52 protein-coding genes, 2 pseudogenes and 1 riboswitch (1 of these 55 running past the window's edge) are annotated in these 55,019 nt (G+C 73.6%); of the genes and pseudogenes, 27 read left to right on the top strand and 27 right to left on the bottom strand.

Annotated features, from left to right (window positions below):
• Window positions 1-911: the 3' portion of an alpha/beta hydrolase family protein gene (locus ACZ4V6_RS23675; RefSeq protein ID WP_467830683.1), read on the top strand. 286 nt of this gene lie to the left of the window's left edge; only the last 911 of its 1,197 coding nucleotides appear in the window; its start codon lies beyond the left edge, outside the window; the stop codon is at window positions 909-911.
• A 25-nt stretch (window positions 912-936) separates the two neighbouring features.
• Here ACZ4V6_RS23675 and ACZ4V6_RS23670 read toward each other — a convergent pair whose 3' ends face one another.
• Window positions 937-3,789, bottom strand: a complete 2,853-nt coding sequence (locus ACZ4V6_RS23670) for an FAD-binding and (Fe-S)-binding domain-containing protein (protein ID WP_467830680.1) — start codon at window positions 3,787-3,789, stop codon at window positions 937-939.
• 110 nt (window positions 3,790-3,899) lie between these two features.
• Between ACZ4V6_RS23670 and serC the strand changes: the two genes are divergently transcribed.
• Window positions 3,900-5,018: a phosphoserine transaminase gene (serC, locus tag ACZ4V6_RS23665; protein ID WP_467830677.1), complete on the top strand. Its 1,119-nt coding sequence runs from the start codon at window positions 3,900-3,902 to the stop codon at window positions 5,016-5,018.
• Between the two features lie 80 nt (window positions 5,019-5,098).
• A pseudogene (locus ACZ4V6_RS23660) lies at window positions 5,099-5,236 on the top strand (TetR family transcriptional regulator); the annotation flags it as partial.
• Here the strand turns inward: ACZ4V6_RS23660 and ACZ4V6_RS23655 are convergent.
• Window positions 5,210-6,187, bottom strand: a complete 978-nt coding sequence (locus ACZ4V6_RS23655; protein WP_467830675.1) for a WD40 repeat domain-containing protein — start codon at window positions 6,185-6,187, stop codon at window positions 5,210-5,212. The pseudogene ACZ4V6_RS23660 and the gene ACZ4V6_RS23655 overlap by 27 nt on opposite strands.
• A gap of 100 nt (window positions 6,188-6,287) precedes the next feature.
• On the opposite strand from ACZ4V6_RS23655, the gene ACZ4V6_RS23650 reads away from it, so the two are divergent.
• Together ACZ4V6_RS23650 and ACZ4V6_RS23645 are read left to right on the top strand one after the other, a co-directional pair.
• On the top strand, window positions 6,288-6,965 hold the full coding sequence (locus ACZ4V6_RS23650) for a GDSL-type esterase/lipase family protein (RefSeq protein ID WP_467830672.1): 678 nt from the start codon (window positions 6,288-6,290) through the stop codon (window positions 6,963-6,965).
• 73 nt (window positions 6,966-7,038) lie between these two features.
• The gene (locus tag ACZ4V6_RS23645; protein WP_467830670.1) at window positions 7,039-8,031 is read left to right on the top strand and encodes an aldo/keto reductase; all 993 of its coding nucleotides are present in this window, start codon (window positions 7,039-7,041) and stop codon (window positions 8,029-8,031) included.
• A gap of 133 nt (window positions 8,032-8,164) precedes the next feature.
• Here the strand turns inward: ACZ4V6_RS23645 and thpR are convergent, their stop codons facing one another.
• The 3 genes from thpR to ACZ4V6_RS23630 are packed head-to-tail and all read right to left on the bottom strand — an operon-like array spanning window position 8,165 to window position 10,595.
• Complete coding sequence (gene thpR, locus ACZ4V6_RS23640; protein ID WP_467830667.1) at window positions 8,165-8,737, bottom strand: RNA 2',3'-cyclic phosphodiesterase; 573 nt, start codon at window positions 8,735-8,737, stop codon at window positions 8,165-8,167.
• A 20-nt stretch (window positions 8,738-8,757) separates the two neighbouring features.
• Window positions 8,758-10,131 carry an MFS transporter gene (locus ACZ4V6_RS23635; RefSeq protein ID WP_467830664.1) on the bottom strand — a complete coding sequence of 458 codons (1,374 nt, stop codon included), beginning with the start codon at window positions 10,129-10,131 and terminating at the stop codon, window positions 8,758-8,760.
• Between the two features lie 26 nt (window positions 10,132-10,157).
• Window positions 10,158-10,595 (bottom strand): MarR family winged helix-turn-helix transcriptional regulator, encoded by a 438-nt coding sequence (locus ACZ4V6_RS23630; protein ID WP_467830661.1) that lies wholly within the window; start codon window positions 10,593-10,595, stop codon window positions 10,158-10,160.
• 150 nt (window positions 10,596-10,745) lie between these two features.
• Between ACZ4V6_RS23630 and ACZ4V6_RS23625 the strand changes: the two genes are divergently transcribed.
• Window positions 10,746-10,934: a ribbon-helix-helix protein, CopG family gene (locus ACZ4V6_RS23625; RefSeq protein ID WP_467830658.1), complete on the top strand. Its 189-nt coding sequence runs from the start codon at window positions 10,746-10,748 to the stop codon at window positions 10,932-10,934.
• Window positions 10,935-10,954: 20 nt separating this feature from the next.
• Here ACZ4V6_RS23625 and ACZ4V6_RS23620 read toward each other — a convergent pair whose 3' ends face one another.
• Window positions 10,955-12,412: an NCS2 family permease gene (locus ACZ4V6_RS23620; RefSeq protein WP_467830655.1), complete on the bottom strand. Its 1,458-nt coding sequence runs from the start codon at window positions 12,410-12,412 to the stop codon at window positions 10,955-10,957.
• Between the two features lie 200 nt (window positions 12,413-12,612).
• Between ACZ4V6_RS23620 and ACZ4V6_RS23615 the strand changes: the two genes are divergently transcribed.
• Window positions 12,613-12,900, top strand: coding sequence for a DUF2530 domain-containing protein (locus tag ACZ4V6_RS23615; RefSeq protein WP_467830653.1), 288 nt, complete (start codon window positions 12,613-12,615; stop codon window positions 12,898-12,900).
• 99 nt (window positions 12,901-12,999) lie between these two features.
• Window positions 13,000-15,402, top strand: coding sequence for an HAD-IC family P-type ATPase (locus ACZ4V6_RS23610; RefSeq protein WP_467830650.1), 2,403 nt, complete (start codon window positions 13,000-13,002; stop codon window positions 15,400-15,402).
• A gap of 42 nt (window positions 15,403-15,444) precedes the next feature.
• Here ACZ4V6_RS23610 and ACZ4V6_RS23605 read toward each other — a convergent pair whose 3' ends face one another.
• The 3 genes from ACZ4V6_RS23605 to ACZ4V6_RS23595 all read right to left on the bottom strand — a co-directional run bounded on the left by ACZ4V6_RS23605 (window position 15,445) and on the right by ACZ4V6_RS23595 (window position 19,826).
• Entirely contained in the window at window positions 15,445-18,570 is a 3,126-nt protein-coding gene (locus ACZ4V6_RS23605; protein ID WP_467830648.1) for a sacsin N-terminal ATP-binding-like domain-containing protein, read from the bottom strand.
• 165 nt (window positions 18,571-18,735) lie between these two features.
• Window positions 18,736-18,951: a DUF397 domain-containing protein gene (locus ACZ4V6_RS23600; protein ID WP_467830645.1), complete on the bottom strand. Its 216-nt coding sequence runs from the start codon at window positions 18,949-18,951 to the stop codon at window positions 18,736-18,738.
• Window positions 18,948-19,826 carry a helix-turn-helix domain-containing protein gene (locus ACZ4V6_RS23595; RefSeq protein WP_467830642.1) on the bottom strand — a complete coding sequence of 293 codons (879 nt, stop codon included), beginning with the start codon at window positions 19,824-19,826 and terminating at the stop codon, window positions 18,948-18,950. Before ACZ4V6_RS23595 ends, ACZ4V6_RS23600 begins: the two co-directional genes overlap by 4 nt.
• Window positions 19,827-19,984: 158 nt before the next feature.
• On the opposite strand from ACZ4V6_RS23595, the gene ACZ4V6_RS23590 reads away from it, so the two are divergent.
• From ACZ4V6_RS23590 to ACZ4V6_RS23580, 3 genes are all read left to right on the top strand, one after another.
• Entirely contained in the window at window positions 19,985-20,416 is a 432-nt protein-coding gene (locus ACZ4V6_RS23590) for an ATP-binding protein (RefSeq protein ID WP_467830639.1), read from the top strand.
• Between the two features lie 242 nt (window positions 20,417-20,658).
• A complete protein-coding gene (locus tag ACZ4V6_RS23585) occupies window positions 20,659-21,543 on the top strand; it encodes a helix-turn-helix domain-containing protein (protein ID WP_467830637.1) in 885 nt (294 codons plus the stop codon).
• A gap of 16 nt (window positions 21,544-21,559) precedes the next feature.
• Window positions 21,560-22,456 (top strand): RpnC/YadD family protein, encoded by an 897-nt coding sequence (locus ACZ4V6_RS23580; RefSeq protein ID WP_467830635.1) that lies wholly within the window; start codon window positions 21,560-21,562, stop codon window positions 22,454-22,456.
• A 49-nt stretch (window positions 22,457-22,505) separates the two neighbouring features.
• On the opposite strand, the gene ACZ4V6_RS23575 is transcribed toward ACZ4V6_RS23580, so the two are convergent.
• Window positions 22,506-23,432 carry a DUF3027 domain-containing protein gene (locus tag ACZ4V6_RS23575; protein ID WP_467830633.1) on the bottom strand — a complete coding sequence of 309 codons (927 nt, stop codon included), beginning with the start codon at window positions 23,430-23,432 and terminating at the stop codon, window positions 22,506-22,508.
• 435 nt (window positions 23,433-23,867) lie between these two features.
• On the opposite strand from ACZ4V6_RS23575, the gene ACZ4V6_RS23570 reads away from it, so the two are divergent.
• Genes ACZ4V6_RS23570 through ACZ4V6_RS23555 form a run of 4 tightly spaced genes read left to right on the top strand, consistent with a single transcriptional unit; the run spans window position 23,868 to window position 27,385 of the window.
• Entirely contained in the window at window positions 23,868-25,256 is a 1,389-nt protein-coding gene (locus ACZ4V6_RS23570) for an MFS transporter (protein WP_467830630.1), read from the top strand.
• Window positions 25,257-25,315: 59 nt separating this feature from the next.
• Window positions 25,316-25,828, top strand: a complete 513-nt coding sequence (locus ACZ4V6_RS23565) for a DUF2771 domain-containing protein (protein WP_467830627.1) — start codon at window positions 25,316-25,318, stop codon at window positions 25,826-25,828.
• A gap of 23 nt (window positions 25,829-25,851) precedes the next feature.
• A complete protein-coding gene (locus ACZ4V6_RS23560; RefSeq protein WP_467830928.1) occupies window positions 25,852-26,547 on the top strand; it encodes a futalosine hydrolase in 696 nt (231 codons plus the stop codon).
• Window positions 26,537-27,385, top strand: coding sequence for a 1,4-dihydroxy-6-naphthoate synthase (locus tag ACZ4V6_RS23555; protein WP_467830625.1), 849 nt, complete (start codon window positions 26,537-26,539; stop codon window positions 27,383-27,385). Before ACZ4V6_RS23560 ends, ACZ4V6_RS23555 begins: the two co-directional genes overlap by 11 nt.
• 10 nt (window positions 27,386-27,395) lie before the next feature.
• On the opposite strand, the gene ACZ4V6_RS23550 is transcribed toward ACZ4V6_RS23555, so the two are convergent.
• Window positions 27,396-27,779, bottom strand: coding sequence for a cold-shock protein (locus ACZ4V6_RS23550; protein WP_385458302.1), 384 nt, complete (start codon window positions 27,777-27,779; stop codon window positions 27,396-27,398).
• Window positions 27,780-27,929: 150 nt separating this feature from the next.
• Between ACZ4V6_RS23550 and ACZ4V6_RS23545 the strand changes: the two genes are divergently transcribed.
• Window positions 27,930-28,196, top strand: coding sequence for a hypothetical protein (locus ACZ4V6_RS23545; protein WP_403525177.1), 267 nt, complete (start codon window positions 27,930-27,932; stop codon window positions 28,194-28,196).
• Here the strand turns inward: ACZ4V6_RS23545 and ACZ4V6_RS23540 are convergent.
• Both ACZ4V6_RS23540 and ACZ4V6_RS23535 read right to left on the bottom strand, forming a co-directional pair.
• Window positions 28,157-28,819: an HAD family hydrolase gene (locus ACZ4V6_RS23540; protein WP_467830622.1), complete on the bottom strand. Its 663-nt coding sequence runs from the start codon at window positions 28,817-28,819 to the stop codon at window positions 28,157-28,159. The two genes, ACZ4V6_RS23545 and ACZ4V6_RS23540, sit on opposite strands and share 40 nt — an antisense overlap.
• Before the next feature lie 340 nt (window positions 28,820-29,159).
• Window positions 29,160-30,176: a hypothetical protein gene (locus tag ACZ4V6_RS23535; protein ID WP_467830620.1), complete on the bottom strand. Its 1,017-nt coding sequence runs from the start codon at window positions 30,174-30,176 to the stop codon at window positions 29,160-29,162.
• 145 nt (window positions 30,177-30,321) lie between these two features.
• Here ACZ4V6_RS23535 and ACZ4V6_RS23530 point away from each other — a divergent pair, with 145 nt between their 5' ends.
• The 3 genes from ACZ4V6_RS23530 (at window position 30,322) to ACZ4V6_RS23520 (ending at window position 35,123) form a co-directional block, all read left to right on the top strand.
• Window positions 30,322-32,904, top strand: coding sequence for a helicase-associated domain-containing protein (locus tag ACZ4V6_RS23530; protein ID WP_467830617.1), 2,583 nt, complete (start codon window positions 30,322-30,324; stop codon window positions 32,902-32,904).
• 278 nt (window positions 32,905-33,182) lie between these two features.
• Window positions 33,183-33,395: a hypothetical protein gene (locus ACZ4V6_RS23525; protein ID WP_467830614.1), complete on the top strand. Its 213-nt coding sequence runs from the start codon at window positions 33,183-33,185 to the stop codon at window positions 33,393-33,395.
• A gap of 84 nt (window positions 33,396-33,479) precedes the next feature.
• Window positions 33,480-35,123, top strand: coding sequence for a DNA repair helicase XPB (locus tag ACZ4V6_RS23520; protein ID WP_467830611.1), 1,644 nt, complete (start codon window positions 33,480-33,482; stop codon window positions 35,121-35,123).
• Between the two features lie 28 nt (window positions 35,124-35,151).
• Here ACZ4V6_RS23520 and ACZ4V6_RS23515 read toward each other — a convergent pair whose 3' ends face one another.
• Together ACZ4V6_RS23515 and ACZ4V6_RS23510 are read right to left on the bottom strand one after the other, a co-directional pair.
• Window positions 35,152-35,535 carry a hypothetical protein gene (locus ACZ4V6_RS23515; protein WP_467830609.1) on the bottom strand — a complete coding sequence of 128 codons (384 nt, stop codon included), beginning with the start codon at window positions 35,533-35,535 and terminating at the stop codon, window positions 35,152-35,154.
• 97 nt (window positions 35,536-35,632) lie between these two features.
• Window positions 35,633-35,818: a hypothetical protein gene (locus tag ACZ4V6_RS23510; RefSeq protein WP_467830606.1), complete on the bottom strand. Its 186-nt coding sequence runs from the start codon at window positions 35,816-35,818 to the stop codon at window positions 35,633-35,635.
• 276 nt (window positions 35,819-36,094) lie between these two features.
• Between ACZ4V6_RS23510 and ACZ4V6_RS23505 the strand changes: the two genes are divergently transcribed.
• Window positions 36,095-38,140, top strand: coding sequence for a HelD family protein (locus ACZ4V6_RS23505; RefSeq protein ID WP_467830603.1), 2,046 nt, complete (start codon window positions 36,095-36,097; stop codon window positions 38,138-38,140).
• Window positions 38,141-38,276: 136 nt separating this feature from the next.
• On the opposite strand, the gene ACZ4V6_RS23500 is transcribed toward ACZ4V6_RS23505, so the two are convergent.
• Both ACZ4V6_RS23500 and ACZ4V6_RS23495 read right to left on the bottom strand, forming a co-directional pair.
• Window positions 38,277-38,966, bottom strand: coding sequence for a copper homeostasis protein CutC (locus ACZ4V6_RS23500; protein ID WP_467830600.1), 690 nt, complete (start codon window positions 38,964-38,966; stop codon window positions 38,277-38,279).
• Between the two features lie 94 nt (window positions 38,967-39,060).
• Entirely contained in the window at window positions 39,061-39,744 is a 684-nt protein-coding gene (locus ACZ4V6_RS23495) for a maleylpyruvate isomerase family mycothiol-dependent enzyme (protein ID WP_467830597.1), read from the bottom strand.
• 47 nt (window positions 39,745-39,791) lie between these two features.
• On the opposite strand from ACZ4V6_RS23495, the gene ACZ4V6_RS23490 reads away from it, so the two are divergent.
• Window positions 39,792-40,454: an HD domain-containing protein gene (locus tag ACZ4V6_RS23490; protein ID WP_467830595.1), complete on the top strand. Its 663-nt coding sequence runs from the start codon at window positions 39,792-39,794 to the stop codon at window positions 40,452-40,454.
• Window positions 40,455-40,464: 10 nt separating this feature from the next.
• Window positions 40,465-41,535, top strand: a complete 1,071-nt coding sequence (locus tag ACZ4V6_RS23485) for a GNAT family N-acetyltransferase (RefSeq protein WP_467830593.1) — start codon at window positions 40,465-40,467, stop codon at window positions 41,533-41,535.
• On the opposite strand, the gene ACZ4V6_RS23480 is transcribed toward ACZ4V6_RS23485, so the two are convergent.
• Window positions 41,517-41,798 carry a DUF4031 domain-containing protein gene (locus ACZ4V6_RS23480; protein WP_467830590.1) on the bottom strand — a complete coding sequence of 94 codons (282 nt, stop codon included), beginning with the start codon at window positions 41,796-41,798 and terminating at the stop codon, window positions 41,517-41,519. The genes ACZ4V6_RS23485 and ACZ4V6_RS23480 overlap by 19 nt on opposite strands.
• A 10-nt stretch (window positions 41,799-41,808) precedes the next feature.
• Window positions 41,809-42,192 carry a hypothetical protein gene (locus ACZ4V6_RS23475; protein ID WP_467830588.1) on the bottom strand — a complete coding sequence of 128 codons (384 nt, stop codon included), beginning with the start codon at window positions 42,190-42,192 and terminating at the stop codon, window positions 41,809-41,811.
• Between the two features lie 55 nt (window positions 42,193-42,247).
• Between ACZ4V6_RS23475 and ACZ4V6_RS23470 the strand changes: the two genes are divergently transcribed.
• The 3 genes from ACZ4V6_RS23470 to ACZ4V6_RS23460 all read left to right on the top strand — a co-directional run bounded on the left by ACZ4V6_RS23470 (window position 42,248) and on the right by ACZ4V6_RS23460 (window position 45,018).
• Window positions 42,248-43,237 (top strand): MurR/RpiR family transcriptional regulator, encoded by a 990-nt coding sequence (locus ACZ4V6_RS23470; protein WP_467830586.1) that lies wholly within the window; start codon window positions 42,248-42,250, stop codon window positions 43,235-43,237.
• 104 nt (window positions 43,238-43,341) lie between these two features.
• On the top strand, window positions 43,342-44,277 hold the full coding sequence (murQ, locus tag ACZ4V6_RS23465; RefSeq protein WP_467830584.1) for an N-acetylmuramic acid 6-phosphate etherase: 936 nt from the start codon (window positions 43,342-43,344) through the stop codon (window positions 44,275-44,277).
• 177 nt (window positions 44,278-44,454) lie between these two features.
• A complete protein-coding gene (locus tag ACZ4V6_RS23460; protein ID WP_467830582.1) occupies window positions 44,455-45,018 on the top strand; it encodes a hypothetical protein in 564 nt (187 codons plus the stop codon).
• A gap of 19 nt (window positions 45,019-45,037) precedes the next feature.
• Here the strand turns inward: ACZ4V6_RS23460 and ACZ4V6_RS23455 are convergent, their stop codons facing one another.
• The 7 genes from ACZ4V6_RS23455 to thrC form a co-directional block, all read right to left on the bottom strand.
• A complete protein-coding gene (locus tag ACZ4V6_RS23455) occupies window positions 45,038-45,610 on the bottom strand; it encodes a dihydrofolate reductase family protein (RefSeq protein WP_467830579.1) in 573 nt (190 codons plus the stop codon).
• A 93-nt stretch (window positions 45,611-45,703) separates the two neighbouring features.
• Window positions 45,704-46,105, bottom strand: a complete 402-nt coding sequence (locus ACZ4V6_RS23450; RefSeq protein WP_467830577.1) for a hypothetical protein — start codon at window positions 46,103-46,105, stop codon at window positions 45,704-45,706.
• A 98-nt stretch (window positions 46,106-46,203) separates the two neighbouring features.
• On the bottom strand, window positions 46,204-47,334 hold the full coding sequence (locus ACZ4V6_RS23445) for an NADH:flavin oxidoreductase (RefSeq protein WP_467830575.1): 1,131 nt from the start codon (window positions 47,332-47,334) through the stop codon (window positions 46,204-46,206).
• Between the two features lie 236 nt (window positions 47,335-47,570).
• A complete protein-coding gene (gene groL, locus ACZ4V6_RS23440; RefSeq protein ID WP_467830573.1) occupies window positions 47,571-49,193 on the bottom strand; it encodes a chaperonin GroEL in 1,623 nt (540 codons plus the stop codon).
• Between the two features lie 327 nt (window positions 49,194-49,520).
• Window positions 49,521-49,724, bottom strand: a complete 204-nt coding sequence (locus ACZ4V6_RS23435; protein ID WP_004929928.1) for a cold-shock protein — start codon at window positions 49,722-49,724, stop codon at window positions 49,521-49,523.
• A 441-nt stretch (window positions 49,725-50,165) separates the two neighbouring features.
• The gene (locus ACZ4V6_RS23430; protein ID WP_467830571.1) at window positions 50,166-50,441 is read right to left on the bottom strand and encodes a MoaD/ThiS family protein; all 276 of its coding nucleotides are present in this window, start codon (window positions 50,439-50,441) and stop codon (window positions 50,166-50,168) included.
• Window positions 50,438-51,748, bottom strand: coding sequence for a threonine synthase (gene thrC / locus ACZ4V6_RS23425; protein WP_467830569.1), 1,311 nt, complete (start codon window positions 51,746-51,748; stop codon window positions 50,438-50,440). Before thrC ends, ACZ4V6_RS23430 begins: the two co-directional genes overlap by 4 nt.
• Window positions 51,749-51,766: 18 nt before the next feature.
• Window positions 51,767-51,922: riboswitch (SAM riboswitch) on the bottom strand.
• Window positions 51,923-52,063: 141 nt separating this feature from the next.
• On the opposite strand from thrC, the gene ACZ4V6_RS23420 reads away from it, so the two are divergent.
• Together ACZ4V6_RS23420 and ACZ4V6_RS23415 are read left to right on the top strand one after the other, a co-directional pair.
• Window positions 52,064-53,008, top strand: a complete 945-nt coding sequence (locus tag ACZ4V6_RS23420) for a glucosyl-3-phosphoglycerate synthase (protein WP_467830567.1) — start codon at window positions 52,064-52,066, stop codon at window positions 53,006-53,008.
• A 284-nt stretch (window positions 53,009-53,292) separates the two neighbouring features.
• Entirely contained in the window at window positions 53,293-54,681 is a 1,389-nt protein-coding gene (locus tag ACZ4V6_RS23415; RefSeq protein WP_467830565.1) for an alpha,alpha-trehalose-phosphate synthase (UDP-forming), read from the top strand.
• Window positions 54,682-54,688: 7 nt separating this feature from the next.
• Here the strand turns inward: ACZ4V6_RS23415 and ACZ4V6_RS23410 are convergent.
• Window positions 54,689-55,019, bottom strand: a pseudogene (locus tag ACZ4V6_RS23410) (hypothetical protein); the annotation flags it as partial.

Genomic DNA, 55,019 nt, shown 5'->3' with positions numbered 1-55,019 from the left:
CGGCCGGCGGGACGCCCGCGGCGTACATGACCACCGAGGAGGCACGGCTCCTGCTGGAGGCCAGAGGGCTCGGCGGGGTCGTGCCGGCCGGGACGGTCGCCGGGACGCGTACCCACGCCCGGGTCTCCGCTCCCCCCGCGCCGGGCCGCTTCCCCCTGGTGCTGCTGTCCCCCGGCTTCGGGATGCCGCGCACCACGCTCACCTCGCTCGCCGACGACCTGGCCGGCCGCGGTTACGTCGTCGCCGCCGTGGACCACGCGCACGAGTCCGTGGGCACGGAGTTCCCCGGTGGCCGGATCCCGCCCTGCGTGGCGTGCGAGGAGGTCGATCCGGGACCGGAGTACGCGGCGGTCGTGCCCGGCCGCGTCGCCGACCTGTCCTTCGTCATCGACGCGTTGACGGCCCGTCGGGGCCCCGGGGCGGCACTGTCCCGCATGATCGATCCGCGGCGGATCGGGGCCGCCGGGCACTCGATCGGGGGAGCGGCCGCCGCCGCGACCATGGCGGCCGACCGGCGGGTGCGGGCGGGCGCCGATCTCGACGGCGACTTCTTCGTCGAGGCTCCCGGGGCCGGTCTCGGCGGACGGCCGTTCCTGATGATCGGCGCGGCGGCCACCCACCGCCCCGACAGCACCGGCACCGACTGGTCCGCGGCCTGGAACCGTCTGCACGGCTGGAAGCGCTGGCTGACCTTCGACGGCGCCGGGCACTTCTCCTTCACCGACTTCCCCTGGCTGGGGGACCAGCTCGGACTACCGGACCCGGCGGTGCCGCTGTCGGGCGAGCGGAGCTGGGCCCTCACCCGCGACTACGTCGCCGCCTTCTTCGACCTCCACCTGCGCGGCATGCCCCGGCCCCTGCTCGACGGTCCCACGCCCTCCCGCCCCGAGGTCGAGTTCCACCGTCCGTAGGCCCTCCCCGGTGCGCGACCGGCCGTCACTGCTCCGCCAGCCCGTCCGCCAGCACCTCCGCCAGATGCCGCCCCCGCACCCCCGCCAGCTGCTCCAGCTGGGTCCGGCACGAGAAGCCGTCCGCCAGGACCACCGCGTCGTCCGGCGCCTCCCGCACCGCCGGCAGCAGCCGGTCCTCGGCGCAGGCGACCGAGACCTCGTAGTGGCCGTCCCCGAAGCCGAAGTCGCCCGCGAGGCCGCAGCAGCCGCCGCTCAGCTCACCGGTCAGGCCCGCCGCCTCGCGCAGCCGGCGGTCGGCCGCGTCGCCCAGGACCGCGTGCTGGTGGCAGTGGGTCTGGCCGGTGACCGGCCGGTCCAGGACGGGCGGGGACCAGTGGGGGGCGTGGCGTTCCAGGGCCTCCGCGAAGGTCAGGACCCGGGCGGCGAGCCGGGCGGCCCGCGGGTCGTCGTGCAGCAGCTCCGGCAGGTCCGTGCGCAGGGCCGCCGCACAGCTCGGCTCCAGGACGAGAACCGGTGCCGAGGTCTCCAGCACCGGCGCCATCAGGTCCAGCGTGCGGCGCATCACCGCGCGGGCGCGGTCCAGCTGGCCCGTGGAGACGTACGTCAGGCCGCAGCAGACCCGGCCCCGGCGGGCGGTCAGCAGGGCGGCCGCCGACGTCGAGGCACCGTCCCCGACGGCCCGTCCCCGCAGCGTCGGCGGCAGCGCCACCCGCAGCCCCGCCGCCTCCAGCACCCGTACGGCCGCCCGGCCCACGGACGGCGCCAGGTGCTCGGTGAAGGTGTCGGGCCAGAGAACCACCAGGTCGCCGCCGCCGGCCGGCCCTCCACGCCGCCGCCACCACCTGCTGAACGTCTCCCCCGCCAGCCGCGGCACCTCCCGCTCCCCCGCGATCCCGCCCAGCCGCTTCGCCACCGCGGCCAACGGCCGCACGGAGGCAAGCGCGTTGACGACCGGCGCCGTGCGCGTGAGCGCCACCCAGCGCAGCCACACCGGCAGCCACCCCATCGCGTAGTGGGCGGCCGGGCGGCGCCGGCCCGCGTAGTGGTGGTGCAGGAACTCCGCCTTGTAGGTGGCCATGTCCACCTCGACCGGGCAGTCGGAGCGGCAGCCCTTGCAGGACAGGCACAGGTCCAGGGCGTCCCGGACCTCCGTGGACCGCCAGCCGTCGGTCACCAGCTCACCGGCGAGCATCTCGTGCAGCAGCCGCGCCCTGCCCCGCGTGGAGTGCTCCTCCCGGCCCGTCGCCCGGAACGACGGGCACATCACCCCGGAGCCGGAGACCGGCGTCGTACGGCACTTGGCGACCCCGACGCAGCGCCGCACCGCCGCCGAGAAGTCGCCGCCGTCGGCCGGGTAGCCGAACTCCACGTCCACCGGGTCACGCGGCAGGACGGCGAAGCGCAGGTTCGCGTCCAGCGGCGCCGGGCGGACCAGCATCCCCGGGTTGAGGAGGTCGTCCGGGTCCCAGACGCCCTTGGCCCGCTCGAAGAGGGCCACCGTCCGCGCGCCGTACATCCGCGGCAGCAGCTCCGCCCGCGCCTGCCCGTCCCCGTGCTCCCCGGAGAGGGAGCCCCCGTGCGCCACGACCACCTCCGCCAGCTCCTCCGAGAAGCGGCGGAAGCGGGCCACCCCGGCGTCCGTCAACAGGTCGAAGTCGATGCGCACGTGGATGCAGCCGTCCCCGAAGTGCCCGTACGGCGTGCCGCGCAGGCCGTGGGCGGACAGCAACTCCCGGAAGTCCCGCAGGTAGTCGCCCAGCCGCGCCGGCGGCACCGCGCAGTCCTCCCAGCCCGGCCACGCCTCCGCGCCGTCCGGCATCCGCGTCGCCGTGCCGCTCGCGTCCTCCCGGATCCGCCACAGCGCCCGCTGCCCGGCCGGGTCGGTGACCACGAGGGCGTCCACGACGTCGGCCGCCCGGACGACCGCCTCCGCACGCGCGCGTGCCTCCGCCCGCGTGTCGCCGCCGGTCTCCACGAACAGCCACGCCCCGCCCCGGGGCAGCCCCTCCGTGGACGGCACCAGGTCCACCGCCATGCCCTCCACGGTCAGGGGCCCCAGGGGCAGGAGCCCGGCCGCCGCCTGGGCCGCCCCGGCCTCGTCGGCGTAGCCCAGCACCGCCAGCGCACGCGCGCGCGGGGCCTCGACCAGGCGGACCGTCGCCTCGGTCAGCACGCCCAGCGTGCCCTCCGAGCCGCAGAAGGAGCGGGCCACGTCCGCGCCCCGCTCCGGCAGCAGCGCATCCAGCGCGTAGCCGGAGATGCGGCGGGGCAGGGCGGGGAAGCCGGTGCGCAGGCGGGCCAGGTCGCCGTCCACCAGCTCCCGCAGGCCCTGCGGCGCCCCCGCCCAGTCCCGCCCGAGCCGCAGGCGCCGTCCCCGCGCGGTGAGCACCGTCAGTCCGCGGACGTTGTCCGCCGTCGTGCCCCAGGCCACCGAGTGGGAGCCGCACGAGTTGTTGCCGATCATCCCGCCGAGCGTGCAGCGGCTGTGGGTGGAGGGGTCGGGGCCGAAGCGCAGGCCGTGCGGGGCGGCGGCCTCCTGGAGACGGTCCAGGACCAGACCCGGCTGGACGACCGCCGTGCGCGCCCCGGGGTCGAGGGAGACCAGCCGGTTCATGTGCCGGGTGAAGTCCAGGACCACGCCCGTGCCGGTCGCCTGCCCCGCGATGGACGTCCCGCCGCCCCGCGCCACGACCGGCACGCCCCGCTCCCGGCACACCTCCAGCACGGCCGCCACGTCGTCGGCGTCCCTCGGCGCCACCACGCCGAGCGGGACGCGGCGGTAGTTGGACGCGTCCATCGTGGTCAGCGCCCGGGAGGTGACGTCGCATCCGACCTCGCCCCGGACGGCCCCGCGCAGTGCTGCCTCCAGATCGGTCATGCGTCCAGGATGGTCCCTTGTAGCTCGCTACAGGTCCGCACGGTGGAGATCTCGTCTCATCGGACGGACACCTCCCCGTCCGGTTTCGCCCAGCGGGTAGCCTCCGGCTCGTGGCTGAGATCCAGATTCCTGCTGACATCAAGCCCGCGGACGGTCGATTCGGCGCGGGTCCCTCCAAGGTGCGGGTGGAGGCGCTGGACGCCCTGGCCGCCACCGGTACGTCCCTCATGGGCACCTCCCACCGCCAGGCCCCGGTCAAGAACCTGGTCGGCAAGGTCCGCGAGGGCATCTCCGAGCTGTTCCGGCTCCCCGACGGCTACGAGGTGGTCCTCGGCAACGGTGGCTCCACCGCGTTCTGGGACGTCGCGACCCACGGCCTGATCGAGAACAAGTCGCAGCACCTCACCTTCGGCGAGTTCTCCTCCAAGTTCGCCAAGGCGGCCAAGCTCGCCCCCTGGCTGGCCGAGCCGACGGTCGTCTCCGCCGACCCGGGCACCCACCCCGAGGCGCACGCCGAGGCCGGTGTGGACGTGTACGCGTTCACCCACAACGAGACCTCCACCGGCGTCGCCATGCCGATCAAGCGTGTCGCCGGTGCCGACGAGGGCTCCCTCGTGCTGGTCGACGCCACCTCCGGCGCGGGCGGCCTGCCCGTGGACATCGCCGAGACCGACGTCTACTACTTCGCCCCGCAGAAGTCCTTCGCCTCCGACGGCGGCCTGTGGATCGGCGTCTTCTCCCCGGCCGCCGTCGAGCGCGCCGAGCGCGTCCACGCGAGCGGCCGGCACGTCCCGGAGTTCTTCTCGCTGCCGACGGCGATCGACAACTCCCGCAAGAACCAGACGTACAACACCCCGGCGCTGGCCACCCTGTTCCTCCTCAACGAGCAGCTGGAGTGGATGAACGGCCAGGGCGGCCTGGACTTCACCACCGGCCGCACCAAGGACTCCTCGTCCCGCCTGTACGCCTGGGCGGAGGAGGCCAAGTACGCCGCCCCGTTCGTCTCCGACCCGGCCAAGCGCTCGCAGGTCATCGGCACCATCGACTTCTCCGACGACATCGACGCCGCCGCCGTCGCCAAGGTGCTGCGCGCCAACGGCATCGTCGACACCGAGCCGTACCGCAAGCTCGGCCGCAACCAGCTGCGCGTCGCGATGTTCCCGGCGATCGACCCGGCGGACGTCGAGGCGCTCACCCGGTGCATCGACTACGTGATCGAGAAGCTCTGATCACCACTCCCGCCCGACGGCGAGGGGCGCCCGGCATCCCACCGGGCGCCCCTCGCCGTTCCCCCCGTTCCTACCGGCTGAGTTCGTCGGAGGACGCCTTCGGCACCGGCTTCGACCACTTCGAGTTCGGGCTCCAGCGCATCCTGGACGGGCTGGAGGTGCTGGTGGCCGCGCGGCGCGCGGCGAGCGGCTCAGCGGCGCCGGAACAGCCGTCGTAGCCCGAACAGGGCCGCGCACACCACGACCAGGCCGACCGCCCCGACCTTGAGCGTGTCCCCTCCCCCGTCCTCGCCGGAGGCCCCGGCCCCGCCGTCGGACGCGGCCCCGTCCCCGCCGGACGGACCGCCCCCGGGCGCGTCCTGGGCCCGCACCGCGCTGTTCGCGCCCTCCATCCCGAGCAGCAGCTTCTTCCCGTCGGCCGTGTAGGTGGCGGACTCCCCCTGCCCCAGGGGGACGCTGATCCGCCCCTTGCGCTGGATCCTCCCGCCGTTCCAGGCGTACCAGATGCCCCCGAGGTAGCCGCGCACGGCGAGCCGCTCGCCGTCCGGGGAGAACGCGGCGTCCGTGGCCCACAGGTCGACGGGGACGGTGGGCCGGAAGACGTTGGTGCCGGAGGAGGACAGCTTCGCCGGGCCCTCGTACAGGTGCCCGCCGTCCTCGTTCTTGTCGATGATGTAGACCCGCCCGGTCTTCGGGTGGACGACCATCGACTCGGCGTCACGGGCGCCGTCCGCGTACTTCACCACGTACTGCGTGGCCTCGACCGTCTGGTCCTTCAGTTCCTTCGGCTCGGGCAGCTCGTAGATCCACACGTACGGCCAGGTGCCGCCGAGGTTGTCCCCGATGTCACCGACGAAGATCCTGTCGCCCGGCCCGATGGAGATCGCCTCGACGTCCCGGGGCGTGCCCACGCCGGAGAGCGCGACGCGCGCGACGGTCTCGCCGGTGGCACCGTCCACGGCGTAGAGGTAGGGCCCGTCGTCCTGGTCGTTGTGCGTCCAGTAGACACCGGGGTGGAGGCGGGAGGCGGCGAGACCGCTGGACTCGGTGATGCGCGGGTCCTTGATCGTGAACCCGTCGCTCCCGTCGCCCCCCTCGGCGGCGGAGGCGGGCACGGCGAACGCGCCCACGAGGAGGGCCGAGGCGAGGAGGGCGAAAGACCGGCGCATGTGCCAAGCCTGCCATCCCGTGCGGGCGTTCACGCCGCCGGTCACCCTGCGTGGCCGGGCTCACATCGCGCCGGCCAGGCCGATCGTCCATGATGAGCGGATGCTCAGGTTCATGTTCGTCGGTGACTCCATGACGATCGGGAGCGCCGGGGAACACACGTGGCGCTACCGCATGTGGCAGCACCTGCGCGACTCCCACGGCCGCCCCTTCACGTTCGTCGGCCCGCGCGAGACGCTGCACGACCCGTCGACGGACGCGCCCACCTCGCACGCCTACGCCGACCCCGCGTTCCCCCGCGCCCACCTGGCCGGCTGGGGCGAGGGCTGGCACCACATGACACCGCTGATCGGCGAGGCGGTCCGCGCCCACCGCGCGGACGTGCTCCTGGTCTCCCTCGGCCTGATCGACCTCGGCTTCTACACCAACCCGCAGCAGACCGCGGACAACGTCCGCTCCTTCGTGGCCGGGGCCCGCTCGGCGAACCCGCGCGTCCGCGTGGCCGTCATGCCGGTGATCACGAACATCCGGGTGGAGGCCGACGCGCCCTTCGCCGACCAGGTCCACCGCTTCAACGAACTCCTGGCCAAGACGATCACCGACCTCGACGAACCGGGCTCCGCCCTCCTCCTCGTCCCGCCGCCGGCGTCGTACGACTTCCACACCGACACGTACGACGGCACGCACCCCAACGCCGACGGCGAGCACAAGATCGCGGGGGCGTTCGCGGAGGCGCTGTACGAGGAGTGGGGGCTGGGCGGACCGTACGCGGCGCCGTAGCCCCGCGCCCGGACCGGCCGGCCCGGCGGACCCGCTTGCCTGGAGCGCACTCCAGGTCGTTGGCTTGGGGACCATGGAGTACACGCAGCTCGGACGCACAGGACTCAAGGTCAGCCGGCTCGTCCTCGGCACCATGAACTTCGGTCCGCAGACCGACGAGGCAGACAGCCACGCGATCATGGACGCGGCACTGGACGCGGGCATCAACTTCTTCGACACCGCCAACGTGTACGGCTGGGGCGAGAACAAGGGCCGTACCGAGGAGATCATCGGCAACTGGTTCGCCAAGGGCGGCGACCGGCGCGACAAGACCGTCATCGCCACCAAGGTCTACGGCAACATGGGCGCCGACGGCGAGGCGTGGCCCAACCACGACAAGCTGTCCGCCGTGAACATCCGCCGGGCCGTCGACGCCAGCCTGAAGCGGCTGCGGACCGACCGCATCGACCTGTACCAGTTCCACCACATCGACCGCGCCACCGGCTTCGACGAGATCTGGCAGGCCGTCGACACGCTGGTCCAGCAGGGCAAGGTGCTGTACGCCGGGTCGTCGAACTTCCCCGGATACAAGATCGCGCAGGCCAACGAGACCGCCGCCCGGCGCGGCGGGACGATCGGCCTGGTCAGCGAGCAGTGCCTCTACAACCTCGCCGAGCGCCGCGCCGAGATGGAGGTGATCCCGGCCGCGCGGGACTACGGCCTCGGCGTCATCCCCTGGTCGCCGCTGCACGGCGGGCTGCTGGGCGGGGTCATCAAGAAGGAGGTCCAGGGCGGGCGCCGTGCCTCCGGACGGGCGGCCGACACCCTGGCCGACCCGGCGAAGCGGGCGCAGATCCAGGCGTACGAGGACCTGCTCGACAAGCACGGCGTCGAGCCCGGCGAGGCCGCGCTGGCCTGGCTGCTGTCCCGGCCCGGCGTGACCGGCCCGATCGTCGGTCCGCGCACCGCCGAGCAGCTGGCGTCGGCGCTGCGGGCCGTGGAGCTGGAGCTGTCGGACGAGCTGCTGGCCGGGCTGGACGAGATCTTCCCGGGTCCGGGGCCGTCGCCGGAGGCGTTCGCCTGGTAGGGGGGCGAGCGGGGCGGCGGCCGCCCCGCCGGGCGCCTATCCGACCGCCGCCGCCACCGCCACCACGACGAGCATCAGCACGAGCACACCGGCCATGATCCGGTTACGGGTCTTCGGGTCCACGTCCCCGAGCCTAACCGGACGCGCCGAGCGGGCTGCGGGCGACCGTCTCGTAACGGGGCTGCTCGCCCGGCACGCCGGACCTCGGCAGGTTGCTGCGCACCAGCGCCAGGTCCGTCACGGTCCAGGTGCGGCTGGTGAAGGCGTCCAGCGCGTCGACGTACGGTGCCACGTCGAGCGCCTCCCGGCTGCGGGCCAGCGTCAGGTGGGCCTTGTAGTGCCGGTGCTCCCCCGTCGGGAGGCCCGCCCTGCGCGCCGCCGACTCGGCGCGTCCGGCGAGCAGGCGCAGGGCGGGCAGGCCGCCTTCGGCCCCCACCCACAGCGCCCGCCCGTGTCCGAAGTGGCCGCCGCCGCGCAGCGCCAGCTCGAAGGGCGCGGTGCGGTGCGCGGCCCGCTCCAGGCGGGCCGACAGGTCGGGTACGACGTCGTCGTCGACCTCGCCGTAGAAGGCGAGTGTGAGGTGCCATCCCGGGCGGCCGGTCCAGCGCAGCCGGTCCGCGCCGGGCAGCTTCCGCAGCGCGGCCACCTCGGCGGCGAGGGCGGTGACGACGTCCTCGGGGGGCAGTACGGCGGCGAAGAGTCTCATGCCGTCACCTTCCCAGACCCCTACGCCGCCGGCGCCAGCTCCTCCCGGTGCTCGCGCGGCACGAAGCGGACCTGCGGATGCCCCCGGTGCCAGCCGACCGACAGGCGCAGGTTGCCGACGCGGGCCAGGACCAGGCCGATCGCGGCCGCGGCGGTGGCCGCGACGGCGCCGCCCGCGGCGAAGCCGGCCCGGGCGCCGTAGGTGTCGGTGACCCAGCCGACGACGGGGGCGCCGACGGGGGAGCCGCCGAGGAAGACCATCATGTACAGGGCCATGACGCGGCCCCGCATGGCCGGGTCGGTGGACATCTGGATGCTGGTGTTGGCGGTGACGTTGACCGTCATGCTGAAGACGCCGATCGGGATCATCAGCAGGGCGAACAGCCACAGCTGCGGTGCCGTCGCCGCGACGATCTCCAGGACGCCGAAGCCGAGCGCCGCCGCGATCAGGACGCGCAGCCGGGCCGTGCCGCGCCGGGCGGCGAGCAGGGCGCCGGCCAGGGAGCCGACGGCCATGAGGGTGTTGAAGAGGCTGTACGCGCCGGCGCCCGCGTGGAAGACGTCGTCGGCGAAGGCGGACAGGAACACCGGGAAGTTGAAGCCGAAGGTGCCGATGAAGCCGATCAGGACGATGGTCCAGGTCAGCTCGGGGCGGCCGGCGACGTAGCGCAGGCCCTCGCGGAGCTGTCCCTTGCCGCGCGGGGCCCGCTCGACGACGTGCAGCTCGCGGGCGCGCATCAGCAGCAGGCAGCTCAGCGGCGCGACGAAGGACAGGCCGTTGGCGAGGAACGCCCAGCCGGTGCCCACCCCGGTGATCATCAGGCCGGCGACGGCGGGGCCGACGAGGCGGGCGGACTGGAAGTTGGCCGAGTTCAGGCTGACCGCGTTCTGCAGCTGGTCGCGGCCGACCAGCTCGGAGACGAAGGACTGCCGGGCCGGGTTGTCCATGACGGTGGCCAGGCCCATGGCGAAGGCGGCGACGTAGACGTGCCAGACCTGGACGTGGCCGGTCAGGGTGAGGGCGGCGAGGGCGAGCGCGGTCAGGGCCATCGCGGACTGGGTGACCAGCAGCGTGGGCCGTTTGCGCAGCCGGTCGACGAGGACGCCGCCGTAGAGGCCGAAGAGCAGCATCGGCAGGAACTGCAGGGCCGTGGTGATGCCGACGGCCGCCGAGGAGCCGGTGAGGCTGAGCACCAGCCAGTCCTGGGCGATGCGCTGCATCCAGGTGCCGATGTTGGAGACGACCTGGCCCAGGAAGAACAGGCGGTAGTTCCTGATCCTCAGGGAGGCGAACATGGAGGTCTTGCGCGGGGTCCGGGGGGTCTTGGCCCTCTTGGACGGGGAGTCGTCGTGGTCAGGTGCGGGGGCGGAAGCTGCTCCGGGTCCCGTACTCAAAAGGTTCGCCTCCTCGCGAATGCTGTCTACAGGTGTGCGAGCTTCTCCAGTACGGGGGCCGCCGCTCGCAGCTTCGCCCACTCGTCCTCGTCGAGCTCCTCGACCAGCGCGGCCAGGAACGCGTTCCGCTTGCGGCGGCTCTCCTCGAGCATCACCACGGCCTGCTCGGTCTGCGACACGACCTTCTGGCGCCGGTCCTCGGGGTGCGGCTCCAGCCGGACCAGTCCCTTGGCCTCCAGGAGCGCCACGATGCGGGTCATCGAGGGCGGCTGGACGTGTTCCTTGCGGGCGAGCTCGCCCGGGGTGGCGCTGCCGCAGGTGGACAGGGTGCCGAGCACCGACATCTCGGTGGGGCTGAGCGACTCGTCGACCCGCTGGTGCTTGAGCCGACGGGACAGCCGCATCACGGCGGAGCGCAGGGAGTTCACGGCGGCAGCATCGTCGCCATGGTTGAGGTCCGGCATGTTCCTTAGCGTAACTCATTAGTCTGGCGAAATACCAACGCTCATCCCGCCGCTTGCCCGTGACTCCCGCCACGGAAACCCACGATTCACCCGAACGAGTGAGCTGTTTCCGGAAACCGGAGCAACATCCCGTCGGCGGGGGCGACCCTCGTGCGCATGGGGACCAGCGTGCTCAGCCTGCGGATGGACGGGGAGCTGCTCGAACGGCTCCGGCGCCATGCGGCCAAAAGAGGAATGAGCGTCCAGGACTATGTCGTCCGGACGCTCATTCGCGATGACTTCGACGAGCGGTTCCAGTCCGCCGTCGAGGAGACGGAACGGTTCTACGGGGTCCCCTGACCCCGTGGAACCGGGTGGGATCAGGTCAGGCCCAGGGCCGGCATCAGGTAGTAGAAGGCGAAGACCGCCGAGACCGCGTACATCGCCACCGGCACGTCACGGCCCCGGCCGACCGCCAGGCGCAGCACCGTGAAGGTGACGAAGCCCATGCCGATGCCGTTGGTGATCGAGTACGTGAACGGCATCATCAGCATCGTCACGAAGGCCGGGACGGCGACCGTGAAGTCGGACCAGTCGATCTCCTTGATCGAACCGGCCAGGATCAGGAAGCCGACCGCGACCAGCGCCGGGGTGGCCGCCTGCGACGGGACCATCGTGGCGACCGGCGTGAGGAAGAGGGCCACGGCGAACAGGGCGCCGCTGACGATGTTGGCGAAGCCGGTCCGGGCGCCCTCGCCGACGCCGGCCGTGGACTCCACGAAGCAGGTCGTGGCCGAGGCGGAGCTGGCACCGCCCGCGGCGACCGCGACGCCGTCCACGAACAGGACCTTGTTGATGCCCGGCATCTGGCCCTTCGCGTCGGTCAGCTTGGCCTCGTCGCTGACGGCCATGATCGTGCCCATGGCGTCGAAGAAGCAGGACAGCAGGACGGTGAAGACGAAGAGGACGCCGGTCAGGATGCCGACCTTCTCGAACCCGCCGAACAGGCTGACCTGGCCGACCAGGCCGAAGTCGGGCGTGGAGACCGGGTTGCCGGGCCACTCCGGGGTGGTCAGGCCCCAGGACGGGACGTCGGCGACGGCGTTGATGACCATCGCGATGCCGGTCATCACGACGATGGAGATCAGGATGGCGCCGGGGGTCTTGCGGACGATCAGCGCCAGCGTGAGCAGCACACCGAGGACGAAGACCAGGACGGGCCAGCCGAGCAGGTGACCGCCCGTGCCCAGCTGGAGCGGGACGGTGGTCTGGGCGGCGTCCGGCATCCGGGTGACGAACCCGGAGTCGACCAGGCCGATGAGCATGATGAACAGGCCGATGCCGATGGCGATGGCCTTGCGCAGCCCGAAGGGCACGGCGTTCATCACGCGCTCGCGCAGACCGGTGGCGACCAGCAGCATGACCACGAAGCCGGCCAGCACCACCATGCCCATGGCGTCCGGCCAGGACATCCGCGGGGCGAGCTGGAGGGCGACGACGGAGTTCACGCCGAGACCGGCCGCGAGCGCGATCGGGACGTTGCCGATCACGCCCATGAGGAGCGTGGTGAACGCCGCCGTCAGCGCGGTCGCGGTGACCAGCTGACCGTTGTCGAGCTGGTGGCCGTACATGTCCTTCGCGCTGCCCAGGATGATCGGGTTCAGCACGATGATGTAGGCCATCGCGAAGAAGGTGGCGAGGCCGCCCCGGATCTCACGGGGCAGCGTGCTGCCGCGCTCGGAGATCCGGAAGTAGCGGTCGAGCGCGCTCTGCGGGGGCCGCCGGTCCTCGGGCGACTCGGGGGACGGGGGGACCTTGGCGGCAGCCGAGGTGGACATGCGAGACCTCATCACCAACAGGTTCCCCCACGGCCTTGTTGGTGTTTTCTACGAATGAAAGCGGTCAGAGACAAACGGGTTCAGTATGAACGTATGAGCCGCAGATCGCTATCTCCGCGCGTAGACCCTTGTGGCGGGGTCCGGGAGGGGCGGGGCGGCGCGCCGGGAGGGAGGCCGGGCCGCCCTCGTAAGCTGTACGCATGGCGAAGTGGACACCTACGCACGAGGCGCCGGAGCCCCTGGAGGGCCCCGTGGTCGCGACCATCACCGGCGGCACCATCCTCTGGTTCGTCCTCTTCCTGGCCCAGCTGCCCTTCTACGGCTGGTTCGACGACCACGGGCACGCCTGGTGGGTGTGGACCTGCCTGGCCGGCGGCGGGCTCGGCCTGATCGGCATCTGGTACGTCCGCAGGCGCGACGCCGCGATCAAGCGCGACGCCGCGGCCCGGCAGGGCACCGCGGGCCGGGAGGCCCGCCCCACCGCGTAGTACCGGGGCAGCACACGGCTCCGGACCTCCTCGTCCCCAGGTCGGATCTTCCGCCCATCCGGTGGGTGAAGCCGTAAAACCGCACGTACCGTCGAATGCATGACGCATATCGACGCGGAATCCGCACTCGATCCCGCGCGCCCCGCTCCCCCGTCCTCGCCGGAGACGGGGCTGACCGCCTCGGAGGTCGCCGAACGGGTAGCGCTCGGGCAGGTCAACGACGTGCCGGTGCGCAGCAGCCGCTCGCTCGGCGAGATCGTCCGCGCCAACGTCTTCACCCGCTTCAACGCGATCATCGGCGTGCTGTGGGTGATCATGCTGATCGTGGCGCCGATCCAGGACAGCCTGTTCGGCTTCGTCATCCTCGCCAACACCGGCATCGGCATCCTCCAGGAGTGGCGGGCGAAGAGGACCCTCGACTCGCTGGCCGTGATCGGCGAGGTCAGACCCGTCGTGCGCCGGGACGGGGAGACCGCCGGGATCAGCACCTCGCAGATCGTCCTGGACGACGTCATCGAGATCGGCCCCGGCGACAAGGCCGTGGTCGACGGCGTCTGCGTCGAGGCCGACGGGCTGGAGATCGACGAGTCGCTGCTCACCGGCGAGGCCGACCCCGTCGTCAAGCGGCCCGGGGACCACGTCATGTCCGGCAGCTTCGTCGTCGCGGGCGGCGGCGCGTTCCGGGCGACCAGGGTGGGGCGCGAGGCCTACGCCGCCCAGCTCGCCGAGGAGGCGTCCCGCTTCACCCTCGTCCGGTCCGAGCTGCGCTCCGGCATCTCCACGATCCTGAAGTACGTCACGTGGATGATGGTCCCGACCGCGATCGGCCTGATCATCAGCCAGCTGCTCACCGAGGACGACGCCTTCGGGGAATCCGTCGCGCGCACGGTCGGCGGCATCGTGCCCATGGTCCCGGAGGGCCTGGTCCTGCTCACCTCCGTCGCCTTCGCGATCGGCGTCGTCCGGCTCGGACGCAAGCAGTGCCTCGTCCAGGAGCTGCCCGCCATCGAGGGCCTCGCCCGCGTCGACACCGTCTGCCTGGACAAGACCGGCACCCTCACCGAGGGCGGCATGGACGTCACCGGACTGCGCCCGCTCGGCGGCGCCGACGAGGGCTACGTCCGCGCGGTGCTCGGCGCCCTCGGCGAGTCCGACCCGCGCCCGAACGCCTCCCTCCAGGCGATCATCGACGCCTACCCGGTCACCGAGGTCGCCGAGGACTGGCGCTGCACCGAGTCCCTGCCGTTCTCCTCCGCCCGCAAGTACGCCGGCGCCACGTTCGACGAGGAGGACGGCGCCTCCAGCACGTGGCTGCTGGGGGCGCCCGACGTCCTGCTGTCCGAGGACGACCCCGCCCTCGCCGAGACCGGACGGCTCGACGAGCAGGGGATGCGGGTGCTGCTGCTCGCCCGCGCCACCCGGGACCTCGACGACGCCGAACCGGCCGAGGGCGCCGTGCCGACCGCGCTGGTCGTGCTGGAGCAGCGGCTGCGGCCGGACGCCGCCGACACCCTGCGCTACTTCGCCGACCAGGACGTACGGGCCAAGGTCATCTCCGGGGACAACGCGGTCTCCGTCGGCGCGGTGGCCGCCAAGCTCGGGCTGCCCGGCACCGCCGTCGACGCGCGGCGGCTGCCCGCCGAGCCGGAGGGCATGGCCGACGAGCTCGACGCGGGCACGGTGTTCGGCCGGGTCACCCCGCAGCAGAAGCGGGAGATGGTGGGCGCCCTCCGGTCGCGCGGGCACACGGTCGCGATGACCGGCGACGGGGTGAACGACGTCCTGGCGCTGAAGGACGCCGACATCGGCGTGGCGATGGGCTCGGGCTCGGAGGCCACCCGGGCGGTCGCGCAGATCGTGCTGCTGGACAACAGCTTCGCCACCCTGCCGTCGGTGGTGGCCGAGGGCCGCCGGGTCATCGGCAACATCACCCGCGTCGCGACGCTGTTCCTGGTGAAGACGGTGTACTCGGTGCTGCTGGCGGTGCTGGTGGTGTGCTCACGCGTCGAGTACCCCTTCCTGCCCCGCCACCTGACCCTGCTGTCCACCCTCACCATCGGCGTCCCGGCCTTCTTCCTGGCCCTCGCCCCCAACAGGGAACGGGCCAGACCGCACTTCGTGCGGCGGGTGATGCGGTACGCCGTCCCCGGCGGGGTGGTGGCCGGGGCGGCCACCTTCGTGACGTACCTCCTGGCCCGCCACCACTACAGCGGGCCGGGGGCGCTGGACGCGGAGACCAGCGCGGCGACCCTGACGCTGTTCCTGGTCTCGATGTGGGTGCTGGCGATCGTCGCGCGGCCCTACACCTGGTGGCGGGTGCTGCTGGTCGCGGCGATGGGACTGGCCTTCGTGGTGGTGCTGGCGGTGCCGTGGCTGCAGGACTTCTTCGCGCTGAAGCTGGTGGGGGTCACGATGCCGTGGACCGCCGTCGGGGTGGCGGTGGCGGCGGCGGCCTCGCTGGAACTCCTGTGGAGGTGGGTGGACCACCGCTTCCCGGCGTGACGCGCGCGCCGGGAAGCGGCGGTCCACGGACCCGAGGGCCCCTCAGTCGAACCAGCGGTCCCGGGCCAGCTCCTCCGTGCGGGTCGGGTCCTCCAGGAGGGCCGCCACCTCGAACCGCCGCGGCCACTGCCCCGCCGCCCAGGCGAGGCCCGCGGCGACGCCCTCCAGGGTCGCGGCGTGCAGCACGCCGTCGGGCGTGAGCCGCCAGTCGATCTCCACGCCGTCGACCACGAGCTCCTCGTGCTCCACGTACGACGCCGGGGTCCGCGCGCCGAGCAGCACCCGCACCGGCTCCGGCACGTCGTGCCCGGTGCCCTCGGAGTGCACCTCGCCGGTGACGGACTCGCTCAGCCGCCGCACCTGGAACAACTCCGCCAGCTCGGCGGCCAGCGCCGGCCGCACCGGCAGCAGCGGGACACCCGACGTGAAGGGCAGCAGGTCGGGCGAGTCGACCACGACGGCGTCGGAGGCGTCCACCACCTCGACGCGGCCGTCGCGCACGGCACGCAGGTCGTCCGGCAGGGTGACCTGATCCGGGTCCAGCTCGGCCAGCGCCCCGTACAGGGCGTGCAGCTGGGCGGCCGTGACCGGGCGGTCGGGGTCGGCGAGGCGGTCCAGCAGCTCGGCCGCGCCGCCGGGCTCGGCGAGGAGCGCGGCGAGCGACGTGCGCACGCCGAGCGCCCGCAGCACCTGCTCGTCCTCGAAGCCGGTCGCGTCCGCCTCGTCGTACAGGCCCCGCAGCAGCGGGTCGCTCCCGGCCGCGCGCAGACCGGCCGGGCGCCGCCCGCCGAGCACCGGGTGCCCGCGCAGCCACCACGCGGTGTACGGCCGTACGACCTCGTGGGTGCCGTCGTGCAGCAGGACGCGCACCGGCTCGACCAGGGCGTCCCGCAGGGGCGGCCGCGACAGCAGGGCGAGGGCGCGCGGCCACTGGTCGTCGTCCACCAGGTCCAGGTCGCGCACGGCGACGATCTCGGTGGCGACCGGGGGGACGGGGCTGTCCGGGAAGCGGTCGAGGACGTCCTCGCTCCACACGTCCACGGCGTCCAGCAGGCCCGCGTCGTCGGGCTCGGCGTAGTCGCCCTCGCGGGGCTCCAGTTCGTCCGGGTCCAGGACGACGTCGGTGGCGCGGACGAGGCCGAAGGTGACGAGGACGCCGCAGGCGGCGAGCGGCTCCGGCCCCCACTTCCCGGCCAGCTCCGCGTCCACGGCGGCGAGTTCGCCCTCGCGCATGACCTGGGCGAAGGGGCCGCCGGGGAAGACGAGTTCACCGGCCGGGGAGAGTTCGCCGTCCTCGTCGGGCAGCGCGAGCGCGCCGAGCCACGGCTCGTCGCCGGGGTCGAGCCCGGCGTCGCGGACCAGGCCGAGCACCGTGTCGGCCAGCTCCTCGGCGTCGAGGGTGTCCTCCTCCCAGTTCACCCCGCCCTCGTCGTCCAGGGAGGCGGCGACGGCGGCCCGCACCTGCGGGGTGGTGAGCACGGCGCGCGGGGTGGCCGGGAGGGCGCCGAGCTTCTCCAGGAGCGGGTGGGCGGCGTCCTGGTGGGCGACCTTGAGACCGAGGCGGGTGAGGACCTCGGGGTCGAGGGAGGCGGCGTCCGGGGAGGGCAGCAGCACCTGCCGGGGGCCGATGGTGGTCCGCCCGTCGGCCAGGGGCACCGGCAGCCCCGACAGCCGCTCCGGGTCGACCCCGGCGAGGCTGTCGTAGAGCCGCCACCACCACGCGGGGTCCTTCTCCAGCCCGGCCAGCCGGTCGATCGCGTCGGCCAGCGGCACCCGGGCCACATCCAGCGTGCGCAGCTCCGGCCGGCGCTCCAGACCGCCGGGCAGCAGGGTGGGCAGCACCTCGGCGAGCACGCGCACCGTCTCCGCGCCCGCCCCCTCGACCACCTCGGCGTCGCGGGGGCGCAGGGTCTCGGGCAGGTCGTCGGCGTCGTCGCCGCGCGGCTCGGCGGCGGGCGGCAGGAAGGCGGTGCGCGGCAGCCGGTCGAGGATCGCCCGGCGCAGCGCGCCGTCCAGGCCGCCCTTGCCCAGCGGACCGGGCACGAGGCCGATGATCCCGGCGGAGACCGGGCGCCAGTCGGCGAGGAGGGCGGCGTAGGCGTCCGCCGCGCGCTGCGTCAGGAAGTCGGTCAGCGGTCCCGGCGCGGCGTGCCGGCGGGTCGAGTCCAGCGGGAAGGACGCGATGAGCAGGGCGGGGACGCCGAGCGGCTCGTCGCTGGGGGTGGGTGCGTGCACGACGGGGCTGGTGCGGGGTCGGCCGGGTCCGCCGTCGGCGTCCACGGGGACGGCCCACGTCACGGACCAGTGCGGACGCAGGCGTTCCTCCACCGGCCGGTCGGCGAGCAGGTCGGGCGTGAGCGGGCCGTGCGCGGCGGCGGTGCGCCAGCGGGTGGTGCCCTCCCGCGAGTCCTCCACGACCGTGAGGGCCCCGTCGGTGCGGCGGCGCAGCGTGCGTACGTCGTCCCCGGTCTCGACCACGACCTCCTCGAGGCCGGGCAGGGCGAGCAGCAGCGCGTCGTCGACGGCGTGCAGGAGCCGTTCGGCGAGGTCGGCGGCGGCGGCGTCCCGCAGCGGCAGGATGACGGCCGTGTCGTACGGGTCGGGGGCGCTGCCCTCGGCGGGGAACGGCAGCCGCAGCAGCGGCACGTGTCCGTCGCGCCGCCGGATCTCGTCCCCGAGGCCGGGGCTGTGCCGCGCGGTGTCGGCGGCCAGTCCCCGCGCCTCGGCCAGGGACCAGCGCACGCCGCCGTGCCGGCCGACGACGGCGGGTTCGTCGGTGACGGCGAGGACGGCGGCGAAGCCGACCCCGAACCGGCCGACCGCGCCCTCGCCGCCCTCGCGCTTGGCGGAGGCGCGCAGCGTGGACAGCGACTCGGCGCCGGCCGCGTCCAGCGGGGCGCCGGTGTTGGCGGCGACGAGGACGCCGTCGCGCAGGGTCAGCCGGAGCCGTCCGGGCACGCCCGCGCGGGCGGCGGCGTCGGCGGCGTTCTGGGCGAGTTCGACGACCAGCCGGTCGCGGTAGCCGCCGAGGACGAGGTCCTCCTCGGCGTTGGCGTCCTCACGGAACCGGGCGGGGCTCGTCGCCCAGGCGTCCAGCACCCCGCGCCGCAGACGTGCCGTGGCGAAAGGGTCCGCCCCCTCGTCGGCGGGCCGCTCGAACATGCTCACGGTCATCTCTCCTCATCGGCCCTGATCTGCGTGGAGTCGAAGGTACCGCTCCCCCCGGCACGGAAACGCACGGCACCGGGTTCCACACGGCACACGTCCCACTCGCGTCCGGATACGCCCCGGTACCGGGGGAGCCAGAGGACCTCGCCGGGCCGGGTCGCGCGATCAGGCCCCGGGCACGTGCGGGACGAAGGCCGCCCACGCGTCCGGGGCGAAGGCGAGGCGGGGGCCGTCGGCCGGGGGGTTCTTGGAGTCACGGACGTGGACGGTGCCGGGGGTGAGGGCGAGTTCGACGCAGGAGTTGCCGTCGTTGCCACCGCTGTAGCTGCTCTTGAACCACTTCAGCTCGGAAACGTCCCCGGCAGTGGTCTTGCGGATCATGTTTCTCCCAGCAGTTGTTCGATGAAGGCCAGCGACTCGCGTGGAGAGAGAGCCTGCGCTCGGATCGTGCCATACCGCAGTTCGAGGATGCGCAGATGCCTGGGATCCGAGGTCGGCCTTCCGTTGAACGCCCCGTCGGAGCGGCCCACCGCCGTACCGTCGGCGAACTTCAGCAGCTCGATCCTTCCGTCCAGCCCTGAATGGGTGTCACAGCTCGTCGGCATCACCTGAAGCACGACGTTGTGCAATCGCCCCACCTCCGACAAACGCTCGAGTTGCCGGTGCCAGGCCGCCTTCCCTCCGATGGGGCGACGCAGGACTCCCTCTTCCAGGACGAAGCTGAGCGCCGGTCCCGGATCGCGGTCGAAGACGGACTGCCGAGCCAGCCTCGCGGCGACCATGCGTTCCACGTCGTCCGGCGAGTACGGCGGCTGTGCCGCCCCGATCACCGCCCGCGCGTGCTCCGGCGTCTGCAGGAGCCCGGCGATGATGTTGCACTCGTACAGGCCGATCTCGACCGCCTTGGCCTCCAGCTTGCCCAGTTCCCGCACCTTCTTCGGGTACCGGACCTTCTTCACGTCCTCCCACGTCGCCGCGATGAGCCCGCCCGCGTCCAGGACCTCGTCGGCCCTGTCCAGGTACTCCTGCCGGGGGATCCGCTTGCCGCCCTCGACCTTGTAGACGAGGTCCTCCCCGTACCCCACCGCCGCCGCGAACTCGGCGGCCCGCATCCCCGCCGCCTCCCGGCGGAGCCTCAACTGCCGTCCCACGGTGGCGATGACGGCGACGCCCCACTCGTCGTCCGGGTCCACCTCCCACCCCGGCCCGCCGGCCTCGTCCCCGAGCCGCCCCGTCCCCGCCTCGACCACCGTCATCCCGCGCCCTTCCGTCGTACCGGTTGCGTTGCTCCCGGCGCCCTACCCGCACGCCCGTCTCCGACAGCCCCGACAGCACCGGACAAGCTCCGGACAGTCACCGTACGTACCCGCTGAGTCACTTCTCACGGTACGCACACACCACCACGCTGAGTGACGTGAATCAGGAAACCGCCGAACTCACCGCGTCCTTCCGCAACTTCAGTGTGCAGCTCTCCCCCACGCCACGCGGCGCCCGCCTGGCCCGCCTGCTGGCGACCGAGCAACTGCGTTCCTGGGGACTGCCGCTGGACCCGGCCCGCCTGGTGGTCGCCGAACTGGCCAACAACGCGAGCGCCCACGGACGCGTTCCCGGCCGCGACTTCCGGCTCACGCTCTACGTCGTCGGCGACACCCTGCGCATCGAGGTCACGGACACCCGGGGCGAACGGCTTCCCGAGTCTCGGACACCCGCGCCCGACGCGGAATCGGGCCGCGGCCTGCTGCTCGTGGAAGCGCTGGCCCACCGCTGGGGAGTGACCGAGGGCCGCTTCCCGCGCAAGACCGTGTGGGCCGAACTGCGCCGTACGCCACCGGAACCCAGGTTTTGAAGCTCCGGTGATGTCGGTGCCCTACCAAGACAAGAACTCGGGGAAAAGCACCCCACCGAGCCCCACCTTTCCGCCCGAGGCCGGCGATCACCCGGGCGGGTGAACATCACCGGCTCAGCTGGATTTCCGGGTCCCCAACTCCCCTACTCTCAGCGCAAGCACGCCCGAAAAGACTTCGGCCCCCGCCGGGACTGGCATCCCGGTGCGAGGGCCTACCACCAAGGAAGAGGAACACCTTCCCGATGGGTACCCAAAACCCTAGCGCGCCCCCGCGCGCCCAGTCAGCCCCCGCCGCCGATCCGACCCGTACGCGTCACCACGGCGGCGGCGTCGTCCACGACAACACCCGCCACACCACCCGCTTCGTGGTGATCGGCAACCACCTGGTCCAGCACAAGGAGCTGTCACTGCTGGCGATCGGCCTCGGCTGTCACCTCCAGTCACTGCCCACCGGGGCCGGCGCCGACATCAAGTCGCTCGCCGCCCGCTTCCCCGAAGGCCCCACCCGCATCGCCGCCGCCCTGCGCGAGCTGGAGACCCATGGCTACCTGCGCCGCGAACGCGTCCGCACCCCCACCGGCCGCATCGTCACCCGCACCGTCTCCTGCAACCAGCCCCGGCACCGGCGCGAGGCCGACGGCACCGGGTGCCCGCGGCAACCGGCCCGACCGGCGACGGAGCACACGACCCGGCGCGTCCCGCGCCCCCGCAAGTCCCTCCCCGCCGTCCCGCAGCCGAGCCGCGAGTCCCCGGCCCTCCTCCACGCGGCCGTGGACCTCCTCGCCGGCCTGCGCCGCCACGACCCCCGCCTGCTGCTCTCCACGACCGACACCGCCCACCTGGCCCCCGGCGTCGCCGCCTGGCTGGAACGCGACGTCGCCCCCACCGCCGTACGCCACACCCTGACCACCGGACTGCCCGACGAACCCCTGCACCGCCCGGCCGCCCTCCTGGCCCACCGCCTCACGGCCCAGCTGCCACCCCCGCCCCCGTTCCGCGCACCGGCCACCCCGTCACCGCCCCGCCACAAGATGCGCACCTGCGACGGCTGCGACCGGGCCTTCCGCGCCCCCGAGACCGAAACCCGCTGCCGCGACTGCCGGACCACAGCCGTCGCCCCCTCCTGAACCAGCAAGGACGCCCATGGTCAGTTCGTCCCACGAGGCGATGCACCGCATCTTCCAGGACTATCCGGGACTCTTCTCCCGCGTGTCCGAAGCACTCAGCATCCCGTTTCCCCGAGCCACCGCAGTCAGCGTGCTGCCCAACGACGTCACCGAGACAAAGCCTGTCGACCGCCGGATCGACACCCTGCTGCGGATCGACACAGAGAAACACGGGCCCTTTCTCCTTGCGGTCGAAGCGCAGAAGAAGAAGGACCCGGAGAAACCGGCCAGCTGGAGTTACTACCTCGCGTACCTGCGCAACAAGTACCGACTGCCACCGCTGCTGCTCGTGGTCTGCCAGGACCACGCCACGGCCGAGTGGGCGACCCGGCCGGAGCCCATCGGTTTCTGTTCATGGCCCTCTCTGACCGTACGGCCGATCGTCGCCGGACCCCACAACATGCCGGTGATCACCGACCCCGAAGAGGCGCGTACCGACCTGGCCCTGGCCGCCTTGTCGGTTATCACGCACGCGGCGAATCCGGATATCGGTGCCATACTGAAAGCCCTCTCCACCGCGCTGCGGGACGTTCCCGAAGCCGTAGCAACCCCCCTCGTCGAATTCACCGCTCAAGGCCTGGGAAACCGCCCGGCCCGATATCTTTGGAGGAACCTGGTGGCCGTGGACCTGTCGTTCTACAAGTCCTACCTCTCCGAAGAGATCCGCGACGAAGGCCGCGCACAGGGCCGGGCCCAGGGCCGGGCCGAGGGCCGGGCCGAGGATGTCCTGCTCGTCCTGGAACAGCGCGGCCTCGGCGTCCCCGACGACGTCCGCACGCGCGTCAGGGAATGCGGCGACCCCGAGCTCCTTCGCCACTGGCTCATCCGCGCCGTCACCGCGCCGACAGCCGAAGCGATCTTCGAAGAGGGCTGACCGCGTCGCGGGGGCCCGGCCCCGGAGCCGGACCCCCGCTCACCGACCGCTACGAATGCCCGAGGTCCGCCGACGCCTCGTCCTCGGACACCGGCACCGAGCCGGAGTCCGGCGCCGGCCGCAGCGGGAACGGGTCGATCCGCGTCTCGTCGATCACCGGCGGCGCCGGCTGCGGGGTCTTCGGCATGACCGCGGCCTCGGAGTGGCCGCCGCAGCCGTAGGCCAGGGACACGACCCGGCCGTCCGCCGGGGAGAACTCGTTGGCGCACACCCCGAAGGCCTGGCCGAGCGAGCCGCCGATGCGGGCGAGGAAGCCACAGGAGGCGCAGGAGGCGGGCGCGGCCTGGGCCATCGCCGTCTTGGGCCCGAAGGCCTCCTCCCACCGGTCGGCGGCGGTGCGCAGGCCGTAGCGGGAGAGCACCCGCGCACGGCGCAGGCCCAGCTCCTCGGCGACCGCGGCGATCGTGCCGCGGGCCGGGGTGGTCGACAGCTCGGCGGGGGGCCCGGCCGTGACCTCGGCGTCCTCGGCCTCGACCAGGTCGGCCATCTCGTGGGAGACGGCGGAGTTCGGCGGCGGCTCGTCCTCGCCGGTCCAGCCCGGCTCCAGCCGCAGGTCCTCCGCGTCGGTGGGCAGCAGGTCGCCGGGCCCCATGTCGCCGGGGCGCAGCCGCTCGCTCCACGGCACCCACTCGGGGGCGAGGAGGGCGTCCGGGCCGGGCAGCAGCACCGCCTCGTCCACGGTCACGATCTTGGCGCGGGAGGCGCGGGCCACGGTGACGGCCCAGCGCCAGCCGCGGTAGCCGAGCTCCTTGGCGGCGAAGTAGTGCGTGACGACCCGGTCGCCCTCCGACACCAGCCCCTCGTGCTCGCCGACGACGCCGGGGGCGGCGGCCTCCTCGGCTGCGGCGCGGGCGAGGTCGACGGCCTCGGCGCACAGACGGTCAGGGGTGCGGCTTCGCGTTGTCGCTGCGCTCACAGGTATCGCTTCTCTCCATACGCCGTCTCACGAGTGCGCCGCTGCCTGCGAGGGGCGGACGGAGCGGACCTGTGGACCGCGTCGACGTCCGCGCCCGATCGCGCTCGGGCACACCTACGTCATCCATTCTGCGGTATGGCCGTAAGGCGCGCGGCCGAGAACGTTCGCCACGGCGCGCTAGGCACGCTACCTGCTCATGTGCGCTGGGCCTACACCGACGGGAGTTTCGGCGGGGGCGGGATCCCGCTCCGGCGTGGCCCCGCCCCCGTCCGCGCCCGGACGAAACCGGTGCCGGACACCGTGCCGGACCCGGCGCGGACACCCGGCGCGGCCACCCGCGCCGGCCCTCCGCCCCGGCGCGCCGCACCCGACCCGATCGGTGTCATCCGCGCCGCAACGGCGCTACAGCCCGGACTCTCGGGGCACTATGACGGGGTGGCAGCCGCACGGACGGAGTTCAAGACCGGGAGCCGGGGACGTGGTCCCGGCTGGTTCCGCGCGGTCGGCCGTGCCCTGCGCCTGCCGGTGACGGGGGCCGCGCGCGGCATCCGCCGGGCGACCCACGCGCACGGCGCCGGCGAGTCCGGCCTCGGCAAGCTGATCGAACTGCACGGGGTGAACGGCGCCGGTGACGTCATGATCACCGTCGCCCTCGCCTCCACCGTCTTCTTCTCCGTGCCGACGGACGAGGCGCGGGGCCGGGTCGCGCTCTACCTCGCCATCACCATGGCCCCGTTCACGCTCCTCGCCCCGGTCATCGGCCCGATCCTGGACCGCGTCCCGCACGGCCGGCGCGCGGCCATGGCGACGGCGATGGGGGCCCGCGCGCTGCTCGCGCTGGTGCTGTCCGGGGCGGTGGTCACCGGCAGCATCGAGATGTACCCGGCGGCGCTCGGCGTGCTGGTCGCCTCCAAGGCGTACGGCGTGGTCAGAAGCGCGGTGGTGCCCCGGCTGCTGCCGCCCCGGTTCTCCCTGGTGAAGGCCAACTCCCGGGTGACCCTGTGCGGGCTGCTCGCCACCGGCGTGGCCGCGCCGATCGCGGCGGGGCTCCAGCACCTGGGGCCGCGCTGGCCGCTGTACGGCGCGTTCGTGATCTTCGTCGCGGGGACCGTGCTGTCGTTCACGCTGCCGCGGACGGTGGACTCGGCGCGGGGCGAGGACCGGGCGCTGCTCGCCGCGGACGAGCGGCACCTGCACGGAGTGCGCCGCAGGCCCGGCAAGCGGCCCGGGCTGCGCACGGTGGGCCCGGCGGTCACCCACGCGCTGGCCGCCAACGCCGCCATCCGCTGCCTGACCGGCTTCCTGATCTTCTTCCTGGCGTTCCTGCTGCGCGTCCATCCGATGACGGGCCAGAGCGCGGCCGTGTCGCTCGGGATCGTGGGCGTCGCGGCCGGCGCCGGCAACGCGCTGGGCACGGCGGTCGGCGCGTGGCTGCGGTCGCGGGCCCCGGAGATCATCATCGTGACGGTCGTGGCGATCGTGCTGGGCGCGGCGCTCACGGCGGCGGTGTTCTTCGGGGCGGTGCTCGTGGCGTGTCTGGCCGCGGTGGCCGGTTTCGCGCAGGCGCTGGCCAAGCTGTCCCTGGACGCGCTGATCCAGCGGGACGTGCCGGAGGCGGTCCGCACCTCGGCGTTCGCCCGCTCGGAGACGCTGCTCCAGGTGGCCTGGGTGTTCGGCGGGGCGGTGGGGATCGCGCTGCCGCTGAACGGCACGCTGGGCCTGTCGGTGGCCGCCGCGATCGTCGCCGCCGGATGGCTGACCACCGTACGGGGGCTGGTCGATTCGGCCCGGCACGGAGGCACCGCGCGGGCGAGGGTGGCGTGACCACGCCACGCCGTACCCAGGTGGGGGGACCGCCGGAGGCGCAATATAGCCTTCGGTCCATGACCACGTTGCCCCGCGGCGCAGCCGCCATCGGACACCGCGTTGTGCGACGCCGCCGTGCCGTCGCCGCCGCCGGTGCCGTATCCGCCGGACTGCTCCTGCTGTCCGCCTGTGACGAGCCGACCGCCATGTCCACGATCACGGTCGGCAGTGACTCGGTCAGTTCCGAGGCCACCTGCGGAGGGGAGGGCAAGGCCCTCTCCGACGACGCGATCACCAAGTGCCTGAAGGACCCGGACGTCAAGTCCATCAGCGTCGGCCAGGACGAGACCGTCCGCTTCGGCGTCGACCCGGAGATCGCCGACGACCACTGGACGATCCTGATGAACGGGCAGCAGCTGGTCGAGGACAGCAAGAAGACCTACCGCACCATCCCGGGCAGCGTCTTCTTCAACGCCCAGTACGGCGCCCAGGGCGACTCGACGAACGTCGCCATCGCGGCCCGGGACGGCAAGGACGGCAGCCAGAAGGTCACCGGCGTGTGGGTCTTCAAGCTGAAGAAGGACGACTGACCACGTCCTCCGTACGCGTCCTCGTGGCCACCGCGGTCCCCGTCGAACGGGACGCGGTGGCCCGGGCGTTGCCGGGTCCGGTGACACAGACGCCCCGGCCCGGGGTGGTCCTCCACCGGTTCCCGGACGGGCCGGACCTGCTGGCGGCCGGTGTCGGCCCCGCCCTCGCCGCCGCCTCCACCGCCGCCGCCCTGACCGCCGCCGCCCTCGACGGCGCCCCGTACGGCCTGGTCGTCTCGGCCGGCATCGCCGGCGGTTTCGCGCCCGGCGCGCCGGTCGGCTCCCTCGTCGTCGCCGACGAGATCACCGCCGCCGACCTGGGCGCCGAGACCGCCGACGGCTTCCTGCCGGTGACCGACCTCGGCTTCGGCACCGTCACCCACCGCCCGCCCGCCGGGCTGGTGCGCGCCGTCGCCGCCGCGACCGGGGCCCGCCCCGGCACCGTCCTGACCGGATCCACCGTCACCGGGACCGCCGAACGCGCCGCGCTGCTGCGCGCCCGCCACCCCCGCGCCCTCGCCGAGGCCATGGAGGGCTTCGGCGTCGCCGAGGCCGCCGCCGCGCACGGGGTGCCCGTGCTGGAACTGCGCGCGGTCTCCAACCCGGTCGGCCCGCGGGACCGCGCCGCGTGGCGCATCGGCGACGCCCTCACGGCCCTGGGCGACGCCTTCGGGAAGCTCACCCCCCTCCTCACGAGTTGGAACCCCCATGAGCGCTGAGACCCTGCAGATCGCGTACTCGCCCTGCCCGAACGACACCTTCGTCTTCGACGCCCTGGCCCACGGCCGTGTTCCCGGCGCCCCCGTCCTCGACGTGACGTTCGCCGACATCGACATCACCAACGGCATGGCCGAACGCGGCGAGTTCGACGTGCTGAAGGTGTCCTACGCCGTACTGCCGTACGTCCTCGGCGAGTACGCCCTGCTGCCCTGCGGCGGCGCGCTGGGCCGGGGCTGCGGGCCGCTGGTGCTGGCCCGGGAGGCGGGGGCCGACCTCGCCGGGCGCACGGTGGCGGTGCCGAGCGAGACGTCGACGGCGTACCTGCTGTTCCGGCTGTGGGCGGCGGACACGGTCCCCGGCGGCGTCGGCGAGATCGTCGTCATGCCGTTCCACGAGATTATGCCGGCCGTGCGGGACGGGAAGGTCGACGCGGGACTCGTGATCCACGAGGCGCGCTTCACGTACCAGGACTACGGGCTGCACAAGCTCGCCGACATGGGCGAGCACTGGGAGGCGACCACCGGGCTGCCCATCCCGCTCGGCGCGATCATCGCCAAGCGGTCGCTGGGCGCCGAGACGCTGACGCGGCTCGCCGACTCCGTCCGCGCGTCGGTGCGCGCGGCGTGGGAGGACCCCGGGGCGTCCCGCCCGTACGTGATGGAGCACGCCCAGGAGATGGACCCGGCCGTCGCCGACCAGCACATCGGGCTGTACGTCAACGAGTTCACGGCCGATCTCGGCGAGGACGGCTACGCGGCGATCCGGGGACTGCTGACCCGCGCGGCGGCCGAGGGACTGGTGCCGGCCCTCGGCCCGGACGCGCTGGCGTTCCCCTAGGGTCCCGGGGTCAGACGTCCAGCTGGTCGGCGACCGCGCGGAGCAGGCCGGCGATCTTCTTGCCGGAGGCCTTCTCGGGGTAACGGCCCTTCTCCAGCATCGGCGTGATGTTCTCGAGGAGGGTCGTCAGGTCCTGCACGATGGACGCCAGTTCGTCCGGCTTCCTGCGCTGCGCGGCGGCGACCGACGGGGCCGGCTCCAGAAGGGTCAGGGACAGGGCCTGGTCGCCGCGCTGGCCGGCGACGACGCCGAACTCCACGCGCTGCCCCGGCTTCAGTGCCTCGACTCCGGCGGGGAGGACCGAGGAATGGACGAAGACGTCACCGCCGTCGTCACGGGAGAGAAAGCCGAAGCCCTTCTCACTGTTGAACCACTTGACCTTGCCGGTAGGCACGTCTGTCCTCGTCCTCGTACTCGTCGGAAAACTGCTCTTGATAGCACTCGGGCGGGTCGTCTGACCCGCCGGTACCCAGGCTAATGGTCTTCGGGCCGGTGACAAGACGTCTCCCGGTCGTTCCTTCGGGCAGGGAACTACCCTGGTCGGGTGCGTGACGAAACCCGAACGAATTCCGCCGAGCCCGGCGACCGGCTGATCCGCGCCGGTGCGATCGTCTTCTTCATCGGCGCCGTGGCCACACTGGTCACGGTGGCCCCGCTGTTCCTGGGGACGACGCCCTTTCCCACCTACATGTTCGGTCTGAGCATGCTCATGGGAGTGGGTTTCCTGGTCTCCGGGGCGGGGGTGCTCCGGTCGATCGCCGCGGGACGGCGTCAGGCGCGCGCCGTGTCGAGCCCGTCGGCGTCGCGGTAGCCCTCGCGGTAGTCCGCGAGCCATCCCGGGAACTCCGTGAGGTCGGCGAGGACGACGTCGGCGCCCGCCGCGCGCAGTTCCCCGGCGTCGCACGGCCCGCTGGCCACGGCGACGGACAGGGCGCCCGCGGCGCGCGCGCCGCGGACGTCGCCGAGGTGGTCGCCGACGTACACGTCCGCGCCGTGCTCGCGCAGCGCCACGGCCTTCTGCTCCGCCCACAGGTCGCCGATCACCGCGTCCGGCTCGATGCCGAGGTGCTCCAGGTGCAGCTTGGCGTTGGGCTCGTACTTGGCGGTGACGACGACCGCCCGTCCGCCGGCCGCCCGCACCGCCTCGACCGCCTCCCGGGCGCCGGGCAGCGCGTACGTGGCGGCGACGGCGTACGCCGGGTACATCTCGCGGTACAGGTCGGCGACGGCCGGGATCTCCTCGGCCGGGAACCAGTGCGCCAGCTCCTCCGTCAACGGCGGCCCGAGCCGCGTCACGGCCAGGTCGGCGTCCACGTACGTCCCGGTCCGCTCGGTGAGCGCCAGGTAGCAGGCGCGGATGCCGGGGCGGGAGTCGATCAGCGTCATGTCGAGATCGAAGCCGACGGTGGGGGCGGGGCGGGTGGTGGAGGCCATGGCCTCCATTGTGCCCGGCGCCGGGAGGGCCAAAGGAGCCGGTCCGTGCGCCGCCGGGCCCGACGCCGGTCAGACACGGGGCCCGACGCCGGTCAGGCGCGAGGCCCGACGCCGGTCAGGCGCGAGGCCCGACGCCGGTCAGGCCCGGGGCCCGACGCCGGTCAGGCCCGAGGCCCGGCTCCGGTCAGGCGCGAGGCCCGCGGGAACGCCGGAGGAGCCGGTCCGTGCGCCGCCGGGCCCGACGCCGGTCAGACACGGGGCCCGACGCCGGTCAGGCACGAGGCCCGACGCCGGTCAGGCACGAGGCCCGACGCCGGTCAGGCACGAGGCCCGACGCCGGTCAGGCACGGGGTCCGCGGGAACGCCGGAGGAGGTACAGGGCCGTGGCGACGGCCGCGCAGCGCAGGACCCAGGGCCAGGTCTCGGCGACGGCGTCGTTCATGTGCCCCTCGGCGACCGGGTCGCCCCAGCGGCCCTCCGTGCGGCCCCAGAGCCAGACGACACCGGCCGCCGCGACGGTGCCCGGCAGGCCCAGTACCGCCCACTTCGTCTGGGCCGGGGTCAGACGGCGGGAGAGGTAGACGATCAGCCAGCCCAGGCCCAGCGGGACGAGGCTGCCGAGTACCGCGCCGACGAGCAGCAGGGCGGCGGCGAGCACCAGGAGGGGGTTGTTCCAGCCGCCCTCGGGCCACAGGCGCGGGCGGCGGCGCGGGGGTCTCGCGGCGGCCGGGTCCGCCGTCCGCGCCGCCTCGGCCTCCACCGGCGCCCTGCGGCCGGTGGGGGCCTCGCCGTCCTTCTCGTCCGGCTTCCTCGGCGGGGGCTTGAGCAGGTCCGGGATCTCCACGCCGCCGACGAACCCCGGCACGCTGTCGCCGCCGCCGAAGGGCCCGTCGTCCACCCGCCACCAGTCCGGCTGTGCGGCGCCGGTCCCCAGCTCCCGCGCGCTCGCCAGGTGCGGCGGGGAGGCGGCCGGCTCGGTCGGGGGCGCGGCCGGGCGCGGGCGCGGTACGGCGCGCCGCAGGCCCTTGCGTCTCTCCCGGCTCTCCGGCTCCCCGTCCCGCTGCACGGGCACGGCGGCGGACGGCTCCCGGACCGACCCGCCCGCCCCTCCCGGGCCGCCCGGACCGCCGGTGCCGCCCGCCGCGTCGACGACGTCGTCGGGGCTGCCGATCCGGTCCAGGATGCGGCGGACGGCGGCCGGACTGTCGACGGTCGTCCTCGCGCGGTGCCGGTCGATCTCGTTGCGCAGCTCGGAGACCAGCCGCATGCGCGTGGCCGACGGCAGTTGCCGTTGCTGGGCCACGTCGCCGACGCGGCTCAGGTACTCGTAGACGACCTGGTCGCTCTCGATCCCCACGGACAACCCCTCCGGGGCGGATGAGTGGTGACACCCCGTCGGACGACGGTACCGAATGTTCCCGCGTCCGGCGGACGCCCCGCGCACCGGACCGCACCGCGCACGCGTCGCTCCGCCGTCGTACCCACCCGCTAACGTTGGCCGGATGAGCACCGAGGAGAAGTCCGCGGCCCCCCGGTCCCTCGCGGAAGCGCTCCGCGCGAGGGACGACGTCTCCCTGGCCGCCCTCCTGCGCAGCCGTCCCGACCTCATCACTCCGGTGCCCACGGACCTCACCCAGCTCGCCACCCGGGCCGGCACCCGCGCCTCGGTGGTGCGGGCCCTGGAGCGGCTGGACCGGTTCACGCTGCAGACGGCGGAGGCGCTGGCCGTGGCGGCGGACCCGGCGGCCTACGGCGAGCTGCTCGGCCTCATGGTCGGCGACGACGGTGATCCGGCCGTCGCCGGTGCCCTCCCGCGGGCCGTCGCCCTCCTGCGCGAACAGGCCCTGGTGTGGGGCGGCGACGACCGGCTGCGCCTGGTGCGCACGGCCCGCGAGCTGCTGGCGCCCTCCCCGCAGCACCCGTCCCCGACGGGGCTGGGGCCCACCGTGCGGGAGGCCGCGGCGGGGATGTCGCCGGGCCGCGTCCAGGAGATCCTGACCACCCTCGGCCTGCCCTCGACCCACGACTCGGTCACCGCCCTGGCCGAGCTCGCCGACCTGTTCACCGACCGGGAACGGATGTCGGCCCTGCTGGCCGAGCTGCCGGCGGACTCCCTCGAGGTGCTGGACCGCCTGGTCTGGGGCCCGCCCTACGGCCAGGTCACCCACGACCCGGCGCCCCATCTGCGCCGGCTGCTGGACCGCGGCCTGCTGCTGCCGACCGCGCCCGGCACGGTCGTCCTGCCCCGCGAGGCCGCCCTGCACCTGCGGGCCGGCCGGGCGCACCGGGCGCCCGAGCCGGTGCCGCCGCCGGTGGAGGCCGCCGCCGCGCACGCTCCGCGGGTCGTGGACGCCACCGCGGCCGGTCAGGCCCTCACGGCGCTGGCGACCGTCGAGGAGCTGCTGAAGGACTGGCACGAGGGCGGCCCGGCGGTGCTGCGGGCCGGCGGGCTGAGCGTGCGCGACCTGAAGCGGACGGCCGTCGCGCTGGACGTGCCCGAGCCGGTCGCCGCGTTCTGGGCCGAGCTGGCCTACGCGGCCGGGCTGCTGGCCTCCGACGGGGAGGCCGACGAGCGGTACGCGGCGACCCCGGCGTACGACGAGTGGCGCGAGCTGCCCGCCGCCGAGCGCTGGGCGCGGCTCGCCGAGGCGTGGCTGACGGCCACCCGGACGCCGGGGCTGGTCGGCGGGCGGGACGCCAAGGACCGCACGCTCTCGGCGCTCGGCCCGAACCTGGACCGGTCGGCCGCGCCCGAGGTGCGGCACCGGGTGCTGGCCCTGCTGGCCGGACTGCCGGAGGGGACCGCGCCGACCGAGGAGTCGGTGCTGGCCAGGCTGCGCTGGGAGCGTCCGCTGCGCGGACCGCGGCGGGACGGACGGGACGGCGGGGACGGTCAGGAGGGGGACCTGCGCACCCGGCTCGCCCGCTGGACGCTGTCCGAGGCGGAGCTGCTGGGCGTCACCGGGCGCGGTGCGCTGGCGGCGCCGGGGCGGGCGCTGATCGGGGCGCCCGAGCCACTCCGTCCGGCACAGACGCCCGAGGAGTCCGGGGGGCCGGGCGCCAGGCTCCCCGTCCACCACCGCGCGCCCGCCGCGCTCCCGTCGCCGAGCGCCGCCGAACGGGCCGCCGCCACCGCGGCCGCCGCCCGGCTGCTCGCGCCCCTGCTGCCCGACCCGCTGGACCACGTGCTGCTGCAGGCCGACCTGACGGCGGTGGCGCCGGGGCCGCTGGAGCGTCCGCTCGCGGACCTGCTGGGGGTGCTCGCGGACGTGGAGTCGAGGGGCGGGGCGACCGTCTACCGGTTCACGCCGGGCTCGGTGCGCCGCGCGCTGGACGCCGGCCGGACCGCCGCCGACCTGCACGCCTTCCTGGCCCGGCACTCCCGTACGCCGGTGCCGCAGCCGCTCACGTACCTGATCGACGACGTGGCCCGCCGGCACGGGCGGCTGCGGGTCGGGGCCGCCTCGGCGTACGTGCGGTGCGACGACGACGCGACGCTGGACGAGATCCTCGCCGACAAGCGGGCCGCCGGCCTGGGCCTGCGCCGTCTCGCGCCGACCGTGCTGGCCGCCCAGGCCGATCCGGCGGCGCTGCTGGAGGGGCTGCGCGCGATGGGGTTCGCGCCGGCCGCCGAGTCCGCCGGGGGCGACGTGCTGGTCGCCCGCGCCGACGCCCACCGCACGCCGCCGCGGGCGGCGCCGGAACCGGTCCCGGACGGGCCTCCGGTGCCCGACGACACGCTGCTGGCGGCCGCGATCCGCGCCGTGCGGGCCGGTGACCTGGCCTCCACGGCCCCGCGCAAGCCGGGCCCGGGCGCCGACGGGGGCGCACCGGCCGCGGGCGGCGAGCTGCCCCGCACGAGCGCGGCCGAGACCCTGGCCACCGTGCAGGCGGCCGTGCTGACCGGCGAGGCCCTGTGGATCGGTTACGTGAACGCCGAGGGCGCGGCCAGCCAGCGCGTCATCGCCCCGGTCCGGGTCGAGGGCGGTTTCGTCACGGCGTACGACCACACGGCGGACGAGGTGCGCACGTATCCGCTGCACCGGATCACGGGCGTGGCGGAGCTCGCCGACGACGCGACCTGAGGTTTCCGTCCCCGGCCCCGCGCACCGGGCCCCCTCCCCGTGCGCTCTTTCGAGCGTACGGGCCGGTTCATGCACGCCACGCCGGGCTTTTCCCACCTGCGAGGGAGCTTTCGCCGCGTTCCGCATCGGCCCGTCGGGGGGTGGGCAGCCACCGGGTGTCCCAGCGCCGCACCGAAAGGACGCCGTCGCCGCCGGGCCGGTCCCGGTCCTCTCCCCGGGGCCCGCCCCGCCGCTCCCGGTCCCCTCTCCCCCGCACGTGCCGAAAGGCCGGACAGCCCATGTGTTCCCAGTACTCCGGACTTCCCGAGTCCGCCCGCTCCGTCGTCGCCGTCTCCATCGCCGCCCTGATCACCGCGGCCGCCCTGTTCGGCTCGCTCGTCCCCGGGGCCGGCACGCTGCCGATCCCGCCACCGGTGGCGGGCGTCGAGCCGCCGGCCGCCGAGGGGATCACCGTGGAGGGACCGCCGGCCGGCGGCCTCGCCCCGCGGTAGCCGGTCGCTTCGCGCCGCGATCGGGCACACTGGACGATCGGCCGCGCCGTCGTCCGGCCGTAAGCACGCGAAGGGGTGCCGCCCGTGAATGGTCCGCTCATCGTCCAGTCCGACAAGACCCTGCTGCTGGAGGTCGACCACGAGCAGGCCGACGAATGCCGCCGTGCCATCGCGCCCTTCGCCGAACTGGAGCGGGCCCCGGAGCACATCCACACCTACCGGCTGACCCCGCTCGGCCTGTGGAACGCGCGGGCGGCGGGACACGACGCCGAGCAGGTCGTGGACGCGCTCGTGCAGTACAGCCGCTACCCGGTGCCGCACGCGCTGCTCGTCGACATCGCCGAGACGATGGACCGCTACGGCCGTCTCACCCTCTCCAAGCACCCGGCGCACGGACTGGTCCTGACGACCACCGACCGGCCGGTGCTGGAGGAGGTCCTGAAGTCGAAGCGGATCACCCCGCTGGTCGGTGCCCGCATCGACGCCGACACGGTGGCCGTGCACCCCTCCGAGCGGGGGCAGATCAAGCAGACGCTGCTGAAGCTGGGCTGGCCCGCCGAGGACCTCGCCGGGTACGTCGACGGCGAGGCGCACCCGATCGAGCTGGCCGAGGACGGGTGGGCGCTGCGCCCGTACCAGAAGCAGGCCGTGGAGAACTTCTGGCACGGCGGCAGCGGTGTCGTCGTCCTGCCGTGCGGCGCGGGCAAGACGCTGGTCGGCGCCGGGGCGATGGCGCAGGCCAGGTCCACGACGCTGATCCTCGTCACCAACACCGTCTCGGCCCGGCAGTGGAAGCACGAGCTGGTGAAGCGGACGTCGCTGACCGAGGAGGAGATCGGCGAGTACAGCGGGACGAGGAAGGAGATCCGGCCCGTCACCATCGCCACGTACCAGGTGCTGACGACGCGCCGCAAGGGCGTCTACCCGCACCTGGAGCTGTTCGACTCCCGGGACTGGGGCCTGATCGTCTACGACGAGGTGCACCTGCTGCCGGCACCGGTCTTCAAGTTCACCGCCGACCTCCAGGCGCGCCGCCGCCTCGGTCTCACCGCGACCCTCGTCCGCGAGGACGGCCGCGAGTCCGACGTGTTCTCCCTCATCGGCCCCAAGCGCTTCGACGCGCCGTGGAAGGAGATCGAGGCGCAGGGCTACATCGCGCCCGCCGACTGCGTCGAGGTCCGGGTCAACCTCACCGACTCCGAACGGCTCGCGTACGCCACCGCCGAGACGGAGGAGAAGTACCGTTTCTGCGCGACGACCGCGACCAAGCGGAAGGTGACGGAGGCGATCGTGCGCCGCTTCGCCGGGCAGCAGATCCTCGTCATCGGCCAGTACATCGACCAGCTCGACGAGCTGGGCGAGCACCTGGGGGCGCCGGTCATCAAGGGCGAGACGACCAACGCCCAGCGGGAGAAGCTCTTCGAGTCCTTCCGGCAGGGCGAGATCAGCGTCCTCGTGGTGTCGAAGGTCGCGAACTTCTCCATCGACCTGCCGGAGGCGACGGTCGCGATCCAGGTGTCCGGCACCTTCGGTTCGCGGCAGGAGGAGGCCCAGCGCCTGGGCCGGGTGCTGCGCCCCAAGGCCGACGGCCACCAGGCGCACTTCTACTCGGTCGTCGCCCGGGACACGCTCGACCAGGACTTCGCCGCCCACCGCCAGCGCTTCCTGGCGGAACAGGGCTACGCCTACCGGATCATGGACGCGGACGAGCTGCTGACGGAGAGCTGAGCGCCCCGGCCGGGGGGGCCGGCCCGGTCTACGGCTCGGGCAGGGTGAGGACCAGCAGCAGGACGAAGAGCGGCGGCAGCAGCGAGACGAGCGCCAGGCACAGGCGCGGGGCGGCCCAGCGGCGGGTCCACGGGACCGCCCAGGCGGCGACCCAGGCGCCGAAGGTGAGGAAGCCGCCGAAGGACAGGGTCCCGTAGATCAGCGACAGGGAGGTCGTCAGGGCCTGCGAGCAGTCGTCCGGGCCGCAGCTGTCGGTCGCCATGGCCGACAGCCCGCCCAGGAACAGCGCCGCCGGGACCAGGAGGACCAGGAGTCCGGTCGCGACGGCGGGGGCGATCCAGGCGTGGCGGTCCCGGTCGGCCCGCCGTGCCGGGCCCGCCGGCTGCCGCGCCGCGAAGTGCTGTGTGGTCATGCGGCCAGTGAAGCCGCGCGTCCGGCGCCCGCGCACCGGCGGACGTACTCAGCCGCCGCGGGCCGGTGTACTCAGACCGCCCGCGCGCCTACGGACGTCACCGGCGGCGGACGCCGGCCTCCTCGCCGTACTCGCCGAGGACGACCACGTCGAAGGCGGCGCCCGCGAACACCCTGACGGCGCGCAGGGCGTCACCGAGCCGGTGCCGGTGGCTGCCGGCCACGGGCGTGGCACCGGGCGGGCGGCGCGGTGCCGGGACGGGGGAGATGGTTGCTGCGCTCATGCCTCCATGGTGCGATTCCGGACACACGACCGTCATCGGTCTCCGGACCGACCCCGCGCGCCGCCCGCTACGACCGTGGAGGGAGCGCGTCCCCCGGTGCGGAGGACGTGATCCCCTAGGGGGCGGAGAAAACCGTTGGCCCGCGCCGTACCCCTTCCCCTAGAATCTCCGCTCTTGCCCGCCTCCCCCCATGGAGTGCCGCCGTCCGGACGGAAACCGGTCGGCCCACCGCGCAGCCCGCGCCCACCGAACCGCAGGTCATCCGGAGGCACCCCCTTGTCCACGCCCGTCCACGACGACCCCCTGTCCCGCGAGCGCGCCCACCTCGCCGCGTCCCGTGCCGCGCTGCGGGCCATGCGGGAGGACGTCGAGTCCCTCGACATCACCGACGTCACCGCGAACTGGGTCAACGCCGCCGTCCTGGAGAACCAGATCGAGGAGCGCATCAAGGCGCTGGCCGACCTCAGCGACACCCCGCTGTTCTTCGGCCGCCTCGACTACCTGCACGCTCCGGGGGCGGAGCAGGCCGAGGGGGCGGACGGGGAACGCTTCTACATCGGGCGCCGGCACGTGCACGACGCGGACGGCGACCCGATGGTGATCGACTGGCGTGCGCCGGTGTCGCAGCCGTTCTACCGGGCGTCGAAGAAGGACCCGCTGGACGTCGGGCTGCGCCGCCGTTTCGGGTACACCGGCGGGGACCTCACGGCCTACGAGGACGAGCACCTGTCCGACCCGGCCGAGGCGGCGGCCACCAGCAAGCTGCTCCAGCAGGAGATCGAGCGGCCCCGCGTCGGTCCGATGCGCGACATCGTGGCGACGATCCAGCCCGAGCAGGACGAGATCGTGCGCGCGGGGCTCGCCGGGTCGGTCTGCGTGCAGGGCGGCCCCGGCACCGGCAAGACCGCCGTCGGCCTGCACCGGGTCGCCTACCTCCTGTACGCCCACCGCGAGCGGCTCGCCCGCACCGGCACCCTCGTCATCGGACCGAACAAGTCCTTCCTGCACTACATCGAGCAGGTGCTGCCCGCGCTCGGCGAACTGACGGTCCGGCAGGCCACCGTCGACGACCTGGTCGCGCACGTCGAGGTGCGCGGCGCGGACGACGCCGCGGCGGCGGTGATCAAGGGCGACGCGCGGATGGCGGAGGTGCTGCGCAGGGCCCTGTACTCGCACGTCACGACGCCCACCGAGGGGATCGTGGTCGTGCGCGGCTCGCGCCGCTGGCGGGTGGCGGCGTACGAGCTGGAGGAGATCGTCCGCGAGCTGCTCGCCCGCGACATCCGCTACGGCGCCGCCCGCGAGGCCCTTCCGCAGCGGATCGCGCACGCGGTGCTGGTGCAGATGGAGCGGGCGGGCGAGGCGCCGGACGACCGGGTGCAGAACGCGGTGGCGCGCAACGCCGCGGTGAAGGCGGCGGTGAAGGCGATCTGGCCGCAGGTGGATCCGGCCAGGCTCGTCCTCCGTCTCCTCACGGACGCGGACTTCCTCGCCGAGCACGCCGAGGGCGTTCTCACCGAGGACGAGCGGAAGGCGATCCTGTGGGTGAGGCCGGCCCGCTCGGTGAAGTCCGCCAGGTGGGCGCCCGCCGACGCCGTGCTGATCGACGAGGCGACCGACCTGATCGAGCGCACGCACTCCCTGGGACACGTGGTCCTCGACGAGGCGCAGGACCTCTCCCCCATGCAGTACCGCGCGGTGGGCCGGCGCTGCACCACCGGCTCGGCGACCGTCCTCGGCGACCTGGCGCAGGGCACCACGCCCTGGGCGACGCGGAGCTGGGAGGAGGCGCTGGCCCACCTGGGCAAGGGCGATGCCGTGATCGAGGAGCTGACGGCCGGTTTCCGCGTGCCGACGGACGTCATCACGTACGCCTCCCGGCTGCTGCCGCACATCGCGCCCGGTCTGACGCCGGTGGCGTCGATCCGCGAGAACCCGGGCTTCTTCGAGATCCGCACGGCCGCGGACGGTACGGCCGACGTGGTGGCGGCGTGCCGCGAGCTGCTGACCCGGGAGGGCTCGGTCGGTCTGATCGCCGCCGACGCGCGGGTGCCGGAGCTGGCGAGGTCCCTCGGGGCCGCGGGGATCGGCTTCGTCGGCCCGGGCGAGGAGACGACGCGGGCCACCCGCCTCACCCTGGTCCCGGCCTCACTGGCCAAGGGCCTGGAGTACGACTACGTGGTCCTGGACGAGCCGCAGGCCGTGGTCGACGGCGAGCCCGACGAACGAACGGGCCTGCGCCGCCTGTACGTCTGCCTGACCCGAGCGGTCTCGGGCCTGCTGGTGACCCACGCGACGGCGCTGCCTCCCCAGCTGGCGTAGCCGCGGGCGGTCGTGCCGCGGGGGCGGCACGGGTGGGCGCCGGGTGTCCCCTCCGGGGGAGGCGCACCGGCGGCGCCGGGTCCCGCGAACCCGCCCCCCGGCCCGCGTCGGCACCGGGCGCGGGCGCACCCGGCACTCAGTCCCCCAGCACCCGCCGCCACTCCGCGACCGCCTGCGCCGACACCGGCCCGTCCCACCCGGAGGGCCGCGCCGCGCCGCCGATGTGGAAGCCGTCGATCCCGGCGTCCAGCAGCGTCGGCACGTGTTCCAGCCGCAGCCCGCCGCCCACCAGGAGCTGCTGCTCGTACCCCGGCTCCCCCCGCCGCCGCGCCTCGGCGAGCAGCGTGGGGAGGCCCTCGTCGACGCCTCCCGCCGCTCCGGCCGTCAGGTAGGTGTCCAGCCCGGGGAAGTCGGCGAGCCGCTTGCGCACCGCGCCGCGGCTGGAGGCCCGGTCGATGGCCCGGTGGAACGTCCACCGGCACCCCATCAGCACCCCCGCGACCCGCTCCACGGCCGCCAGGTCCACGTCCCCGTCCGCGTCGAGGAACCCGAGCACGAACTCGTCCGCGCCGATCTCCCGCATCTCCCTGGCGACCCCCACCAGCCGGTCGACGTCCCCGGCGTCGAACCCGTCCGCGAGCCGGAGCATCACCCGTACGTCGATGTCGACGGCGGCGCGGATCGCGGCGACGGTCGAGACCGACGGGGTGAGCCCGTCGGCCGCCATGTCGGTGACCAGTTCGAGGCGATCCGCGCCTCCGGCCTGGGCGGCGACCGCGTCCTCGACGTCGAGGGCGATCACCTCCAGGACTGCACGCTTGCTCATGGGGCCCCATTCGTCAGGCTTCTCGCACCACTAGAGGTCTAGTCCAATCCAAGCCTACGCCCGACAACGCCGCGAGGCGCCCCGCACCCCGCGATCAGCCCCCGAAGATGTTCAGCTCCGCCGCCTCGACCCCGGCCAGCTCGTACCGGGTCCCGTCGTCCACCGGCCGCCCCGCGTACAGCCGCACCAGCGTCGCCGCGTCGCCGATGAACCGCCCCGGCGGCCGCTCGCCGCTGGCCCCGCCCAGCTTCAGCGGCTCGTCCACGTCGTCGAGGTCGGCGTGCAGCGGCACGTGCCCGAGGTCCCGGGTGACCGAGGTCAGCAGCGTGAGCGCGTCCGGCAGCCCGCGCCCCGCGTACGCCTCCGGCTCGCCGAAGGCCACCCGCACGTCACCGGCGTGCACCCACTCGCCCAGCGCGACGCGGTCCAGGACACCGCCCGCACCGCCGATCACCGGACCGGCCTCGGTCATGCCGCGTTCCAGCTCGTCGACGATGCGGGCGTTGGTCCACTCGGCGCGCTCGGCGATGTCCCGGTCGTTGGACGCGGGCGAGAAGACGCCCTTCTCGAAGCGGCCCTCCACCACCCGCGTCAGCGCGGACGAGCAGTGCGCGAGCACGTCCCGCACGGTCCAGCCCGGACACGCCGCCACCGGCAGCGCGAAGTCGCCGTCCGCCCGGGACCGCAGCAGCGGCACCAGTTCGTCCCGTTCGACGGCCAGCAGCCGCCCGGGCAGTTCGGGGTCGCGTACGTCGTGCACATCGGCAGGAGTCGTCATGGGCACCACGCTAGGGGGCGGAAGGCCGGTCGCGGGAGAATGAGGGCATGGCCGATCTCGACGCCCTCCGCGCCCGCTTCGCCCGCGCCCTGGACGGAGCCCGGGGCTCCGGCGCCGGGCCGGACCCGGCGCCGTACGCCGGCAACCTGCTCGCCCGCTGGCAGGAGCCCCAGCGGCGCTACCACACGCTCGCCCACCTCACCGCGGTCCTGGACCACGTCGACGAGCTGGAGTCGTACGCCGACGATCCGGACGCCGTACGGCTGGCCGCGTGGTTCCACGACGCCGTGTACCTGCCCGAGCGGTCCGAGAACGAGGAGCGGTCGGCCCGGCTGGCCGAGCGGGCGCTGCCCGAGGCCGGGGTCCCGGCGGAGAGGACCGCCGAGGTGGCCCGGCTGGTGCGGCTCACCGTCTCCCACGATCCGGCCGACGACGACCGGGACGGGCAGGTGCTGTGCGACGCCGACCTGGCGGTCCTCGCCTCGCCGCCGAGCGCGTACGCCGCCTACACGGCCGCCGTCCGCGAGGAGTACCACTTCGTGCCGAACGACGCCTTCCGCGAGGGCCGGGCCGCGGTGCTCCGCCGACTGCTCGCTCTTCCGCGGCTGTTCCGCACGCCGTACGGGCAGCGGGAGTGGGAGGCGACCGCGCGCTACAACCTCACCGGTGAGCTGGAAATGCTCTCGCTCGGGGACAGTGCGGCACCGTAGCCTGCCCGACATGCGAACCATGGGCGGGGACCAGGTGGAAGAGGCCGTGGCGGGCGCGGTGGCGCTGCTGCGGACGGCGACGGACCGGGACTGGGCGGGGACACGGGCCGGGCGGCTGGAGTGGAGCTGCTGGTCCACGGCGGAGCACGTCGCCGGCGACCTCATCGCCTACGCCGGGCAACTCGCCGGACGGGCCGCCGACGCCTACGTCCCCTTCGAGATCACCCTCGACGAGGGCACCGACAACGCCGGCCTCCTCCACGTGATCGAGACCACCGGCGCCCTGCTCGCCGCCACCCTCCGCACCACCCCGCGCGAGGTCCGCGCCTTCCACCCGTACCCCTTCCGCAGCGCGAACCGCGAGGGCTTCGCCGCGATGGGCGTCACCGAGGTCCTGGTGCACACGCACGACATCGCCGAGGGCCTCGGCCTCGCCCACGAGCCGCCCGCCGAGCTGTGCGAGGACGTGCTGACCCGGCTCTTCCCGCACGTCCGGCCCGGCGCCGACCCCTGGCGCACCCTGCTGTGGGCAACCGGCCGCGGCGAGTTGCCCGGACGCGCCCCGCTCGCCGAGTGGCGCTGGAACAACAACCTCGTGATCCCCGCCGGACGCCTCACCCTCCAGGGCGTCACCCCGGCGGCCGCCGCCGACCTGGCCGCGGGCGGCGACGGCGGCTTCGCGTGGGTCGACGGCGGACCGTACCAGGGCACGCGGGACGCCGCCGGGATGCTGCTGAAGGCGTACGAAGCGGGCGTGCACCGGCCGGAGTGGGGCGTGTTCACGCTCGTGCGCACGGAGGACGGGCGCGCCGTCGGCGGCATGGGGTTCCACGGCGCGCCCGACGAGAACGGCCGGGTGGAGATCGGGTACGACCTCGCCGAGGCCGCCCGGGGCCACGGCTACGCCACCGAGGCCCTGCGCGCCCTGTCGGCGTGGGCGCTGGACCGGGAGGAGGTGGCGAGCGTCTTCGCGACGACCGAGCCGGGCAACACCGCGTCCCAGGCCGTCATCGCGCGCGCCGGTTTCACCCGGGTCGCCGAGGAGGACACCGGGCAGTTCGCCTACGAACTGCGCCGCTGACGGCCGCCGCCCTTGCGCCGCCGAAGCCCCGCCCCGTGCAGCAGTCGCACCACCTCGCGACTGCTGACCTCCAGGGCGCCGGCGGACACGGCGTCCGCGTACCGGTGGGCGGGGAGGTCGTAGTGGTCGCGCTCGAAGGCGCGGCGCGGCACGCCCAGGGCCTCGGCGAACGCGTGCAGTTCGGCGTAGGAGACGTCGCTGACGAGGTGCGACCACATGCGGCCGTGGCCCGGCCAGGCGGGCGGGTCGATGTAGACGGTCACCGGGGCGCCCTCACGACGTCTGCGTGCCGCCCGTGGCGGCGCCCAGCGAGCCGACCGGCGCGACCTTCACCCCGGCCTTGCCGCACACCCAGTGCGGGTCCGGGCCGAGTTCCGGCTCGACGTCCAGCGCGTGCGGGTCGCCGGAGCCGCACACCGGGCACAGCGGCCAGCGGCCGTACCGCTCCAGCAGGGCGTCCTGGACGTCCTGCGCGACCAGACCGGCCACGAACTCCACGCCCTCGGGCCACTGCTCGACCCACCAGCGCCGCTGCACGACGGACTCCTCGACGAGCGACACGACGTCCGCCTCCGCCACCCGGCCCGCCACCAGGTCGGCGAGCACGAGGGCGCGTGCGGCGTGCAGGGCCTGCTCCAGGGGGCTGATGGGGTCCATGCCCCCATTGTGCGCACTCTTGACCCGCGGACCGAAACGAAAATATCTTTCATGAGTGACCGATGACGTGAAGGAAACTTTCGCGAGTGCATCGAGCGCGTCGAGTGCTTCAGGTGCCGCGAGTGCGTCCGGCGACCGCCGCGCCGCCGGAGGCGGGAGCGCTCCGCCCGCGCCCGCCGCCCTCGCGGCCAAGGTGCGCACGCTGGCGCCGTCGATGACCCGCTCCATGCAGCGGGTCGCCGAGGCCGTCGCGGGCGACCCGGCCGGCTGCGCGGCCCTCACGGTCACCGGCCTCGCCGAGCTCACCGGCACCAGCGAGGCCACCGTCGTACGCACCGCCCGCCTGCTCGGTTACCCCGGCTACCGCGATCTGCGCCTCGCGCTCGCCGGGCTCGCCGCGCAGCAGCAGTCGGGGCGCGCACCCGCCATCACGACCGACATCGCGGTCGACGACCCGATCGCCGACGTCGTCGCCAAGCTGGCCTACGACGAGCAGCAGACCCTCGCCGACACCGCCGCGGGACTGGACACCGTCCAGCTCGGTGCGGCCGTCGCCGCCCTCGCCGCCGCCGGCCGCACCGACGTGTACGGCATCGGCGCCTCCGGGCTGGTCGCCCAGGACCTCACCCAGAAGCTCCTGCGCATAGGGCTGATAGCCCACGCCCCGAGCGATCCGCACCTCGCCGTCACCAACGCGGTGCAGCTGCGCGCCGGGGACGTCGCCCTCGCCATCACCCACTCCGGGTCGACCGGGGACGTCATCGAGCCGCTGCGGGTCGCCTTCGAGCACGGGGCGACGACCATCGCGATCACCGGCCGCCCCGACAGCCCCGTCACGCAGTACGCCGACCACGTGCTGACCACGTCCACGGCGCGGGAGAGCGAGCTGCGGCCGGCGGCGATGTCGTCGCGGACCAGTCAGCTGCTGGTGGTGGACTGCCTGTTCGTGGGAGTGGCGCAGCGGACGTACGAGTCGGCCGCGCCGGCCCTGGCGGCTTCCTACGAGGCGTTGGCCCACCGGCATGGTCATCGCGGCAGAGCATAGGGCTTGAGCGTCGCGGGCGGCTGACGGCCGGATGTGGCCGGCCGCGCAGTTCCCCGCGCCCCCGGGCGAGTACACCGACCGAAGCGGAAAAGAGCCGTTCTCTCATGACCTCCACCCCCCATCACCCCGACCTGCGTTCCCAGTTGGAGACGCTGACCACCGAGGCGTTCCGGCCCGAACTGGCCGAGATCGACCGGATGTCCACCCTCGACATCGCCCGGCTGATGAACGGCGAGGACACCACCGTGCCCGCCGCCGTCGCCGCCCGGCTGCCCGTGATCGCCGCCGCCGTCGACGCCGTCGCCGCCCGGATGAGCCGCGGCGGCCGGCTGGTCTACGCGGGCGCCGGCACGGCCGGCCGGCTCGGCGTGCTGGACGCCTCGGAGTGCCCGCCCACCTTCAACACCGGGCCCGGGCAGGTCGTCGGCCTGATCGCGGGCGGCCCGGAGGCCATGGTCACCTCCGTCGAGGGCGCCGAGGACTCCGCCGCGCTGGCCCGCGCCGACCTGGACGCCCTCGCCCTGACCGCCGACGACGCGGTGGTCGGCGTGTCCGCCTCCGGCCGCACCCCGTACGCCGTCGGCGCCGTCGAGCACGCCCGCGCGCTCGGTGCGCTGACCGTCGGCCTGTCCTGCAACGCGGGCAGTGCGCTGGCGGCCGCCGCCGAGCACGGCATCGAGGTCGTCACCGGCCCCGAGCTGATCACCGGCTCCACGCGGCTGAAGGCCGGTACGGCGCAGAAGCTGGTCCTCAACATGCTGTCGACGATCACGATGATCCGGCTCGGCAAGACGTACGGGAACCTGATGGTCGACGTCCGCGCCTCCAACGAGAAGCTGCGCGCCCGCTCGCGCCGTATCGTCGCGCTCGCCACCGGCGCCGGGGACGAGGAGGTCGAACGCGCCCTGGCCGCCACCGACGGCGAGGTCAAGCACGCCATCCTGGCCCTGCTGGCCGACGTCGACGGCCCGACGGCCGCCCGCCTCCTGGAGGACTCCGACGGCCGTCTGCGTGCCGCGCTGACGGCGGCGCGGGGCTGACCGCACGCCCGGTGGGCGCACGACGACCCCGCCGTCGCCCCCGTGCCACGGCCGGCGCCCTCCTCCCGGCCGGCGGCCCCGCGGACGGCGCCCCCGCAGGCCCGTCCGCGGTGCCCGGCACCGGCCACGGGGCGACGGCGCACGGCCCCGTCGGCACCGTGTGCGACCCTGAGGAGCATGAACCACGCCCAGCTGACCGCCCTGGGCCGCGCCCTGCGTCTCCTCGGTGAGCACGGCGAGGCCCTGACCGCCGACACACCGGACGCCAGGCTGCACGAGATCCGCGCCGACCTGAAGCGCGCGCTGGACCGGCTGGAGGAGAGCGTCACCACGACGGCCCCCAGCACCCGCTGCCCCGAGCATCCCAACGGACCGGTCGACGAGGCCGCCCCCGACCTGTGTCTGCTGTGCGAGACCCGTCGCCGCGCCGCCCGCCGCGCCGAGTACAACGGCGGCCCCCTGCCGGCCCGGCCCGCCGACCCCGCCCCGTCCCGTTACGGCGTGCGCGGCGACCGCCCGCAGCCCCAGCAGCGCTGGCTGCCGGAACGGTGGAACGGCCAGGCGTGGCAGCTGTGCGGCACCCCGCGCCGCGACCGCCGCGAGGCCGAGCTGTACATCGCCGCCCAGTTGCGCGCCCCGCGCGCGGCCATGGCGTACCGGCTGGTGCACGAGTTCACGGACTACGAGGTGCTGCGCGTGTGGGGGACGCCGGTGCGGGTGGACATCGAGCCGATGGGCTGAGGCGGCCCCGCCCGCGACGTCAGCGGACGACGTCGAAGACGTTCTTCTGGATGCCGTTGGCGTAGGTCTCGTGCTCGACGAGCCTCAGCTTCTGGGCGTCCTTGTCCGTGTCGCTGAACAGCCGCTTGCCCGCCCCGAGGAGCAGCGGGAAGACCAGCAGGTGGTAGCGGTCGACCAGGCCGGCGTCCGAGAGGGCCCGGTTGAGGGTGGCGCTGCCGTGCACGATGACCGGGCCGCCCTCCGTCTCCTTCAGCGCGGCGACGTCGTCGAGCGAGCGCAGGATCGTGGTCTCGCCCCAGTCGTCCACCAGGTCGCCGTCGGTGAGGGTGGTGGAGACGACGTACTTCGGCATCGCCTTGTAGCCGGCGAAGTCCTCCATGCCCGGCCAGACGGCGCTGAACGCCTCGTAGCTGACCCGGCCGAGCAGCATGGCGCCGGCCTCCTCCTGCTCCCGGCCCTTGATCTCGTACGCCTCGGGGAGGAACTCCACGTCCTTGAAGGTCCAGCCCGAGTTCCGGTAGCCGGGCTCGCCGCCGGGCGCCTCCACGACTCCGTCGAGCGAGACGAAGGCGGTGCTGATCAGGGTGCGCATCTGGGTCTCCTGGGTGGTTCGTGGTTCCGGCGGCTCATGATCCCGCTTTTCCGCGGTGCGTTCGCACGGTCTGACCGCGGCGTCCGCGAAAACTCATCGGTCGCCGTCCCCGGCCGTGCGGCGGGCGTCGCGGCCGGGGCTGCCGGCGTGGCCGGGCTCGCGGGCGCCGCCGCGTGTCCACACCGTCACGGGGCGACGGGCGGCCGGGTCCGGCCCGGGCGTCCGGACGCCGGCGGTCGGCCGGTCGCCGCCCGCCGGGACGGCTCGCGGGACCGTGGGGCCGCCGGGGTCCCTCGGGGGCGGCGGCCCGAGGGCGTACGCCTCGCGGGTGCCGGGCCGGGACGGGCCGGACGCGGGGCGGTGAACCGGGCGCCCCGCCGGGAGTGCGGCGAACGGGATGCCGCGGGAGACGGTCAGGCCGTCCTCCACGCGCCCGCGCGCCGCGCCGGCCCCGGTGCGCACCACGGGTCCCGGTACGGCCTCGGGGCCGCTCACCGGCCGCTCCCCACCGGTCGTCGTCCGGCGTGCGTACGGCAGCGGCCGGTGATTTCCGTGGACCCCGCGTCGCGGTGCGCTCCGGGCACGGGCCGGGTTCAGCTCAGGGTCTTCAGCGCCGCCGCGTCGAACGGCGCCAGCTCGTCGAAGCGGCCGTCCAGGACCTTCCGGGCCCACTGCGGGTCCTGGAGCAGGGCGCGGCCGACGGCGACCATGTCGAACTCGTCGCGCTCCAGCCGGTCCAGGAGGTCGTCGAGGCTGCCGAGCGCGGCGCCCTCGCCCTGGAAGGACTTGATGAACTCGCCCTCCAGGCCCACCGATCCGACCGTGATGGCGGTCTTGCCGGTGAGCTTCTTGGTCCAGCCGGCGAGGTTGAGGTCGGAGTCGTCGAACTCGGGCTGCCAGTAACGGCGCGTGGAGGCGTGGAAGGCGTCGACGCCGGCCGAGGCCAGCGGGGCGAGGATCGCCTCCAGCTCCTCGGGGGTCTCGGCGAGGCGCGCGTCGTAGGCGTCCTGCTTCCACTGCGAGTAGCGGAAGATGACGGGGAACTCGGCCGAGACCCTCTCGCGCACGGCGGCCACGATCTCCGCGGCGAACCTCGTGCGGGCCACGGGATCGCCGCCGTAGGCGTCGGTGCGGCGGTTGGTGCCGGCCCACAGGAACTGGTCGACGAGGTAGCCGTGGGCGCCGTGGATCTCCACGCCGTCGAAGCCGATGCGCTCGGCGGCGGCGGCGGCCTCGGCGAAGGCGCCGACGACGTCGTCCAGGTCGCGCTGGGTCATGACCTTGCCGGTGACCTCGTCCTCGCCGATGCGCAGGCCCGAGGGGCCGACGGCGGGGGCGTCGGGGAACGGCTGGTCGCCCTGCTCGCGCACCATCCCGATGTGCCACAGCTGCGGCACGATCGTGCCGCCCGCCGCGTGCACGGCGTCGGCGACCTTCGCCCAGCCGGCCAGCTGCTCGTCACCGTGGAAGCGCGGCACGCGGTCGCTCTGCCCGGCGGATTCGTGGCCGACGTACGTCCCCTCGGTGACGATCAGGCCGACACCGGCGGCGGCGCGGCGCGCGTAGTACGAGACCACGTCCTCGCCGGGGACGCCGCCCGGGGAGAACATGCGGGTCATCGGCGCCATCGCGATGCGGTTCGGCACGGTCAGGCCGTTGATGACGGTCGGGCGGGCGAGGATCCGCGCGGCGCGCGAGGCGGCTTCGGCGGCGGTGACGGTCATGGGGGGGCTCCTCGGGAGATACCGGTCAGTATGTGCACGCGCATGCATGCACGCCCCGTGCAACCGGCGCGCCCGCCACCGCCATTCCGGCCGCCCGCCGTACGTGACCCGGCTCACACGCCCCCGCGCCCCGTGCCACCCGGGGCACGACGCGCCCGAGGGCGGCACCCCCGGCCTGTGGCCAGGAGTGCCGCCCTCGGTACGTGAAGGACGGTCGATCAACCGGAACCGGTCGATCAGAAGTCCATGTCACCGCCCGGCATGCCGCCCGGAGCGGCCGCGGCGGCCTTCTCCGGCTTGTCGGCGATGACGGCCTCGGTGGTGAGGAACAGCGCGGCGATGGAGGCGGCGTTCTGCAGCGCGGAACGGGTCACCTTCGCCGGGTCGATGATGCCCTCGGCGATCATGTCGACGTACTCGCCGGTCGCGGCGTTCAGGCCGTGGCCGACCTGGAGGTTGCGGACCTTCTCCACGACGACGCCGCCCTCGAGACCACCGTTGACGGCGATCTGCTTCAGCGGGGCCTCCAGGGCGAGCTTCACGGCGTTGGCGCCGGTCGCCTCGTCACCCGTCAGCTCCAGCTTCTCGAAGACCTGGGAGGCCTGGAGCAGGGCCACGCCACCACCGGCGACGATGCCCTCCTCGACGGCCGCCTTCGCGTTGCGGACGGCGTCCTCGATGCGGTGCTTGCGCTCCTTGAGCTCGACCTCGGTGGCGGCACCGGCCTTGATGACGGCCACGCCGCCGGCCAGCTTCGCCAGGCGCTCCTGGAGCTTCTCGCGGTCGTAGTCCGAGTCGCTGTTCTCGATCTCGGCGCGGATCTGGTTGACCCGGCCCTGGACCTGGTCGGCGGAGCCGGCGCCGTCCACGATCGTGGTCTCGTCCTTGGTGATGACGACCTTGCGCGCCTTGCCCAGCAGGTCGAGCGTGGCGTTCTCCAGCTTGAGGCCGACCTCCTCGGAAATGACCTCGCCGCCCGTGAGGATGGCGATGTCGCCGAGCATGGCCTTGCGGCGGTCGCCGAAGCCCGGGGCCTTGACGGCGACGGACTTGAAGGTGCCGCGGATCTTGTTGACGACCAGGGTCGACAGGGCCTCGCCCTCGACGTCCTCGGCGATGATCAGCAGCGGCTTGCCCGACTGCATGACCTTCTCCAGGAGCGGGAGCAGGTCCTTGACGTTGGAGATCTTGGAGTTGGCGATCAGGATGTACGGGTCGTCGAGGACGGCCTCCATACGCTCCATGTCGGTGGCGAAGTACGCCGAGATGTAGCCCTTGTCGAAGCGCATACCCTCGGTGAGCTCCAGCTCCAGACCGAAGGTCTGGGACTCCTCGACGGTGATGACGCCTTCCTTGCCCACCTTGTCCATGGCCTCGGCGATGAGCTCGCCGATCTGGGTGTCGGCTGCGGAGATGGAGGCCGTGGAGGCGATCTGCTCCTTGGTCTCGACATCCTTGGCCTGCTCGAGCAGGGCGGCGGAGACGGCCTCGACGGCCTTCTCGATACCGCGCTTCAGGGCCATCGGGTTGGCACCGGCGGCCACGTTGCGCAGACCCTCGCGCACCAGGGCCTGGGCGAGGACGGTCGCGGTGGTCGTACCGTCACCGGCGACGTCGTCCGTCTTCTTGGCGACTTCCTTGACCAGCTCGGCGCCGATCTTCTCGTACGGGTCCTCGAGCTCGATCTCCTTGGCGATGGAGACACCGTCGTTGGTGATCGTGGGCGCGCCCCACTTCTTCTCGAGGACGACGTTGCGGCCCTTGGGGCCGAGCGTCACCTTGACGGCGTCCGCGAGCTGGTTCATGCCGCGCTCGAGGCCGCGCCGCGCCTCCTCGTCGAACGCGATGATCTTGGCCATGTGAAGTGGTCCCTCCAGGACTGGGGGTGATTCCTTCGGACCGCGCCCGCGCCCGCGACGGACGGCTCGCCGGCCTCGTGGGTTCCTTCCCCACCCGGCCCGCGGGCCTCACCGACCCGGTCCTTCGTTGTCACTCTCACCTTCAGAGTGCTAACGCAATGATTAGCACTCGGCCCGTCCGAGTGCAAGGTGCGCCCGCGAAGCGGGCTCGCCGAGGGGTGGTGGTCGGGCGGCGGCGGGTCCCGGTCCCGGGCAGGCCGAAGGGCCCGTACCCCAGGGGGTACGGGCCCTTCGGAGAAGACCGTTGGCTTGCGCCGGCCGCACGTCTCAGGCGCTGAGGCGAACCATGTCGGCCTGCGGGCCCTTCTGACCCTGCGAGATCTCGAACTCGACCCGCTGGCCTTCTTCGAGGGTGCGGTAGCCGTCCATCTGGATCGCGCTGTAGTGGACGAAAACATCCGCACCACCGTCGACCGCGATGAAGCCGTACCCCTTCTCCGCGTTGAACCACTTGACGGTGCCCTGAGCCATGCCTAACTCCCCTATTACTGGCCCTTGCACAGATCCGCACTTCGCGGATCCGGGTCAGACCTCACCCCCCGATGGGTGGGGGCGTGCGCCGGAACGCGTCGACCGCGGCTGAATGTATCTGTCCAACTGCCGTCTGCAACAGGGCAATCGGACGAGAAATCCGGACGCGAGCGGTCCGGGATATGGGGAGAATTCGCCTGGATCCGGGTCAAGCCGGGCTGCACAAAGCGAACAAAAGCCGCGAAATACACCCACACTTTGGCTACATCTTGTCGGGCCTGCGGCAGGAATTCCGGGGCGCCGGCCTGAAGGCCGCGGGCGCATTCCCCAACTCTACCGCGCTCAATCACATGGAATTGCCCCCTCCGCTTCTTTGGCGGAGAGGGCAGTCCGATGAACTCTGCGTGACACCGGTCACCGAAGGCGACCGGAGCGGGCGGGTCAGCCGCCGGCGACCGCCGGGATGATGGACACGCCGGCACCGTCCGGCGTCGCCGTCTGGAGGCCCTGCTCGAAGCGGACGTCGTCGTCGTTGACGTAGACGTTCACGAAGCGGCGCAGCTTGCCCTGGTCGTCCAGGACGCGGGCGGCGATGCCGGTGTGGTTCTTCTCCAGGTCGGAGATGACATCGGCGAGGGTGGCGCCCTCGGCGGCGACCTCGGCCTTCCCGCCGGTGTAGGTGCGCAGGATGGTGGGGATGCGAACGGTCACGCTCATGCGAGGCCAGCCTCTCGGAAGGAGTCCAGGTTGGGGCGGATCGTCGCGGTCAGGCCGGTGCCGGCCACCGCGTCGAGGGTCTTGAGGCCGTCACCGGTGTTGAGGACGACCGTGGTGAGCGACGGGTCCAGGAGGCCGTTCTCGATCAGCTTCTTCGTGACGCCGACCGTCACGCCGCCGGCGGTCTCCGCGAAGATGCCCTCCGTGCGCGCCAGCAGCTTGATCGCGTCGACGACCTGCTCGTCGGTCACGTCCTCCACCGCGCCGCCGGTGCGGCGGGCGATGTCGAGGACGTAGGGGCCGTCGGCCGGGTTGCCGATCGCGAGGGACTTGGCGATGGTGTTCGGCTTCTGGGGGCGCACGACGTCGTGGCCGGCCTTGTAGGCGGTGGACACCGGCGAGCAGCCCTCGGCCTGCGCACCGAAGATCTTGTACGGCTTGTCCTCGACCAGGCCGAGCCTGATCAGCTCCTGCAGGCCCTTGTCGATCTTCGTCAGCTGGGAGCCGGAGGCGATCGGGACGACGAGCTGGTCGGGCAGCCGCCAGCCGAGCTGCTCGCAGATCTCGTACGCGAGGGTCTTGGACCCCTCGGCGTAGTAGGGCCGCAGGTTGACGTTGACGAAGCCCCAGCCCTCACCGGCCGGGTCGCCGATCAGCTCGGAGCAGAAGCGGTTCACGTCGTCGTAGTTGCCCTCGATGCCGACCAGTTCACCGCCGTAGACGGCGGCCATGACGACCTTGCCCTGCTCCAGGTCGTGCGGGATGAACACGCAGGAGCGGAAGCCGGCCCGGGCGGCGGCGGCGCCGACGGCGCCGGCGAGGTTGCCGGTGGAGGAGCAGGACAGGGTGGTGAAGCCGAAGGCGCGGGCGGCCTCCAGGGCCTGGGCGACGACGCGGTCCTTGAAGGAGTGCGTCGGGTTGCCGGAGTCGTCCTTGACGTACAGACCGCCGGTGACGCCGAGTTCGCGGGCCAGGTTGTCGGCCTTGACCAGCTTGGTCCAGCCCGGGTTGATGTTCGGCTTGGTCGCGACGTCGGCCGGGACGGGCAGCAGGGGCGCGTAGCGCCAGATGTTCGCGGGGCCCGCTTCGATGCGCTTGCGCAGTTCCTCGGTGTCGTGGGCCGAGAAGTCGTAGGCGATCTCCAGCGGGCCGAAACACTCCTCGCAGGCGAAGACCGGGCCGAGCGGCACGCGGTGGCCGCACTCGCGGCAGGAGAGCGCCGCGGCGGGACCCAGGTCCACGGAAGAGGGGGTGGAAGCGGTGGTGCCGGCGTTGTCGGTGGTGCTTGCGACAGTCTGCACAGCCATGTGAGGCGAGGCCCTTTCTCCTCATCTTCCTCACGACGCATCTCGCCGTGAGACGGATTTGGCACCTTCCCTAGCCGGGAGCCTCGCGCTGTGATCGACAGTGATCCACGAGAACCGACTGGAGGGTTGCCGGGGCTTCATCGGGCCGTGTCCCTCTGCCCCTCTGGATGAGCGGTATGTGGTTGTTTTTCGCATGTCACGCGGCGACCCCGGCATGCGCCGGTCCTCCGCGTTGTTCAAGACTGTAACCGAAGGCCACGACAGTTGAGATAGTCGTCCGTACCGCGAGATGGATCACAAAGGAGCCCCCCGACCGTGCTGGAAGAAGTCGAGCGCTGGCTGGGCGCACGCTCCTGGTCCGTGGCAGACCGCACGCTTCCCCAGATCATGGCCGCCAAGCGCGCCACGGGCCAGACGGTCAGCGTGGTGCTGCCCGCGCTCGACGAGGAGGCGACCGTCGGCGACATCGTCGCGGTGATCCGCCGCGAGCTGATGGGGCGGGTCCCGCTCGTCGACGAACTCGTGGTCGTGGACTCCGGGTCGACCGACCGCACGGCGGCGGTGGCCGCGGCGGCGGGGGCGCGCGTCGTCCACCGCGACCGGATACTCCCCCGCATCCCGGCCGTGCCCGGCAAGGGCGAGGTGCTGTGGCGCTCGCTGCTGGTCACCGGCGGGGACATCGTCTGCTTCGTCGACGCCGACCTGCGCGAGTTCTCCGCCGACTTCGTCTCCGGCATCGTGGGCCCGCTGCTCACCGACCCGGAGGTCCACCTCGTCAAGGCCATGTACGACCGCCCGCTCGACGCCGCCCCGGGCGAGGGCGGCCGGGTCACCGAGCTGATGGCCCGTCCGCTGCTCAACCTGCACTGGCCGCGACTGGCGGGCTTCGTCCAGCCGCTCGGCGGCGAGTACGCGGCCCGCCGCTCCCTGCTGGAACGGCTGCCCTTCCCCGTCGGCTACGGCGTCGAGCTGGGGATGCTGGTCGACGCCCTGCACCTGGTGGGCCTGGACGCCCTCGCGCAGGTCGACGTCGGCGTCCGCAGGCACCGGCACCAGGACGGCCGGGCGCTGGGCCGCATGTCCGCCGCGATCTACCGCACCGCCCAGCTCCGGCTGGCCCGCGGCCATCTGCTCCGGCCGGCCCTCACCCAGTTCGAGCGGGGCGCCGACGGCTTCGAGCCGCACACCTACGCCGTCGACACCGAGGAACGGCCCCCGATGACGGAGATCGCGGAGTACGCGTCCCGCCGGGTGGCCTGAGCGTCGGCCGGCGACGCCGTCCGACCGGCGCCGGCGGCCGCCGCCCCGCTCGCGGACCTTCTCCCCCGTGCCCGGGGAGGAGGCCTGCCGCCCGGTGCCGCGGTGCCGGCGAGTCCGTCCATGCGCGTGCGTGTGGGCATGCGCACCCACACCCCCTCATGGGGGAGATGCGCACGCACATGCCCGGATGTTCACAACTTCCCCACAAGCCGTGTGACCACGTCGACGCCCGAGTGACGCGCGGGCACGTTTGAGGATTTGGGGGCCGGGCTAGGTTGAGGCGTATGGCTTCAAGCTTCGGTGCTGCTCAGGTGCTGGTCGCCTCCAATCGGGGGCCCGTCTCGTACGAGGTGCGGGAGGACGGTTCGCTGCATGCCAAACGGGGCGGCGGCGGACTGGTCTCCGGACTGTCGGCCATCGGGCCGGACGCGGACGCGTTGTGGGTCTGTTCCGCCTTGGGCGACGGCGACCGCGAGGCGGTCCGGCGCGGGGTCGGCGAGGACGGCGTGCGGATGCTGGACGTGCCGGCCGACGTGCACGCGGACGCGTACAACGGGATCGCCAACTCGGTGCTGTGGTTCGTGCACCACATGCTGTACCAGACGCCCCTGGAACCCGTCTTCGACGCGGAGTTCCGGCGGCAGTGGGCGTCCTACGAGGCGTACAACCGGGCCTTCGCCGAGGCACTGGCCGAGGAGGCCGCCGAGGGGGCGGTCGCGATCGTGCAGGACTACCACCTGACGCTGGTGCCGGGGATGCTGCGCGAGCTGCGGCCCGACCTCAGGATCGGCCACTTCTCGCACACGCCGTGGGCGCCGGTGGACTACTTCCGGATGCTGCCGGACGACATCGCCGAGCAGGTGCTGCGCGGGATGCTGGGCGCCGACCGGCTCGGGTTCCTCACCCGCCGGTGGGCCGACGCGTTCACCGCCTGCTGCGACGCGCTGGTGGGCGGGGTCGGGGACACCGAGATCGGCGTGCACGGGCTGGGCGCGGACGCGGACTTCCTGCGGAAGCGGTCGCACGAGGCCGACGTGGACGAACGGATGGCGGCGCTGCGCGAGGAGATCGGCGAGGGGCGCCGGACCATCGTCCGGGTGGACCGGACCGAGCTGTCCAAGAACATCGTGCGGGGCATGCTGGCGTACCGGCAGCTGCTCGCCGACCGGCCCGAGTGGCGGGAGCGGGTCGTGCACGTCGCCTTCGCCTACCCGTCGCGGCAGGACCTCGCCGTGTACCGGGACTACACGGCCGAGGTGCAGCGGGTCGCGCAGGAGATCAACGCGGAGTTCGGGACGCCCGGGTGGACGCCGGTGGTGCTGCACGTGAAGGACGACTTCGCGCGGTCCCTGGCGGCGTACCGGCTGGCGGACGTGGCACTGGTCAACCCCATCCGGGACGGGATGAACCTCGTGGCGAAGGAGGTGCCGGTCGTCTCCGACGAGGGGTGCGTGCTGGTGCTGTCGCGGGAGGCGGGGGCGTACGAGGAGCTGGGCGACGACGCGGTGGCGGTGAACCCGTACGACGTCACCGCAACGGCACAGGCGCTGCACGAGGCGCTGTCCGTTCCGCCCGGGGAGCGGGTGGAACGGTCGAAGCGGCTGGCCGCGGCGGGGACGGCCCTGCCCCCGGCCCGCTGGTTCCTGGACCAGCTGGAGGCGTTGCGGGGCTGAGCGGGGGTCACCGGTCCTGGACGGGCGGGCAGGTGCCCGTCTCCTCACCGATCGAGTTGATCTCCGCGTTCGACCTCGGGTCCCCCGCGTAGTCCACCCGGTCCGTGCACTTCACCCCGCCCTTGCCGGGAGTGCCGGACCCCGTGCCGCCCGACTGCGGCTGCGGACAGGCGCCCGTCTCCTCACCGATCGAGTTGATCTCCGCGTTCGACCTGGGGTCCCCCGCGTAGTCCACCTGGTCGGTGCACTTCACCCCGCCCTTGCCGGGAGTGCCGGACCCCGTGCCGCCCGACTGCGGCTGCGGACAGGCGCCCGTCTCCTCACCGATCGAGTTGATC

The sequence above is a fragment of the Streptomyces sp. NPDC029152 genome, assembly GCF_055564355.1.
The sequence above is the reverse complement of the archived record's forward strand: the minus strand, read 5'-3'. Positions and strand labels throughout refer to the sequence as shown.

What these genes read in the sequence shown, in the direction of transcription:
- ACZ4V6_RS23585 (WP_467830637.1), top strand. Translation starts at nt 20,659, where the DNA reads ATGGGTACCCAAAACCCTAGCGCGCCCCCGCGCGCCCAGTCAGCCCCC.
- ACZ4V6_RS23430 (WP_467830571.1), bottom strand. Translation starts at nt 50,441, where the DNA reads ATGAGCGTGACCGTTCGCATCCCCACCATCCTGCGCACCTACACCGGC.
- ACZ4V6_RS23600 (WP_467830645.1), bottom strand. Translation starts at nt 18,951, where the DNA reads ATGATCCGCAAGACCACTGCCGGGGACGTTTCCGAGCTGAAGTGGTTC.
- ACZ4V6_RS23445 (WP_467830575.1), bottom strand. Translation starts at nt 47,334, where the DNA reads ATGACCGTCACCGCCGCCGAAGCCGCCTCGCGCGCCGCGCGGATCCTC.
- ACZ4V6_RS23460 (WP_467830582.1), top strand. Translation starts at nt 44,455, where the DNA reads ATGAACCACGCCCAGCTGACCGCCCTGGGCCGCGCCCTGCGTCTCCTC.
- ACZ4V6_RS23485 (WP_467830593.1), top strand. Translation starts at nt 40,465, where the DNA reads ATGCGAACCATGGGCGGGGACCAGGTGGAAGAGGCCGTGGCGGGCGCG.
- ACZ4V6_RS23670 (WP_467830680.1), bottom strand. Translation starts at nt 3,789, where the DNA reads ATGACCGATCTGGAGGCAGCACTGCGCGGGGCCGTCCGGGGCGAGGTC.
- ACZ4V6_RS23630 (WP_467830661.1), bottom strand. Translation starts at nt 10,595, where the DNA reads ATGCCGGACCTCAACCATGGCGACGATGCTGCCGCCGTGAACTCCCTG.
- ACZ4V6_RS23645 (WP_467830670.1), top strand. Translation starts at nt 7,039, where the DNA reads ATGGAGTACACGCAGCTCGGACGCACAGGACTCAAGGTCAGCCGGCTC.
- ACZ4V6_RS23455 (WP_467830579.1), bottom strand. Translation starts at nt 45,610, where the DNA reads ATGCGCACCCTGATCAGCACCGCCTTCGTCTCGCTCGACGGAGTCGTG.
- ACZ4V6_RS23615 (WP_467830653.1), top strand. Translation starts at nt 12,613, where the DNA reads ATGGCGAAGTGGACACCTACGCACGAGGCGCCGGAGCCCCTGGAGGGC.
- ACZ4V6_RS23580 (WP_467830635.1), top strand. Translation starts at nt 21,560, where the DNA reads ATGGTCAGTTCGTCCCACGAGGCGATGCACCGCATCTTCCAGGACTAT.
- ACZ4V6_RS23655 (WP_467830675.1), bottom strand. Translation starts at nt 6,187, where the DNA reads ATGCGCCGGTCTTTCGCCCTCCTCGCCTCGGCCCTCCTCGTGGGCGCG.
- ACZ4V6_RS23490 (WP_467830595.1), top strand. Translation starts at nt 39,792, where the DNA reads ATGGCCGATCTCGACGCCCTCCGCGCCCGCTTCGCCCGCGCCCTGGAC.
- murQ (WP_467830584.1), top strand. Translation starts at nt 43,342, where the DNA reads ATGACCTCCACCCCCCATCACCCCGACCTGCGTTCCCAGTTGGAGACG.
- ACZ4V6_RS23475 (WP_467830588.1), bottom strand. Translation starts at nt 42,192, where the DNA reads ATGGACCCCATCAGCCCCCTGGAGCAGGCCCTGCACGCCGCACGCGCC.
- groL (WP_467830573.1), bottom strand. Translation starts at nt 49,193, where the DNA reads ATGGCCAAGATCATCGCGTTCGACGAGGAGGCGCGGCGCGGCCTCGAG.
- ACZ4V6_RS23530 (WP_467830617.1), top strand. Translation starts at nt 30,322, where the DNA reads ATGAGCACCGAGGAGAAGTCCGCGGCCCCCCGGTCCCTCGCGGAAGCG.
- thpR (WP_467830667.1), bottom strand. Translation starts at nt 8,737, where the DNA reads ATGAGACTCTTCGCCGCCGTACTGCCCCCCGAGGACGTCGTCACCGCC.
- ACZ4V6_RS23525 (WP_467830614.1), top strand. Translation starts at nt 33,183, where the DNA reads ATGTGTTCCCAGTACTCCGGACTTCCCGAGTCCGCCCGCTCCGTCGTC.
- ACZ4V6_RS23650 (WP_467830672.1), top strand. Translation starts at nt 6,288, where the DNA reads ATGCTCAGGTTCATGTTCGTCGGTGACTCCATGACGATCGGGAGCGCC.
- ACZ4V6_RS23540 (WP_467830622.1), bottom strand. Translation starts at nt 28,819, where the DNA reads ATGGCCTCCACCACCCGCCCCGCCCCCACCGTCGGCTTCGATCTCGAC.
- ACZ4V6_RS23435 (WP_004929928.1), bottom strand. Translation starts at nt 49,724, where the DNA reads ATGGCTCAGGGCACCGTCAAGTGGTTCAACGCGGAGAAGGGGTACGGC.
- ACZ4V6_RS23595 (WP_467830642.1), bottom strand. Translation starts at nt 19,826, where the DNA reads ATGACGGTGGTCGAGGCGGGGACGGGGCGGCTCGGGGACGAGGCCGGC.
- ACZ4V6_RS23500 (WP_467830600.1), bottom strand. Translation starts at nt 38,966, where the DNA reads ATGAGCAAGCGTGCAGTCCTGGAGGTGATCGCCCTCGACGTCGAGGAC.
- ACZ4V6_RS23515 (WP_467830609.1), bottom strand. Translation starts at nt 35,535, where the DNA reads ATGACCACACAGCACTTCGCGGCGCGGCAGCCGGCGGGCCCGGCACGG.
- ACZ4V6_RS23555 (WP_467830625.1), top strand. Translation starts at nt 26,537, where the DNA reads ATGAGCGCTGAGACCCTGCAGATCGCGTACTCGCCCTGCCCGAACGAC.
- thrC (WP_467830569.1), bottom strand. Translation starts at nt 51,748, where the DNA reads ATGGCTGTGCAGACTGTCGCAAGCACCACCGACAACGCCGGCACCACC.
- ACZ4V6_RS23415 (WP_467830565.1), top strand. Translation starts at nt 53,293, where the DNA reads ATGGCTTCAAGCTTCGGTGCTGCTCAGGTGCTGGTCGCCTCCAATCGG.
- ACZ4V6_RS23495 (WP_467830597.1), bottom strand. Translation starts at nt 39,744, where the DNA reads ATGACGACTCCTGCCGATGTGCACGACGTACGCGACCCCGAACTGCCC.
- ACZ4V6_RS23565 (WP_467830627.1), top strand. Translation starts at nt 25,316, where the DNA reads ATGACCACGTTGCCCCGCGGCGCAGCCGCCATCGGACACCGCGTTGTG.
- ACZ4V6_RS23610 (WP_467830650.1), top strand. Translation starts at nt 13,000, where the DNA reads ATGACGCATATCGACGCGGAATCCGCACTCGATCCCGCGCGCCCCGCT.
- ACZ4V6_RS23620 (WP_467830655.1), bottom strand. Translation starts at nt 12,412, where the DNA reads ATGTCCACCTCGGCTGCCGCCAAGGTCCCCCCGTCCCCCGAGTCGCCC.
- ACZ4V6_RS23510 (WP_467830606.1), bottom strand. Translation starts at nt 35,818, where the DNA reads ATGAGCGCAGCAACCATCTCCCCCGTCCCGGCACCGCGCCGCCCGCCC.